Raw genomic sequence first — 56013 nt, forward strand, 5'->3', positions numbered from 1 at the left:
GGCGTTGTGTCGAAAATCGTCGAGTAATTCGCGCAAGCGAATGATCAAATGGAAAGGGCGCCCATCCGGCGCCCTTTTTGATGCTAGGTTCTGATCAGTGCGTTTTCCTCAATGTAATCAGCGCATTCTGAGAAGCCACGCAAACGAATCTTTTGCAGTTCGTTCACTGTTACCGGAAGGTCGTACCCTGCTTGTCTGGATAGCCCTTCGCACTGGGGCCCAACTCTGGCGGCGCAACCAGACAGGACACCAGTTCCGATCCAAATCAGAATCAGAAATCGCATTGCGGAACCTCAACTATCGTTTCTTCGTTGTAGATGGTGCTGTCCACAAGTGTCATTTGTCCTCGCAGCATAATCGCGTTTTCGCTGGTTATGCCTTCAGGCAGCTTGAGTGACAGAACTCGGGCAAAGGTCTCACCAATTTTTGCCGCGTTTTCCACAGTCATTACTTGCTCAGATATTCGGAGCTGATTGTCCGGCGCATCGACAATTTCCCGGTAGTCGAGCTTGTATGCCTGAATGGAAAAACTGACGGGCTCAATAATTATTCCTTTTGGGTTTTTCACCTGGATTCTGGCGGCAAGCGTACAGTCATCGTGAATTTTCGAGGTAACGGTCAAGGTCGCGTGAGAAGAATGATCCTGTCGAACAAGAACATACCAACCGGCGACCAACGCGGCTGTTATCACAACAATTTTTTGGACAATGTCCAACAACTTATCGGCAGTTTCCATTCACCAACTCTCCACCATCGTTTGGTCACCTGCGGCATTGGCACGCAAGAAAATGCCAGGCAAAGCCTATTTGAGGTGAACCATCGTATATTGGTTGGCTTGAAATCAAGAAGTTAGCTGGAATTTCCCCCGGAACCCTTCTGTGGCCACCAAAAGGCGTGAGATCCAGAAATGCGACAACAAGAGGAGTGGTCCTTACCTGTGCCAGTTTGGTAAGGGTCGACAGTTTGAGTGTGACCACTCGTGATCAGCCTGCTCGGAGTTGCGAAGGATCAATCCGCCGCCAGTTGAGCAGCAGCCCTAACAGCCTTGATGTTCTTGCCGTAAATTTCAGGTTTGTCCACCGACCCGCCCTTGAAAACCGCCGATCCGGCGACCAGAACATCGGCTCCTGCTTCCGCAACCAGCGGGGCAGTTTTGGGGTCTACACCACCGTCGATTTCGATGTGCACCGGGCGGTCGCCGATCATCTGGCGCAGGCGGCGGATTTTTCTGGTCATGTCGATGAACTTCTGACCACCAAAGCCGGGGTTTACGGTCATAACGCAGATGAGATCGGTCAGATCCAACAGGTGCTCCACCGCTTCCGCCGGGGTGCCCGGGTTCAGCGCGATACCGGCCTTCATCCCTGCGGCGCGGATGGCCTGCAGGGTGCGGTGCGAATGCGGTCCGGCCTCGATATGGGCGGTCAGCACATCGGCCCCGGCATCCGCATAGGCCTGAATGTAGGGATCGACCGGCGCGATCATCAGATGCACGTCCATCACCGTTTTGACATGCGGGCGGAAGGCTTTGACGGCGGGCGGGCCAAAGGTCAGGTTCGGGACAAAATGGCCATCCATCACGTCGATATGCACCCAGTCGGCGCCCTGCGCCTCGATGGCCTGAATCTCGGCACCGAAATTGGCGAAATCGGCGGACAGGATCGACGGGGCGATCTTGATAGTGCGGTCAAAGCTCATGGTGGCCTCGTGTCATCTGAACAGTTGAGGATGCGTATAGCGTTGAGGTCAGATGATGGATAGCCCCCGCGACAATCGCGCCGTAACAAAACTTTCACCTTACTGACACACAGCCGTTGAACAGTGGCTGTAGCTGACCGCCAAGACGAATTGGGGGTGGCCTGTGCTGCGTATCGACAAACTGACCAAACGCTTCGGCGATAATCTAGCCGTGGATGCGGCGACCTTGGATGTGGACAAACCGTGCATGATCGGCATCATCGGGCGATCCGGCGCCGGGAAATCCACCCTTTTGCGGATGGTCAATCGCCTGACCGATTCCAGCGAAGGCAAGATCCTGTTCGAAGGCCGCGATGTCACCCAGTTGAAGGGGCGGGACAAGCGGGCCTGGCAAGCCGAATGCGCCATGATCTTTCAGCAGTTCAATCTGGTCCCGCGCATGGATGTGGTGTCGAACGTGCTGCATGGCACGCTGAACCGCCAATCGACGCTGGCCACCATGTTCAACCTGTTCCCGATGGAAGACATCCACCGCGCCATCGACATTCTGGATCGTCTGGGCATTGCCGAACATGCGCCGAAACGGGCCGAGGCCCTTTCGGGCGGACAGCAACAGCGTGTCGCTATTGCTCGGTCGCTGATGCAGGACCCGAAAATCATTCTGGCGGACGAACCGATTGCCTCTCTGGACCCGATGAATGCCCAGGTGGTGATGCAAGCCCTGCGCCGCATCCACGAAGAGGATGGCCGCACGGTCATCGCCAACCTGCACACGCTGGATACCGCGCGCCGCTATTGCGACCGCGTCGTCGGCATGCGCGATGGTCGCATCGTCTTTGATGGGCTGCCGGAACAGCTGACCACCGGCGTCGCCCGCGAGATCTATGGGGCCGATGCGAGTTTCTCGGAAGAGGCGACCTCGACCGAGATCGAGACGCTCGACGTCACCCAGAAGGCCCTGATGGAAGCCGAAGCCACCATCTGAGCCACCCCAACCACCTTTCATCGCCCGACCCGATGAGAGGTCGGGGACATCAACCTGGAGAGAGACAGATGAAAAACCTAATTGCTGCCCTTGTTGCGACCACTGCCATGGCCGCGCCCGCTATGGCGCAGGAAATAAGCGAATTCCGCATTGGTATTCTGGGCGGCGAAAACGCCCAAGACCGAATGAGCAAAAACGAATGCCTGCGCGAATACACCGAAGAGCTGCTGGGCGTTCCGACCAAGCTGTTCGCCCCTGCCGATTATAACGGTGTGATTCAGGGCCTGCTGGGTGGCACGATTGACGTCGCTTGGTTGGGTGCGTCGGGTTACGCCAAAACCTATCTGAGCGATCCCGAAGCGGTTGAGCCGGTTCTGGTCAAGGTCAACAGTGATGGCGGCTATGGCTACTACTCGGTAGGCTTTGCGCGCAAAGACAGCGGAATCGCTTCGCTGGACGACATGAAGGGTAAGGCCTTTGGTTTTGGTGATCCGAACTCGACCTCGGGCTACCTGATCCCTTCGATCGAGATTCCACAGGCCACCGGTGCGACCATGGACTCGGGCGATTACTTCGGTGAGGTCAAGTTCACCGGCGGTCACGAACAGACTATCGTTGCGGTAAACAACGGTGACGTTGACGGCGGCGTGACCTGGGCCGACGGTCTGGGCGATTGGGAAGACGGCTATCAGTCGGGCGCGCTGCGCCGTGCTGTGGATGCCGGTCTGGTCGACATGAACGATCTGGTCCAGATCTGGAAATCTGCTCCGATCCCGGAAGGCCCGGTTGTTCTGCGCAAGGCTCTGCCCGAGGATGTCAAAGTTCAGGTCACCGAACTGTGGAATACGCTGGATGAAAAAGACCGCGAGTGTTTCTACGGCGTGGCAGCAGGCGAAGCCAAGAGCTTTGATCCCATCACGCACGAAGCCTACGAGGTCATCATCGAAGCGCGTAAGCTGAAGTCGAACTAAGCCTGCAACTCACATGATCGGGGTCCGGTGTTATACCGGACCCCGTTTTCTCAGGAGCATTCTATGACAGACCTGACCGCAGGGTCCCACAGTGTCGATCAGATCCGCGACGAATACTCAGAAATGACCCGGCGAAAACGGGCTTATGGTGGCATTCTCCTGATCCTGTTTGTGGCTTTGATGGCCGCAGGGTTCCGCACTGCGGATGATCGAAACGCAGGCAGTTTCGTTGACGGTTGGCGCAGGGTTTTCGACTATCCGGCCGAAGTTCTCTCGGAAGCGTGGGAAAAGATCGGCGCGATGCCGGAAAATCTGATCCGGTTCTTTCCGGCCCTGATTGAGACGATCAATATCGCGGCAGCATCAACCCTGATCGGTACGATTGTGGGGACATTTCTTGCCCTGATGTCGACACGGGGCATGGCGCAGTGGCCATCTCTGATCCCATTGTTTCGTCGGATTTCCGATATCTGCAGGGCCATCCCTGAAATCGTTATCGCGCTGGTTTTGATCTTTATTCTCGGCGGCGGTCCGGTTCCAGCAATGATTGCGATTGCCATCCATACCGCCGGTGCATTGGGCAAGCTATTCTCGGAAGTGAACGAGAACGCTTCGCTGAAGCCGATTGAGGGGCTGCATTCGGTGGGCGCGAACTGGTCGCAACGGATGTATTTGGGCGTGATCCCACAGGTCGGACCGAACTATGTCAGCTATGCCTTGCTGCGGTTCGAGATCAACATCCGTGCCTCGGCCATCCTCGGTTTCGTCGGTGCTGGCGGTCTGGGCTATGAGCTGCGCAACGCGATGTCATGGGGGCAGGGGCGCTACGACGAGGCCGCGGCCATCTTCCTTCTGCTTTTTGTCACAATCATGGTCGTGGATCAGCTGTCCGGCTATCTGCGGGATCGCCTGACCCACGGGTCTGAAAAAGGAGCTTCGGCATGACGACCTTTGCCACTGATCTGTCGACAGATGACCTCAAGGCCGAGGCCGGTCGTCTGTTCAACCGCAAACGGATCGTGAATTTCGGGTTGCCCGGCCTTGTCGCTGTTTACCTGATCTACGTGTTCTTTGCCTTTGACGTGCCGGGCTTGGCAGGGCGCGCAAACTGGGAAAACGGCAAGACGCTTGTTGCCGACACCTACAGTTACAAAACCCATGTCACGCGAGACAATCGCAATGGAGAGGTGTCCGTTGCGGTCGAAGGGGACCGCAAAGGCACCTATCCCGACGGAACCGCACCCGATTGGGTGGCGCTGGGCGAAACCACGATCATTGACCTGGAGGATGGTCACGTGGTGCGTTTCGGCCCTGAGACAATCGAATATGATATCCCCGGCTATGGCGTCGTGCGCGCCACACCCACCCGCGCCTCTGGGGTGCAGGCCGAGCTACCGGCGGGCGAGGTTCCAGACTGGATCAACGTCTCAAAAAACCGGCTGGCGATCACCACCGATGCGGGGCGTCTGACCGTGACCCGCAACCGGTCCGAAGTGTTCCGCTATTTTCCAGGATGGGAGCTGTTCTGGTTCACCCTCGACAGCCCGTATTATGGCAAATCTTTCCCCGAGTTGGTCAGCCGCGCCACCGCCGGTGAGGCCGGTGCCATTTTCAACGATTTCTGGACCAACAAGATCTGGCGGCATCAGGATGTGGCCTGGGCCATCTTCGAGACGATCCTGATGGCGTTTCTGGGCACCATGGGGGCAGGGATTATCGCCTTGCCACTGGCGTTCCTGGCGACGCGGAACTTTAACCCCTTGCGGTCGGTGCGCTTTGCCACACGGCGGGTGTTCGACTTTGTACGCGGTGTGGACGCCTTGATCTGGACCGTTGTTCTGGCACGGGCCTTCGGCCCAGGGCCGTTGACCGGAGCGCTGGCAATTCTGGTGACCGATACCGGGACATTCGGCAAGATATTCTCAGAAGCGCTGGAGAATGTGGATGAGAAGCAGATCGAGGGCGTGCAGTCGACCGGTGCGAATGCGCCGCAGCGCTATCGCTTTGGCGTGATCCCACAGATCACTCCCGTGCTGTTGAGCCAGCTTTTGTACTTTCTCGAATCCAACACCCGCAGCGCGACCATAATTGGCGCGATTACTGGCGGCGGCATTGGTCTGTTGCTGACGCAGGCGATCATCACTCAGAAAGATTGGGAAGAGGTCGCCTATTACATCGTTCTGATCATTCTCATGGTGATGTTGATGGATTGGTTCTCGGGCTGGTTACGGCGTCGTCTGATCCAGGGCGACAGCGGCAAGAAGAGCAGGCCGAGCAACGCGAAAACCAAAGATTTTATTCTGCCGTGAGCGCAGCTTGAAAGGTCAGATTCATGGCACGATTGCGCACGGATGAACCGTTCATCCATCCCGATTGCCAGATTACCAACAGCAGCTTTGGTGCATTTGTCGAGATTGGCACCGGCAGTCGGATCGCCAACGCGGTCTGGGGCGACTATTCCTATTGCGACCGGACCTGCGACATCGCCAACGCCCAGATCGGCAAGTTTTCGAACATTGCCAGCTTTACCCGGATCGGCGCCACGGATCACCCGTTGCAAAAGGCCTCGCTGCATCATTTTAGCTATCGGTCGGCTGACTATTGGGACGATGCCGAGGATGATGCCGAGTGGTTTGCCCATCGCGCAAGCCGGATCGCATATATCGGGCATGACACATGGATCGGTCACGGAGCGATCATCAAGCCCGAGGTGACAATCGGTAATGGTGCGGTCATCGCATCCGGGGCGCTGGTGACCAAAGACGTACCGCCCTACATGATCGTTGCTGGGGTGGCGGCCCAACCACTCCGCCCCAGGTTCCCACAAGCGGTTGCGGATCGGATGGAGCAGTTGGCCTGGTGGGACTGGGACAACAGCCGCTTGCGTGACGCATTGCCGGATTTTCGCAAACTAGAGGCCGAGGCGTTTTTGGAGAAATACGAATAGCTGGCCCTGTGACCCCAGGTGCTCCGCGCCCGCAGAAGCATCGGTTTCGCCGATCCCCCTTTGGGGCCTTGGGCCGGGCGCCGCGCTTTGCGCGGCGCTACGCCCAACGGGATGAGACCTCCGATAGGAGGTTGAAGACGGGCGGGAGACCTACGGGATCAATCCTCGTTTAGGGTCAGCGTGACTCGCTCTCCGGCAAAGGTTGTTCTTCCGTACTCGACAGGATTGCCATCGGGGTCTGCATTGATGCCGATCGAAAACAAGACCGGTGCGCCCTCGGGCAGGTGCAGGTGCAGAGCTTGAGTTGCCGTGGCAGCCCGCGCGGTCAAGCGGGTTGAGATGCGCGTGTAATCCGGCACATCGCATCTTTGCAGGGCTTTGGTGACGGATTGGGTTTCGGTCAGAATCTGCAGAATGTCAGGAAATCGCTTGGCCGGAAAAACGCTTTGAAACAGGCCGATGGGTTGCCCGTCGGCCAGAGACAGACCGTCATAGACATGCACCGTGTCGCCGGTATCAAGCCCCAATGCTTCTGCCTCGGCTTCATCCGCGGCCCGTGTGGTCAGGGCGAGGATCTTCTTGCCGGGCATCTTGCCGCTGGCCGAGATGCTCTTGTGGTATCGCACCCGCTTACCAATCGGATACTCGGTTGGTCGGGTGGCGACGAATACACCGGCCCCGCGCCTAGAATGGACCAGCCCCTGGTCGGCCATGTCAGACAGCGCCCGCCGAACCGTGTGGCGGTTAACGCCATGCGTTGCGGCCAGTTGCGCTTCGGTCGGCAGCCGGTCACCGGTTTGATATCGCCCTTCGGCAATGTCCGACGTCAGGCTTAGGGCGATGCTTTTCCAGATCGGCGTTTTGTTCATGTCACCAAAAATTCACACAGTTGCGATTGCGAGTCGCCGGGCGGCGGTCTATGATTTGTATAGTTGTATAGGATAAGTAGACAACCCCGCCAAGAGGCTTTGATGACACAACAGAGAGATTCCGCGACCGAGGCGCGTAAGACCTGGATGGGCCTGCTGGCCCGCGCGCCAGATGAAGCCACGTTGGCGCTGTGGGAGGGCCTCACGGACCGTCCCGGCTTTGAATGGCTGCGCAGCCCCGAAGTGGGCGGCGTGATGGTGCGCGGACGTACCGGCGCCACCGGGGCGCCGTTCAACCTGGGTGAAATGACGGTCACGCGCTGCTCGGTGGTCTTGCAGGATGGCACGGTTGGACATGGCTATGTTCAGGGCCGGTCAAAGCCCAAGGCCGAAGCTGCAGCTGTGATTGATGCGATGATGCAGACTGCGGCAGCAGACCATGTGCGGGAAAACCTGCTCGGTCCGCTGGAACAGAAAATGCAGGCGGTCAAAATCGCGCGGGCGGCAAAGGCGGCCGCAACCAAAGTAGAATTCTTCACGCTGGTTCGGGGAGAAGATTGATGACTGCGCAAACTCAATTCTCGGGCGGGTTCCAGAACATACCGGTTGATTCCGCACATGCTTTTCGCGCGGCGATGACGGTGATGGCCCGCCCTGGAGAAATCCGCAGCCTGTCAGGGGCCGTGCCCCCAGCGCCTTTGTCGGTAGCAGCGGGCACTTTGTTGCTGACTTTATGCGACCCGGAAACCAAGGTACATCTGGCGGGTGAGCTCGACACCGACGCGCTGCGCGAATGGCTGACCTTCCACACCGGCGCGCCGCTGGTTCCTGCTGTCGAGGCGGATTTCGCCGTCGGCACTTGGGGCGAACTTGGTGGGCTGGATCGCTATCGCATCGGAACTGCAGAGTATCCGGACCGGTCAACCACTCTGATTGTTGAGCGTGACGGCCTGGATCAGTCCGGTGCCATTTTGCACGGTCCCGGTATCAAGCAGAGCGCAGGCTTGAACCTACCCGATATCCCTGCGTTGCAACGTAATGCGGCTCTTTTCCCTTTGGGATGTGACTTCTTCTTTACCTGCGGTGACAAGGTCGCGGCCCTGCCGCGCAGTACCCAGATCAGCGCGGAGGGTTAAGCGATGTATGTTGCCGTCAAAGGAGGCGAAAAGGCTATTGAGAATGCCCATGCCTGGTTGGCCGAAGAGCGCCGAGGCGCCCCGGATGTGGCCGAGCTTAGCCTAGTCCAGATCCGGGAGCAGCTGAGCCTGGCGGTGAACCGGGTGATGGCAGAAGGATCGCTGTATGATCCGGACCTTGCCGCACTGGCGATCAAACAGGCGCGTGGTGATCTGATCGAAGCGATCTTTCTGATCCGCGCCTATCGCACGACATTGCCGCGTTTCGGTTATTCCGAACCGGTTGAAACGGGCAATATGGCCTGTGACCGTCGGATATCGGCGACGTTCAAGGATGCGCCGGGCGGGCAGGTGCTGGGCCCGACATTCGACTACACCCACCGCCTGCTAGATTTCAAACTGGCTGCGGATGGCGAAACTCTACCCGCGCCCGAAGGTACGGCGCGACACGAGCCGACCCCGCATATCACCGAATTCCTCAAGGGTGAGGATATTATTCAGGACGAGCCGGTCAGCGATGCTACGCCTGGCGACCTGACCCGCGAACCGCTGGAGTTTCCGGCGGACCGTCCGCTGCGGTTGCAATCGCTGGCGCGCGGGGATGAAGGGTTTGTGCTGGGCATGGCCTATTCGACTCAGCGCGGCTATGCCCGCAACCACGCCTTTGTTGGCGAGCTGCGGATCGGCAAGGTCGCGGTCGAAATGGACATTCCCGAACTGGGCTTTGCCATCGAGATCGGCGAAGTCGAGTTGACCGAATGTGAGACGGTGAACCAGTTCCAAGGCTCAAAGACTGAGCCGCCACAGTTTACACGCGGCTATGGGCTCGTCTTTGGCCAGTCTGAACGCAAATCCATCGCCATGGCTCTGGTCGACCGGGCGCTGCGGTGGGAGGAGCTGGGCGAGGACAATCTGGGCGCACCTGCACAGGACGAGGAATTTGTCCTGAGCCACTCAGACAATATTCAGGCAACCGGTTTCCTCGAACATATCAAGCTGCCGCATTACGTGGATTTTCAATCCGAACTGGAACTGGTGCGCAAGCTGCGACGCGAGGCCGAGGAACGGGCTGCATCGAGGGAGGATGCGGAATGATCTCTGAACGCTTTGCCCTACAGGCTCGTCCTACGGTTCAAAAACCAGTCGCTGCCCTGATTGGGCGATTTTCTGCCGAAAGCTTCGCGCGAATTCACGATTTCAAGCGATTCCCATTCGCACGAAAGGTCGCGGGCCATGGCCCCGAGGCGCCACTTTGCGCGAAAATTGCGCCAGATAAAATAGAGCATAACCGCCAAAATGAGCGAGCAAATACCAAATACGTTCATAAAAACACCAGAAACAAAATAGTTACATCAAATGACTGAATATAACTTCGCATATCTGGACGAACAAACCAAGCGGATGATCCGTCGGGCGATCCTCAAGGGGTTGGCTATTCCCGGATATCAGGTGCCATTTGCCAGCCGAGAGATGCCGATGCCTTATGGCTGGGGTACCGGGGGCGTGCAGGTATCTGCCGCAACTTTGACCCCGGACGATACGTTCAAGGTGATTGATCAGGGCGCGGATGATACGACCAATGCTGTGTCTATCCGTAAGTTTTTCGAGAATACGGCGGGCGTCGCCACCACCGAGGAAACCGAGAAGGCGACGGTCATCCAGACCCGCCACCGCATTCCCGAGGCGAAGCTGCGCGCGGATCAGATTCTTGTCTATCAAGTGCCGATCCCGGAACCGCTGCGGTTTCTGGAACCGCGCGAGACCGAGACACGCAAGATGCACAGCCTCGAAGAATACGGGTTGATGCACGTGAAACTGTACGAAGACATCAGCCAGCATGGTGCGATCTCAACCGCTTATGCTTATCCTGTGATGGTCTCGGACCGTTATGTGATGGACCCGTCCCCCATCCCGAAATTCGACAACCCAAAGCTTGAGATGGACGCGATCCAGCTCTTTGGCGCGGGCCGCGAGCAACGTATCTACGCGGTGCCACCGCATACCAAGGTCGTCAGCCTCGATTTCCAGGACTACCCGTTCGAGGCCACCAAGGCCGACCATCCCTGTGATCTGTGCGGGGCCGAGGACAGCTATCTGGATGAAGTCATCATGGATGATGCAGGCACCCGCATGTTTGTTTGCTCGGACACTGATTATTGCCGGTCGCGCCGCGAGGCGGGCCATGTGGGCCGTTTGGCCAGAGAGGATGCCGCATGAAACGAGAAGATGTGCTTGGAATTGACCACCTTGGCCTTACGGTTTCGGACCTCGACGCCACGCGGACGTTCTTTGTCGATGCGCTGGGTTGGGAGGTCTTCGGCAGCAATCCGGATTATCCGGCGGTTTATGTAACCAATGGCGCGGCGAAGCTGACGCTTTGGCAGCAAAAAGGCAAGGGGCTACAGGGGTTTGACCGGCACAAGAACGTCGGGTTGCATCATGTTGCATTGAAAGTTCCCGATGAAGAAGCGCTGACTGCGGTTTTCGATGCGGTCAAAGACTGGCCTGCCGTCGCTGTCGAGTTTGCACCTGAACCCTCGGGTTCAGGTCCGAAACTCCATTTCATGATCCGAGAGCCGGGCGGCAATCGGATCGAGTTTTCATATGACCCAAGGTGAATGAAATGACACCGCTGCTGTGTGTACAGGATATCAGAAAATCCTACGGGGCCCGTATCGGCTGTACCGATGTGAGTTTTGATCTCTATCCCGGCGAGGTGATGGGGATCGTAGGTGAGAGTGGTTCGGGCAAGTCAACCCTGCTGAACTGTCTGGCGGGTCATCTGGAGCCGGATGCGGGGCAGGTGATCTTTGACACTCGTGCAGACGGTCCGGTGGATACCGTGACCATGTCGGAACCTGAACGCCGGATGCTGAGCCGCACCGATTGGGCATTCGTGCACCAACATGCGCGCGATGGCTTGCGTATGTCTGTCAGTGCGGGCGGAAATATCGGCGAACGACTGATGGCCGTAGGTGGCCGCCACTATGGCGATATCCGCGACAAGGCGATCGACTGGCTGGGTCGGGTTGAGATCGAAGTGGAGCGGGTTGATGATCGTCCGACCGCGTTTTCCGGTGGCATGCAGCAGCGCCTGCAGATCGCGCGGAATCTGGTGACCGGCCCCAGGCTGGTCTTCATGGATGAACCGACTGGTGGTCTGGACGTCTCGGTACAGGCTCGCCTGTTGGACCTGTTGCGCGGGTTGGTTCGGGAAATGGGGCTGAGCGCCATCATTGTCACCCATGATCTTGCCGTTGTCCGTCTGCTGGCGGATCGGCTGATGGTGATGAAAAGCGGTCATGTGGTCGAGGCCGGATTGACTGATCAGGTTCTGGACGATCCGCAGCATGCCTATACGCAACTGCTGGTGTCCAGCGTGTTGCAGGTATGAGGGCCGGGACCATGATTGAACTGAACAATGTCAGCAAAAGCTTTACCCTGCACAATCAGGGCAGCGCGGTGATCCCGGTCATGCAGGGCGCTACACTCAGGGTTGAACCGGGTGAGTGTGTGGCGCTGACCGGCGCGTCAGGCGCAGGGAAATCCACCTTGATGCGGGTGATCTATGGCAACTATCTGGCTGCCTCGGGCCAGGTTCTGGTCGGTGGTTTAGACGTCGCCAAGGCTGAACCGCGCGAGATCTTGACCCTGCGGCGCGAAACGCTGGGCTATGTCAGCCAGTTCCTGCGTGTTGTGCCCAGAGTGCCAACGCTTGAGGTCGTGGCCGAGCCGCTTCTTGCCGTTGGTTGCGATAAACAGAAGGCACTGGACAAGGCCGCGGGTCTGCTCGAGCGTCTGAATATTCCTGAACGGCTCTGGTCCCTTAGTCCGACGACCTTTTCGGGCGGCGAGCAGCAGCGCGTGAACATCGCACGCGGTTTTGCCCATGAGTACCCGGCCATGCTGCTGGATGAACCCACGGCCAGTCTGGATGCGCAGAATCGCGAAACCGTCCTGTCCCTGATCCTTGAGGCGAAAGAGCGCGGAGCGGCGATTATCGGCATCTTCCATGATGTTGACGGACGGAAGCAGGTTTGCGATCGCGAGATCAACGTTTCGCAATTCACGCCGGGAATTGCGGCATGACGCTTGCCCCGGTCATAGCGGTTGTCGGTCCGTCAGGTGTCGGCAAAGACAGTGTGATTGAGGCGTTGGAAACTCGCGCAAAAGGTATCCAGCGGCTGCGCCGTGTCGTCACCCGCCCCGAAGGCGAAGCGGGGGAAGATTTCAAACGGGTCACAGATGACGCGTTTCGACAGATGGAAGGTGAGGGCGCATTCGCGCTCAGCTGGCATGCACATGGGTTGCTCTATGGGGTGCCGAAAGAGATTGCGCAGCAACGTCAGGTGGCAGATGCGGTTCTGGTCAACCTGTCGCGCGCTGTGTTGTTGCAGGCGCAAGAGATCTTTGGCGATCTGATTGTTATCTCGTTGACCGCAGACGCGAGCGTTCTGGAGCAACGCTTGTCATTGCGCGGGCGCGAAAGTGACAGCGAACAGGCGCGTCGGTTGGGCCAGGCCAAGACCCCTTTGCCTAAGGGGCTGGTCCGGGTGATCGAGGTCGACAATTCTGGTGCTCTGCAGGATACGGTGGCCATAATTTTGTCCCGCCTTCAGTTGGAAAGCGCATAGCGATGGATCAGGTGAAACCGTCCATCCTCGGCCTCGCCCATCAGGGCCAGATCCGCAATTCGAAAGGGCTTCGGCAAAAGCGGCCCCAGATGGTTTTCCAGGGTGCGCTGGACCGAATCCAGCACGGGCTTGTCCAACCTACCGCTCAAGGTGATGTGAAACCGAAACGCGTTCAGCACATAGGGGTAACCCCATTTGACCAAGTTGGCGTCCTGATCCGGTGTCAGTCTGGAGGCGCGGCGATGGTCAAGTTCAGCCGCCGACGGTGGGGACCGGAACATATCAAGCTCTTGAACACAGGCGGCGGCCAACGCGTTCAGCGCGGCTATGTCGCCCAGTGGTCGCAGGGCCAGAAACCGGCCAAGGCGGGCAATCTCAAGACCCTCCATCATGATCGCGCATTGGCTGGCAGCAAGGGTGGCGCAGGCCTCTTGCAACGCTGTGACGGATTGCCCCTCGCGCAGGCGGAACGGGGGTTTCATGGTCGCGTGCAGCCCGTATTTTCGCGGTACCTCCGTAACCGCTGCAACATCCACACCATCCAGCCCAGGATGGGCGACCTTGGTGCCAGCCTCCATGTCCCAGCCCAGCCAACGGGTTGCGAATTGCGTCCACTCCGCCGTGGCGGGTGGCGCAAAGTAGATCGCGTATCGCGTGAATGTCACATTGGCCTCCTATTGCGTGGCCTTCCAATACCTCAAACTGTGTGAAGTTCAGATGACAGAAGAATTGATCCTTGCCAATGCCACGCTGATCCTGCCCGACGAAACCATTAACGGCAGCGTCCGGGTTGAGGGCGACAGCATCACCGAGATCGATACAGGCGCAGCGGTTCCAAGCGGTGCAATCGATTGTGAGGGTGACTATGTCAGCCCCGGTCTGGTCGAGCTGCACACAGACAATCTGGAACGTCATATCCAGCCCCGCCCCAAGGTCGACTGGCCCCATGCGGCGGCAATTCTTGCCCATGACGCCGAACTGGCCAGCACGGGCATCACAACCGTGTTCGATGCGATGCGCGTCGGATCGATCCCGACTGGTCCGCGCTACAACAAATACGCACGTGGCCTGTCCCGCGAGCTGTGGCAGTTACGAGAGCAAGGCGCCTTAAAAATCAGCCATTTCCTGCATTTGCGGGCCGAGGTGTGTTCAGAAACGCTGGTCGAAGAACTGGATGAATTCGGCCTCGAGGACCGTGTCGGGCTGGTGTCACTGATGGACCACACGCCCGGTCAGCGTCAATTCCGCGATATCTCAAAGCTCGAAAGCTATCTGAAAGGAAAGCTGGGGTTGGAGGGCAAGGAATTCCAGCAGCATGTCATGGACCTCAAGGCGATGAGGGACAGGAATGGCGAAAAGCACGAGGTGGAAACCGTAAAAGCGGCCAAACGTTTTGGGGCCATGCTGGCCAGCCATGACGACACCACCCGGGAACAGGTACATGTGTCAGCGGGCCACGGTATCCGGCTGGCCGAATTCCCCACTACCGTCGAAGCGGCGCGGGCTTGCCATGATCACGGGATCAAGGTGATGATGGGGGCGCCAAATGTAATCCGGGGCGGGTCACATTCGGGGAATGTGGCCGCCAAAGAACTGGCCGATCTGGGACATCTGGATATTCTGTCATCGGACTATGTGCCGGCCGCGTTGTTGCTGTCGGCGGCACGGCTGGGCGAGATGTGGGGCAACATGGCCCGTGGACTGCGGACCGTTACGATGTCCCCGGCGCAGGTGGTCGGGCTGAAAGACCGTGGCGAGCTGCGCGCAGGCGCGCGCGCCGACGTCATTCGGTTCCGGATGCGTGAAGGGGCGCCTGCCCTGAACGGAGTGTGGTCGCGAGGGCGACGTGTGGCCTGATCAGGCCCTGTAGAAAAGGTATCGGTCGGGTGCGATTGTCTCCGGTCCGGTGATCTGTTCAAACCCAACCAGTGGTTGGCCGGATATCAGCAGCCCACCGGGCAGCATGACCTGAGCGATCAGCGGGCTGAGCATCGCCGCCTCAGTCACATCATCCTGCTTGATACCGCGCCCGAAATCGTAATGTGCCAATGCTATTTTCGGGCCACCGGCTGCTAGTTTCTTTAACATAGGACCCGCTTCGCCCTGCAGAAAATCCTCTGCCGGAGGGGTGCTGGACGGGTGGCACTGTAAAACCCTGTCCATGACCCAGATGCGCCGGTCTGGTAGAATTTCACGCAGGTGATCGTAGGTGCGGCCATTCCCCAAACCCATGTCCAGTATATCGCCGCTCGTATCTGTAATCTGATCGACCGCCCAGTTCAGCCCGTCGCGTTGGGCCGTCAGGCGGCGCAGCATTGAATCCAATCGGCTCATTCGGGTCTCCGTGATTTATCGTTTTTTGGGGCGGTCCAGACGGTCGCCGGACCATCCAGAAACCGCGTCAGAAGGTCCTGCGTAAAGGACCAGATTTCCTCGTCATGCACCAGGTGATGCGTCAGGATCCCAAACGGCTCGGTATTGTCCGCAGGCCCTTCGCGCCTGTCCCGCAGCAGATCTGTGGCCTGAGCGATCAGCTTGTCCCGAGGGGCCAACCCCCGTGACCCGCGCCAATCGATCGGGTCCAGATGCGTGTTGACCTGCGTAAGGCCAGGTGCCGCCATCTTTGCCTTTCGGGGCGTCGCAGTGGACAGGATTTGATATCCCAGGCCCGGCAGTTCCTGCACCATTTCTGAGGCGATACGGTTCCACGGCGGCACGAACATTGGGCACAGCTTGTCGGGAAACAGGGTCTGTAGCCGGGTCAGCCCGGCTCGTGCATCGTTGCGGATGTCCTGAATGGGGCGATGCAGTTGAAACTCTGATTTCTTCTCACTTTTCTGAGCATGGTTTTGATGGGCCCAGCCATGGACCACCGGTATCAATGCGGGCGAGCCTTCGACATGGGTAACCAGATCTTCATCTGCGTCGCGCGGAATAATCGCCAGATGAACCGGCAGTTCCTGTGATGCGGACAGCGCCTCCAAACGTTCCAACTGTGGCGTGACACAGACCGCGTCATCATCCCTCCACCACAGCGGCAGGGACAGCCCGTCGCGCCGCCACATATCAAGCTCGGTCATCAGGGGTTGCCAGTCAGCGGTCATGAGCGTGATCCAACAGTGATCTTACAATCTCAACAGACTTTTCTGCCCCGTTGAAACCTTGGCCGGTGCTTGGTCGTTTGGGGGCAGCCAGGATGGCCTCGACAGCCTGCGCCAGTGTTTCTCCAGTCAATTGGTCACTCGGCAATACGTCGATCGCGCTGAGTTTTGACAGGCTTTGGCTGCGCAAAGTCTGCTCGACTTCGCTTCCGTCGTCGAAGGGGATAAAGACCGAGGGTGTGCCAGACTGCAAGATGTCCAACGCAGTGTTGTAACCGCACATGCTGACCGACGCGGCGGCCAAGGGCAGCATTTGGCGAAAGTCCGGGCGCACCGGTTCTAACGTCACAGGGGCGTCGCCAGCCAGTTTTGTCAGGTGTTTTATACGTGCCGAGGCGTCCTGTCCGCCCACCAAAAGGCGCCAGCGCCTGTTGGGCATCTTTCGTGCGGCCTCGATGGCCGCCTGAAAGATAGGCTCGCCCACCGACCCACCGCCAGCGCTTACCAGAATCTCACCTTTACCGATCCCTTCGGGATGCGGGGTCGGTGCCGTAGGGGCCACGAACCCGGTATAGAACAGGCGATGCGCCAGACGTTCCGAGACTGGCCAGCTTACATCCAGCGGGATCATGTTCTGGTCTGAATGGACAAGGACACCGTCAAAGAGGTCAAGAATGATTTCCTCGGTGCGCTGGACTTTGGCAGGTTTGGATGGGGGCGCCAGTATGTCCCTGACAGATCCCAAAATAACCGGACGGGGACCCTGTGCGTGGGCAGCATCCAACAGGGCGTCAAACTCATCCGCCAGGGATCTGCGGCCAAAGGGGTAAAGCTCGGTTATCAATACATCCGGAGCAAAGCTCCGCAGCGCCTCTGTCAGGGCAACCTTGCGAGCGTCGAAATAGGCAGCATCTGCGACCTCATCCGTTTGCGTCAGCAATCGCGTGAAATTGGTGCCGTCTGAGCGCAATGGCGGCAGCCCTAGCAAGTCGATCCCGGTATGGTCCAGCTGCGGCGCGGACATTCCGCCCGAGACCAGCAAGACCTTGTGACCCTCAGCGGCAAAGGCCCGGCCCAATGTAAGTGCGCGGCTCAGATGTCCGGTGCCCAGCAGATGGGTCACAACAATCATCACCCTCATATGCGGGTCTCCTGCCGGATCAAACGGATAGGGTCAGTTTCGGGGCGCATGGACTCCATGTCCACGATATAGAGGCGGTTGCGCTTGATCTTAAAGGGGGCGGGGCCGTCAAAATCCCATCCCCAGGCGCGGGCCAGAATGACCCGCATGATACCGATATGGCAAACGGCTACGGTATTTTCGCCAAGACTGGCAAGCCAAGGTTCCAGCCGCTGCCAAATTTCGCCGGGGCTTTCACCTCCGGGGGGTAGGAAACCCCAACCCCAATCCTCGATATGGCGATAACCGCTTGCGGGATCGGCAATGAGATCGGTGCCGTGCTGCCCCTCCCAAGCGCCCCAGTTCATTTCTGTGAGGGCCTCGGACTTCAACGGTTCGCGCCCTGAAACCAGTTTTGCCGTCTGGGCCGCACGCGCCAAGGGACTGGACCAGACCATAGCCTGATCCCAAGGGGAGGGCAGGGAATAGCATGCCAGTTCTGTCTGAGCCTGTTCATCTAATGGAATATCGCTGCGCCCCTGAATACGCCCGGCGCGGTTCCACGCCGTATGCCCGTGGCGCAATAGGGCGAGCTTGCTCATGTGGATGCCTCCAGCAAAGGATCAACAGCCGTCCAGAACCGATCAGTTGCCTCGGGCATCAGGTGGCGCGCGGCTATATATGCGGCCGATTGGCTGCCTTGAGAAGACCGCAGTGCCGGATTGTCCAGAAGAGTGCGCAGCCTTGCGGCCAGCCCCTTGGCCCCTTCAGCAACCGAAGGATAGTCGGACGGCATCAGCACATCCCGGACGCCCGGCCTGTCTTGTGCAACCACGGGGATGCCATGTGCCTGAGCCTCTAGATAGATCATGCCATAGGCCTCATTCACGCCGGGCCAGACCATCAGGGATGCGGTAGCATAAGCCTTGCGCAGCGCGTCGCGATCAAGTTGCCCCAGAAACCGGACTTTAGTGCCAAACTTGGCCATCAGCGCTTCGATTTCGGCGCGGGCGGGACCATCGCCCGCAATAGACAGGGACCAATCGCCCGGCAGGTGGCGCAGTGCCTGTTCAAGCACCCGGTAAGAGGCCAGCTTGTCGCCGTGTCGCATCATGCCCACGGCCAGCATCGGGCCATCGCAGCTAGAGGCCTGCGGCAGCGAGGAGGCGGGAAGAAACGGCGGAAGCTCGACAAGCGTCTGATTTCCGAACTGCTCGCGTTCAAGCGTGATGAGGTCATTGGCGGTGTGATAAAAGATCACCCGGGCCGCGTCGCAGGCCTGATGGGCCGCTTGGGCAAACCCTGACCATGGCCCCTGAAGGCGGCTGTAGGCACGGGTGCTTTCAAGCTGAACATAGGGTATGTTTCGCGCCGTACTTACACGGGGTCCAATCAGATCAGGGGCCTTGTAATAATTGTGATAGGTCACCCATAGTGCAGTGTCAGCAGGCAGGTCGCAGGTCAGGCGCAGCACCTCGGCATCAGCCTCATGGCGCAGCTTGGCCTGGACCTCTTTGTCGCCGTGCTTGTCGAATACGCGCAGGTCCGAGGCCAGATCCACCGCATCCCCTCGGGCTTGGATTGCCAGAAGAAGATTTCGTGCCATTTCCCGGTCCCCCGACGGCACCGGGCTGTTGGGGGATTTCATCGGGGCATAGAAGGCGATGCGCGGCATCAGCTCTTATGCGCGCCCAGCGCGCTTAACCTGGCAGACAAAAGCGCTATGCCCGGGTCCATGCGGAATTCGGCGATCAGGCGATCATAGGCAGCGCCCGCCATACCAGCAGCCTGCGCGGGGTTGGCCGCCAGCTGTGCAATCGCATTTGCCAGCGCGACCGGATCGTCGTCCGTCAGGACGCCATGCGTGCCTGTCTCGATAAACTCAGGAATCGCAGAAACGGGGGTCGAAAGGATTGGCAGATATTGCGAGGCGGCTTCCATCAACACATTGGGCAGGCCATCCCGGTCCCCATCTGCGGCGATCCGGCTGGGCAGAACAAAGAGGTCTGCTGTGCGCATCGCGGCGATGACCTCGGGTTGGTCACAGGCCCCTTTCCAGGTGATGCGCCCGGACAACCCGGCCGATGCGGCCCGGTTCTGCAAGGTATCGCTCAGGCTTCCTCCGCCGATATGCGTCCAGTGCCAGTCAAGATCGTCCGGCAGCATGGCGAATGCATCAATCAGGCGATCGAAGCCTTTCTTTTCGACCAACCTCCCAACGGACAGCATATGAAAAGGGCTGTCAGCGGGGCGTAAGCCGCGTTCCGGCGGGGCGGGAAAGCGGCCCAGGTCCAGCCCGTGATAGATCAGTTCAACCCGTGCTGGATCGTCGGCGAGGCTGCGCAGATGCTGGGCGCCGATCGCGGTGCAGGTTGCACCAAAAGCTGCTCCGTAAGTGTCCGAGTGCAACTTTTCCGATTTTTCCCAGTCCGGTGACGTCCAGATATCTTTTGCATGGGCTGAAAAGCTCCACGGAAGGCCGCGCATGATCGCGGCATAGCGCGCGACCGACGAGGGCGTATGCATGAAATGCGCATAGAGAACCTGTGTGCTGGCGGGCAATTCCGCAGCCAGAACGCAGGCCTGGCCGAACCGACGGATGCGGTTATGCGTGGGATCGCGGCGCAAATCAGCGCGCCAGACCTTATGGGCCGCGCCGTATCCCGGCAGGCGCTGCGTTAGTTCGCGCGCAGCCCATATGCGCTGAGGTTCTTGATGCAGATATTCCGGCAGATATCGAACCTGGCCACGAAACCTGTCGTGCAGCGGATGCCGTTTCACATCGGTTGGATGACGCAGGGACCAGATGTCGAACTGATGGCCTGCCTCTTGCAGAGCAACAAGTTCCTGCGCGATGAACGTTTCGGACAGGCGCGGCCACCCTTTGACCAGCACCGCCAGATTGGGCGCGCCTGCGGTCATCCGGTTGCCCGTTCCTGTTCCTGATTCAGCAATACCTCAATGCGCCCGGTGACATAGTCCAACCCGTCCAGCAGGCCCTGTTCAATGGCCTGAGACGGCAATGGCTGATGTGGTAGATCGCGAATGGCACGGACCATGGAATCGGTTGTTAGCCCGTCACGGAACTCGTCCAACATCCGGATCAGTCCCAGATCCTCGGCGCGTGAGGCACGGATCCACTGTTCCATACGCGGACTGGTCCGTGGAACAATGACGGCGCGTTTGTCAAAGGACAGGACCTCGCAGAACGTATTATACCCACCCATACAGACGACGCCAGCCGCGCCGTGGAACAGCGTTTCGATCTGGGATTCAAAGCCGACGGCGGTCACACGCCCGTTCAAGGCGGCCACACGGGTTTCGAATTCGTCCCGCAGATCACCAGACAGGAACGGGCCATAGACCAATACCGCTCGTGGTGACAGGTCGGGGTCCTTTTCGTAAGCCGAAAGAACCAAGTTTACCATCGCCTTGCCGTCCCCACCACCACCTGGGGTAATCAGGATATAGGGCTGTTCCGGTGGGGTACCGATTGGCCCCAGATCACGACGCAAATAGCCAGTCCAGTGAATGCGCGACTGGGCCGCGTGATTCAGAGGCAGCCCCTTGGTCGGATCATAGATCGAACGCAGTCCGTAAACCCAGATTTCATGATAGAATCTTTCGGTCGCTGCAGTTGCCTCTTTCCGTTCCCACTCTGCGGCCAGAACTTCGGGTTCATCCAGAACATCACGCAAACCCAGCACCAGTTTGGTGCGCTGCGAGAGCAACAGGTTTTCGAGTGTTGGCAATAGCTCGCCGCGGAACCCGGTGGGTTCTTTGTCTACGATCAGAATGTCCGGGTCGAACTGCTGAACGGCGGTCTGAATCAGCCCCGATCGCAACTCGGTCACCTCGTCGATCCCCATCCCGATTGTCTGAGACGCGTATGACCCGTCCGCCCGTTTGGTCACGCCAGGCAGACGCACGTGGTCGACCCTGCGCGGAAATGTGAACCGGCCAGCGACGGGCGATCCGGTCAGGATCAGGGATGATGCCGTTGGATCCGCCTGCGTAATTGCGGCGGCCAGTGCACGAGACCTGCGCAGATGGCCCAGCCCGAACGTGTCATGGCTGTAGAACAGGATCCGTGGCGCGCGGCCAGTAGTATCGTTTTGTCTTCCTAGGCTCATGCCTTCGCCTGTCTTAAGTGTCTTGGTGTCGGTCCGCGCATCGGCACCTGTTAGCTTATCGTCTTTCACCCGTCTTGCCAAAGGGCCTTGTGACCCGCCGACTGGAAGGGACTGCGTAAAACGTCAGCCATTCCTCTGGTAAGCCGCAAGGTGCCTTTTCGTTTTTGCGCAAAGACCTTAGCTGCTTGCCCGAAAGTGTATGCCCAGCCCGTCATATTCAGTTTTGAAGCGGATGAAAACATCCGATTCCAACTCATTGCACCCGGAACACGCCTGTGCACTTTATCGGGACCGCAGCGGCGCACAAATTGAAGTGTTCGGAAAGCTTCTGTAACCTGCCACAACATGCGACCCGGAAGCGAGAATTCATGAGATTTAACCTATTGGCTGCAATGGCCCTGTTCGTCTGGGTGGCTATGCTATCTCTGGGGTCGGAAGCGACGGCGCAGACTTCGCTTATACCCGGGTATGGCTCGGGGTCTGGCACGACATCCGAAGCAGATAAGGAAAGCGATCTGGCTGACGCGATCCGATCGGCCACCGAAGCGGGTGCAAGCGTCATTGTCATCGACAGCGCCGGTCAGCTTGTCTCATCTGGTGGCAATACCGCCTCGACGCACGACGATATCGCCCATGACCCGATGTCCGAAGGGTCACAGTTGATGAAGGCGCAAGAGCGGTTCTCGAAGTTCCGCGAGTCGATGGAGTCGCGCCTGCAGGCTTTGCCGTATTCGATCTTCGAAGTGCAATATGTTTTGCGAGAGACCAGCCCGGACGGCCGAATACAGACCTATGTCGAAGTGTTGGGCTGGAATATACTCTTCCTTCTTCTGGGGCGCTGGCTGTCGATAGAAATCTACGGCAAGCGTCTTGCAAAAAGGCTGGTGGTGGCGCGGTCAAAAGAAGATCCGCAAGGCTATCGCGAAAAAATGCCCTTTCTGGTCTTTCGCTTTTTCATGGGTGTTGGGGCCACGATCTTCGCGATGCTGATGGCCCTGATCGTGGGCTATCTGATCTTTGGCGAGGCTGAAGATCTTTCGATTCAGTTCACGACCACCGCCATATTCACGGCTTTCTTTCTTGCACGCACAGTTTCCGATCTTTGGCGTATGGTGTTGTCTCCTTACCTCAGTCAGTACCGGCTGCCGCCCTTTTCCGACCGGGAGGCAAAACGCCTTTACGTCTGGGCCTCGGCAATCGCGACATATGATATCTCGGTAGTATTGTTTTCTACCTGGGTTGCGGATTTTGGTCTGAACTACAATGTCTATGCGATGGTCTATGGCGGCCTGACCATGTTTGGCGCCTTGGGCAATGTTCTGATGATTCTGTTCAACGCGCGCGCCATCTCGAACGCGATCCGAGGCGGGCGGTCAAAGGAACAGGTATCCTGGATTTTGCGCCTGATATCGATTGCCTGGGCGCCGGTTCTGGCAGTTTATATCGTGTTCAGCTGGTTCAAACTGGCTGTTGATCTGGTGCTTGAGAACGAGAATTCCATTCCGATTGTTGCCAGCAGCTATGCCATCTTCATGTCTGTGGTCATTGCCTATGGCGCGATGAACTATCTGCTTGAACGCTACTTCGTCCGCAATCGCCAGATTGAAGAGCTGAACACAGAGACTGGCGCCGGCGTTGAAGAGGATGAGATTCCCCAAACCCCGCAAGCTGAAAAGAGAAAGCACTCGATCGTCACCTATGAGGATCTGGCGCGACGTGTGGCCGGTATCCTGGCATTTGTCGTCGGGTTATATGCTCTGGTCGTAATCTGGAATCCGGACGCAAGCTGGAGCGAAGACCTGCCTATTGAACGGGCTCTGGACGTGATGGTTATCCTGTTCATGGGCTATATCTTGTTCCATTTCTTTCGTGTCTGGATTGATACCAAGATTGCTGAGGAAGAAGACGTAGCCGGTGGAGAGGTTGAACTGGGCGACGAGGGCGGGGAAGGCGGGCAAAGCCGTCTTGCGACACTGCTTCCATTGTTCCGTGGCGCAATTCTGGCGGTTGTTGTTGTGACCATCGTTCTGATTGTCCTGATGGAATTGGGAATCAATGTCAGCCCGCTGTTCGCCGGTGCCGGTGTCGTGGGTCTGGCCGTTGGGTTCGGGTCGCAAACGCTAGTCCGGGATATCTTCTCGGGCGCGTTCTTCCTGATGGATGATGCCTTCCGCAAAGGCGAATATATCGACATTGGCGATGTGAAGGGGACGGTCGAGAAAATCTCGGTCCGGTCGTTCCAGTTGCGGCACCATCTGGGCGCACTGAATACGATCCCCTTTGGCGAAATCAAGGTTCTTACCAACTATTCGCGTGATTGGGTGATCATGAAGTTGCCCCTGCGGGTGACCTATGACACCGATGTCGAAAAAGTGCGGAAACTCATCAAGAATTTGGGCCAAGAGCTTTTGAGCGATCCGGTGATTGGGGATAATTTTATCCAGCCGTTGAAATCGCAGGGCGTGATCGAAATGCAGGATTCGGCGATGATCATTCGGGTCAAGTTCATGACCAAGCCGGGCGATCAGTGGCTGGTGCGTAAGAAGGTCTATCAGGATATCCGCGAATTGTTTGCTCGCGAAGGGATCAAGTTTGCTCATCGTGAGGTGACCGTCAGGCTTGCCGACGGAAAAGAGGCCGAAAACCTGACACCGCAGGAACGCGAAGCGGTGACCGGTGCAGTGCATGCGGCCATCGACGAGGATTATCTGGACGATATCGGTCCTGGAGGCGACGACCGCTAGGGACCGCTCCCGCCTCTTTGGGCTGCTTCTCTGACGAGACCCCTTCCAAAGCGTTGGGCCGGACCGCGCGGCTGCCGGCGAGGGCGTAGGGCTATGACCAGGTGGCGCTCGACGTGCCCAGCTTGCTTGCGGGCAGGTCCCACGACATCTGGGCCGGACCAACCGAGAGCGCGGGCTTCAACCTGTGGCCCGGTCCCCATCCAGAGGTTTCGGTCTTGGTCGTGAAATCAGCAGGAACCGAAGCGCCAATTTCTGTCTTGGTGTCGAACTTGCCTAGAATGGTCAGCAGGTCAGCCGTGCGTGCCAGCGACAATCGGGCCTGCATAATCGGCGCACCCATCGCGGCTTCGGACAATGCTGACAGGACGGCGGCAGCCATCAGATATCCAGTCGCGTGGTCCAGCGCCTGCACCGGCAGGGGTGTCGGCTTGTCTGCACCGGCCCATACCCGACCTGCATCGGCAATCCCGCTGCTCATCTGTACGAGGCTGTCAAATCCGCGCCGCGAAGACCATGGGCCTTGCCAGCCATAGGCATTCAGTGTGATTTCTACTCTGTTCGGGGCAAGCTCGTCCCGTTTGGCTTGGGTGAGGCCTAGCGCGTCCAATGCGCCAGGGCGGTAGCCATGAATGAAGACATCCGCCTGAGCCAGCAACGCGTGAAGTGTCTCGGCACCTTCCGGCGATTTCAGGTCAAGATAGGCGCAGCGCTTACCCAGAGAAATATCCGGGATCACACCCGGCTCGTCCCAGTCCGGAGGATCAATGCGCAGGACCTCTGCCCCGAACCCCGCCAGAGTTCTAGTTGAAACCGGACCGGCCAGAACGCGGGTCAGATCAAGCACGCGCAGACCTGCCAGCGGGCGCTTGGCCGTTGCCTTTGGCCGGTCGCGAAGCTTAATCTGTCGGGGTTTGTGCCATCCGATCAGCGGGTCCCGTGAAACCGCGCGCCCCTGTGGATGATCCTGCCATTCCCCACGGCTGCGCATGGCGGCTGCGACACCGCCCTCAGCCACGACAGCGTTTTCAAGACTGGCCGCCGACATAGTTGCAACAGCCTTTGTAACCGCGTCCCGATCTCCTTTGACCTTCAGGACTTTCAGGGCGGCCGCACGGTGCTGAGGCAGGTTCGTGTGCAATCTGATCCAACCGTCATTGGCAAGGTAATCACCGGCGATACTGTCCCAGAGGTTGGGCATTTCCCAGCCATCGGGTTTGAAAGAATATCCGTACCAGAGAGACGCCAACCGGTGATCGACCAAAATCTCGGGCGGACATTGGGTCAGGTTCAGCGCGCCCATCAGACGTGCCAGTTCCTGACCAACAGCCGCAAAGCTGGCGGTCGCCAGTTCGGAGACTGCATACACGCTGGGTCGCGCTCCGGTGCCGGTTGTCCGATACCCTTCCGGTGATGGCAGTACGGATAACAGCGTCATTGCTGATACGGATCCAGGCTGTCACGAAGCCCGTCACCCAGAAAGTTGAATGCCAGCACGATGACAATGATCGGCAGCATCGGGATGGCCGTCCAGGGGTAGATCTCGATCGAGGCAAGGTTCTGCGCATCGTTCAGCATCACACCCCAGCTGACGGCCGGGGCGCGCAGCCCAAGCCCAAGGAAGCTGAGCGCCGTTTCGCCCAGGATCATTGCCGGGATCGACAGGGTTGCCGATGCGATCAGGTGCGACATGAAGTTGGGTAGCAGGTGTTTGCGGATCACCCGGCCCGAGCTTGCTCCCATCATTTCGGCTGCACGTACGTATTCTTCTTCGCGCAGCGAAAGGAATTTGGCACGAACAGATCGCGCAAGGCCAGGCCAGTCGAGAATCCCCAGGATAATCGAGATGATGAAGAATACCGCGACCGGGCTCCAATTCGAGGGGACCGCCGCTGATAGCGCGAGCCAAAGGGGCAATTCAGGTAGTGAGCGCAGAATTTCGATTATACGGTTAATCACCCAGTCGATTCTGCCGCCAAAATATCCCGCAATCGAGCCGAACAGGATACCAAGAAAGAAGGACACTGAAATCCCGATCAGACCCACCGTCAATGACAGCTGGGCGCCAAAGAGGATACGGCTGAATACATCACGGCCCAGCCGATCCGACCCCCATAGGAACAAAGTCGCGTCTTCAGGTGCGCAGAACAGATGCGTGTCCGACTTGATCAGACCCGCCAGCTTGTACTCGGCCCCTTCGCAGAAAAACTTGATTGGCCGCGGGGTGTCGGTGTCGGCGACAAACTTCCACTGGAAGGTCTCCAGATCCGCCTCGGCCACCATCGAATAGACATAGGGGCCGATGAATTCGCCCTCATGGAACCAGTTGATGCTTTGTGGCGGGGCATAGAGGTGCTCGTCATTACGTTCATTCGGGCCATAAGGCGCGATGAAACCCGCAAAGGGCAGCATGAGATAGCACAGCAACAGGAAGACGCCGGAAATCAGGCCCAGCTTGTGGGTTCGGAATTTGCGCCAGACCAGAATCCAGTTCGGAGCATCCAAATCGGCGCGCTCAAGTTGTTGCAGGGCGGCATCGGGATCGAATGGTGCGTCGTCGACATAGCGACCATCAGGATGTTGGGTCATGCTTCACGCCCCTCATATCGGATGCGCGGGTCCAGCATGACCAGCAGAATGTCAGAGATCATCGTACCGATCAGTGTCAGCAAAGCCACAAACATTAGGATGAAGGCGGACAGGAACTGGTCCTGGGTTTTCAGCGCGGTCAGCAATGTCGGGCCGATTGTCTGAAGGCCCAGAACAACCGATACCAGAACCGAACCGGACACCATCGAAGGCAGCAGGTTTCCGATATCCGCGACAAAGGGGTTGAAGGCCACGCGCAGCGGATATTTGGTCAGCATCCGCGACGGGGCCATGCCTTTGGCAATGGCGGTTTCCACATAGGGCTTGCCCAGTTCATCCAGCATGTTCGCCCGCAGCCGCTGCATCATGGCCGAGGCGCCAGATGTGCCGATCACAAAGGTCGGTACGATCAAATGGACGAGGATGGATTTCAGCTTTTCCCAACTCATCGGCAACCCTTCAAAGGACGGGTCCATCAGGCCTCCGATTGGCAGGTTGAAATAGCGGTGCCCATAGTAGAACAGGATCAGTGCCAGTAGAAAGTTCGGCGTTGCCAGACCCAAATAGCCCACAAAGGCCGAGGTATAGTCGATCCAGGTCCGCGACTTCGCGGCTGCAAGAACACCCAGGGGAAGGGCCACTGCATATACGAACAGGATGGCGGCCAGATTAACCACGACGGTCAGCCACAGCGTGTCGCCCACGATTTCTGCGACCGGGCGGTCAAATTCAAAGGACCAGCCGTAGTTGCCTTGCACCAGCCCATCGAACCCATGCGGGCCGGGCCAGAAACCGATCCAGATCAGATATTGCTCCCACATGGGTCGATCCAGCGCATATTCCGCGCGCAGGAATTCTGCCTTGGCCACACCCGCCGATTGTCCGGACGCCTGCAGTTCAGCGATCTGATTGCTGAGATAGTCGCCCGGGGGCAGGTTGATAATCACGAATACCAGAACCGACACCACTAGAAGGGTCAGCAGCATCGTGAAAAAGCGATAGACTGCATAGCGCAGCATGACCATGTGGCTGCTCCTGATCAGTCGGCGAAAAAGAATTCGTCCGGCCGGTGAATGCCGAAATGTGCGCCGGGCTCCCAGGCCCACATGGCCTGCTCGGGGACGTTGCGCAGGCGGTTCGATACGACGATAGGCTGAGGCGCACCGTTCAGAATGCCAATGGCATAAAGTTGGTCAGCGTGGATTTTCAGCATCTCATCCCATGCGGCCTTGCGTTCCTCATCAGTCGAGGCGACCTCCCAGTTATGGGCCAGTTCCATCAGGCGCTCGGCCTCAGGCATATCGGGTTTCTCGCCAACATCGCCTCCGGTCTGATAGTACTGCCCCCATTTTGGCCAGGCCAAAAACACCTGATCGGTAGGGGCAAGATAAGCTGGTGAGGTGTGGTGTTGCGGGATGCCGTCATCCCAGCCGAACCAGACGGACGCCATTGTGCTGCCGGCAAACACCCGGTTGCGCAGAATGTCCCTGTCCAATGGGCGCATAATAAGATCGACGCCAATGTCGCGCCATGTGTCCGTGACGATTTGCAAGGCGTTTTCGACCTCTTGCCGCTCACCTGCAGTTTCGATGACCAGTTCCATCGGGCGGCCATCCGGCAACAGCCGCGTGCCGTTCTTGTCACGTTCGGTCAGGCCGGCCTCGTCCAGCAGCGCATTCGCCAATTCGATGTCGTACTGTGCCCATGCCTTTGCGTTTTCTTCGTTGAAGAAGGGCGAAGCGGGCAAGACCGACATCGCGGCGGGATGGGCCAGTTTGAAATACAGCGCCTGATTTATCGTTTTGCGGTCGATTGCCAGAGACAGCGCGCGGCGAACACGCGCGTCACGCAAAACGGCACGCCATGCTTCGTCTTCGTAGTTCAGATTGGGGTAAATCGCGATCTGTGAGGCAACCCCGGTTTTCCATAGTAAGGTTTTGTAGTCTCCGCCAGCCTCGCCTTTTTTCAAGATCGAAGCGTCGCGGAACGCCAGTCCGCGCCCCTGTAGATCGGATTCGCCAGCATTGGTTTTTGCAGCAACCAGACCCCCGGCCACGATCTCCATCTCGACCACGTCGATATAGGGAAGCTGCACCCCATGGCTATCGATGCGATGAAAATAGGGATTGCGAACAAAGTTGTGACGGATCTTTTTGCCCGAACTTGCATTCAACCAGGGCTGCAAAGTTGGCAACTCGTGGTTGTCAAACTTGTAAAGGTTGTCGAGTTTGTTGTGTAAAGCCGCCCAGCTTTTGACGCGGGCATCTTCAACCTGAAAGGCAAGCTTTTCTGCGTCAGCGTATTTCTCGTGGTACTGTTTCAGGAACTCGGAAGGGCGGTAGATGAAAGGCGGGCGCGCTTGTGCCAGAGCCTGCAGGAAGCCGGGGTTGGGATCTTCCCATTCAAACACAACGGTCGTTTCATCGGGGAAGGTCACTGTCGGAGTCTTGCCTTCGACGATCAGAAAATCCGGTGGTCCCGACGGGCTGAGCAGTTCGTTATTTGCCACATCCTCCCACCAGTATCGGAAGTCCTCGGAAGTGAACGGAGAGCCATTCGACCATTTGTGACCTTCACGCAGGTTGAGGGTGTATTTGCGGTTGTCGTCGTTCTGGAAGGATTCAAGCAGGTCTGGAACGACCTGATAGGTCTGGTCGAACCCAACAAGGCGGGCATATCCGTAAACCACCATCTGCCGGATGTCTTTGGACCGAGTAATCATTGTGCGCAAAGTGCCGCCCTGTTTGCCGAATTCCCTGCCTTTTGCAGCAAGATCCACAATCAGGGGTTCGGCGGGAATTCGGTCCTGTATGGGCGGAAGGTTCCCCGCATTCACTTCGGTTTCCCAGAAAGTACTTTCTTGCAACTCGGGCATGTCTGCCGTGGCGGGCAGGGCCCATGTTGCGGCCAGCGCAACGGCCAGTAACAGCGGGCGAGTGGTCTTAAACATGGCATCGTACCTTATGGCCGGGCTCCATCTCTACCAATGAAGGTACCACGGAGTCGGTAAATCGGAAGGCGTCATCCCAACTGTCAGGTGAACCAGCACCCAAAGCAACCAAATTCAGGTCGATGGGGCGGTTGATGTCGGGCTCTGGTTGCGCAGCAATCAGTGCCTTGGTGTAAGGGTGACGAGGGTTGTAAAACAGTGTCTCGGGCGGGGCCTGTTCCACGACAAGCCCACGACGCATCACAGCAACTTCGTCGGCAATGCGTGCAACAACCGCAAGGTCGTGCGAGATGAAGAAATACGACAAATTCAGGCTGTCCTGCAAATGTTCCAGCAACGTCAGGATTTGTTCCTGAACCGATACGTCCAGAGCCGAAGTGGGTTCGTCACAGACAATAAGCTGAGGGTCGAGCATCATTGCGCGGGCAATCGACAGGCGCTGTCTTTGGCCGCCGGAAAAAGCATGGGGATAGCGTTTCAGCATATCGGCGTTCAGGCCAACACGTGTCAGCATCTCGGCCGCTTTTTCGCGCTGCTCTGCGGCCGATCCGATACGGTGAATCTCCAACGGTTCGGTCATCGCATCCTGAATGCGCATGCGAGGGCTGAGAGAGCTGTAGGGATCCTGAAACACCATCTGCGCCTTGCGCTGAAACGCGGTGCGCTGGGTCCGGGTCATCTTGTGAACGGTGATCGCTTCTTCATCGGGGGAGGTTCGAAACAGAACCTCTCCGCCCGGATCAGGCGGCTCAGCCCCTAGTGCGATGCGGGCGGCCGTAGTTTTGCCCGAGCCGCTTTCGCCGACGATCGCCAGCGTCTTGCCCCGCGCGAGGTTCAGATCGACTCCGCGGCAGGCATGGATCAGGCGTTCGCCCTGCCAGCCCTTGCTGGATCGCATCGTATAGGTTTTCGACACGGCCTTCATCTGAAGGATCAGATCTTCGTCGGGCATCGGGATGCCAACTGCGTCCTGATCCGGAATCTCGGGCGCGGCGTTGAACAACTGTTGGGTATAGGGGTGAGCAGGGCTGGTCAGGATCGGTGCCGCAGCTCCAGCCTCCATCACGCGGCCTTTGTGCATGACCACGACCTGTTCGGCCATATTGGCGACGACCCCCAAATCATGGGTCACAAGGATCAGCGCCATTCCCGTTTCACGCTGAAGCTCTTTGATCAGCCCCAGCACCTGGGCCTGTGTCGTAACGTCCAATGCTGTCGTCGGCTCGTCCGCGATCAGTAATTCCGGTTTGGAAACCATGGCCATAGCGATCATGGCGCGTTGGCGCATCCCGCCGGACAGCTCGAACGGGTAAGAATCATATGCGCGCTGAGGGTCTGGAAAACCCACGCGTTCGAACTGTTCCAGAACCGTTTTGCGGGCCTGTGCCTCGGAGGCATTGCGATGCAGCCAAAGAACTTCGCTGACCTGATTGCCAATTTTGTGCAGGGGAGAGAGCGAGCGCATCGGCTCTTGAAATATCATCGAGATCCGATTGCCGCGAATGCCGCGCATCTGACGCTCGCTGATCTGGGTCAGTTCCTCCATGCCTTTGGAATCATTCAGAGTAATCGTGCCGCTTCGAATTTGGGCTGCTCGGGGAAGAATGCGCAACGCAGCCCGGCATGAGATCGTTTTCCCCGACCCTGATTCACCCACAAGCGCAAGTGTCTGTCCCGCTTCGACGTCGAAGTTGACGCCTTGAACCACAGACTCTCCGGCACCAAATCCGATGCTGAGGTCCCGGACAGACAACAACGCAGTCATGCGGGTATTCCACCCGTTAGGCCGTAGCTCGGCATAGGCTTGATCAACTCCCTGTGTTTTTTGTCGCAGTTTCGCGCGGTTGTGCCTGTATAGTCAAACCCGTTCTTAGGGTGAAATGTCGCGAAAACGTGAAACTGAGGCCGATTTGCCTACACAATGCCTTGAGGATTTGTCATCACATGCGATGTCGGTCACAGGTTATGTGTCGTCAGATATCAAGGAGAGATTTCCCAGTGCCCGATCCCCAAAGCCGTCTTGACCTGTTCATCGACCGTATGGTGTCGCAGCGTGCCTGCCTGGACCATGCCATTGCACAGACAAGCACCATGTCCGGTCCGGTGTTCGAGCTGGGATTAGGGAATGGTCGTACTTATCATCACATGGTTCAGTACATTCAAAACCGTCCGGTCTATGTGTTCGAGCGCGCCGTGGCCTCCCATCCGGACTCTACCCCGCCCGAGGATCTGGTGATTCTGGGGGATGTGCGTGAGACTCTGCCTGCGGCGCTGGAACGGTTTGGGGCGACGGCCAGTTTGATCCATGCGGATCTTGGCGGCCATAACAGGGACAAGAACGATGCTTTCGCGCGGTTGGTTTCCCCCCTGATAGAACCGTTGTTGGCAGAAGGTGGGCTGATGGTGTCCAGCGACCGGATGTATTTCGAAAACCTGACCGAAATCCCGCTGCCTGAACATGCGGTGGACGGACGTTGCTTTATCTACCGCCGCTAAGCGCGAGAAGGATACCAAATGCTTTTCTATGATTGCACGACCGCTCCAAACCCGCGCCGCGCGCGCATGTTCATCGCAGAAAAAGGGCTGGAGATTGAAACGCGCAATATCTCGATAGCAAAGGCGGAACAGTTGGATGGCGCTTTCCTTGCGGTAAACCCCAATGCGACGATCCCTGTTCTGGTGACGGATGAGGGTGCAACGCTGACCGAAAACCTGGGCATTGCCGCCTATCTTGAGGCGCGCTTTCCCGAACCACCTTTGATGGGACGTACGCCAGATGAAAAGGGGCTGGTCCTGATGTGGAACAGCATTGTCGAGCAGCAGGGTGGAGTGCCTATTGCCGAGGCTCTGCGCAACACCCATCCAGCGTTCAAGGATCGGGCGATTCCAGGCCCAGCGAACTATGCCCAGATTCCCGAGCTGGCTCAGCGCGGCACGGCTCGGGTGGGCCGGTTTTTCGATTTGCTTGAAACGCGGCTGAAGGATAGCGCGTTTGTTGCGGGGGCTGAGTTCACGCTGGCCGATATCTCGACCTTTGTGTTCGTTGACTTTGCCCGCGTGATCAAGATGCGGATTCCACAGGAAAATACCGCGACGCTGTCTTGGTTCGACAAGATCGCATCGCGTCCAAGCGCACAGCTTTAATGCGTTGAAATTGAGCTGTCTGAACTTGCTCACTTGCACTGTACAGAAATGTCTAGACAGGTGTGAACAGTATCACTAGCGTCTCCCTCGAGTCATGCAGGGGAGAGCATAATGAAATCTCAGTATCGCGTTGTGGTCATCGGTGGCGGCGTTGTGGGCGCCTCGGTTCTGTATCACTTGGCCAAATTCGGCTGGTCAGATGTGGTCATGCTGGAACGGCGGCGATTGGCGTCGGGATCGTCCTGGCACGCGGCGGGCGGTATTCACGCGCTGAACGCGGATCCGAACATGGCATCGCTGCAGGCCTATACAATCGACCTTCTCAGCGAGATCGAAAAGGAATCCGGGCAGAATATCGGCCTGCACATGACTGGTGGTCTGACTTTGGCTGGAACGCCCGAGCGGTGGGAGTGGCTGCAGGCCAACTATCGTATCTTCCAGTCCATCGGCATCGATGATTGCGAGTTGCTGACCCCACAAGAGGCGCAAAAGCGCTGCCCAATCATGTCGACCGACGGCGTGTTGGGCGCGATGTGGGCCGATCGAGAGGGCTATATCGACACGACCGGTACGGTTCAGGCCTATGCAACCGCCGCCAAGAAACGCGGTGCCGAGTATTACGAGGAGACCAAGGTCGAGGAATTGATCCAAACCGATGATGGTTGGCAGGTCGTGACGGACAGGGGCACAATAACTTGCGAGCACGTGGTCAATGCCGCGGGGCTTTGGGCCAAGCAGGTCGGGCGCATGGCGGGGGTTGAGCTGCCAGTGTCGCCGCTGAAACATCACTATCTGATCACGGATACAGTGCCCGAAGTGGCGGCGGCGGATTTTGAGATGCCAATGACCGTGGACCTCGAGGGGTTCACCTATATGCGGCAAGACCAAAAGGGCGTTCTGGTCGGTATCTATGAGGTCGACCATGAACATTGGGCCATGGACGGCGCGCCGTGGAATTATGGCGAGGAACTGTTTCAGGAGCAGCTTGACCGGATTGAGAATGAACTGACGCTGGGCTTTGAACGCTATCCGTCGATCCAGAATGTCGGTATCAAAACCTGGGTCAACGGGGCGTTTACATTCTCGCCTGATGGTAACCCGCTGGTCGGGCCGGTTCCAGGCAAACGCGGGTATTGGACCGCCTGCGCTGTCATGGCCGGGTTCCTGCAGGGCGGCGGCGTTGGCAAAACGCTGGCTGAGTGGATGATCCATGGCGAGCCCGAGGCCGATGCATGGCCGATGGACATTGCCCGCTATGGCGATTTTGCCCAGAACAAACGCTATATTCGTGAAACCACCGGGCAATTCTATTCCCGCCGTTTCGTGATGACTTATCCGAACGAACAGCTGCCTGCCGGTCGTCCGCTGAAGATGGCGCCAGCTCATGACGCGATGACTGGAGCGGGATGCAAATGGGGTGTCAGCTGGGACCTTGAGGTGCCGCTGTACTTCGCGCCGAAAGGGTTCGAAGAAACGCCGACCCTCAAGCGATCAAACGCGCATGACATCGTGGCCAAGGAATGCAAGGTGATCCGCGAGGGCGTCGGCCTGATGGACATCTCTGGCTTTTCCCGGTTCGAGGTCACCGGGCCAAATGCCGAGCTGTGGCTGGATCGCGTGATGGCTTCGAAACTGCCCGCGCCGGGACGGGCCAAGTTGGCACCAATGCTGGGTGAGAATGGGCGGCTAAAAGGGGATCTGACCGTTCTGAATTGGGGCGATGGCACCTGGTGGATCATGGGCAGCTATTACCTGCGCGCCTGGCATATGCGCTGGTTCGACGATCATATGATCGACGGAGTCGAGGTTCGCGATCTGGGCGAGGAGTATTGCGGGTTCGGTCTGGTCGGGCCAAAATCGCAGGAGGTAATCGAAAAACTGGCCGAGCAAGACATCTCCGGCCTGAGATTCATGGGCTGTAGTGATTTTGATATCGGTCTTGTCAGGGCTCGCGTTGCGCGCATGTCAGTCACAGGTGAAAAAGGCTATGAGATCAACTGCCGCTATGGCGATCACATCAAGCTGCGTCGGATGTTGCTTGAGGCCGGGGCTGATGAGGGCATTCGTGAATGTGGGTTCAACGCGATGCTGTCCACGCGGCTTGAGAAAAGCTTTGGCATCTGGTCGGCTGAATTCACTCAGCTTTACACGCCGGGCATGACGGGTATGGATCGCTGGATCGATTGGGACAAGGATTTCGTCGGTAAAGAGGCCGCCTTGGCCGAACGCGATGGCAATGGTCCTGCGCAGGTTCAGGTGACGCTTGAGGTCGATGCTCTGGACGCAGATGCCAGCGGATACGAACCTGTCTGGTCAGGGGCAGAGCACGTGGGTTTTGTCACCTCGGGCGGCTATGGCCACTACACCGACAAGTCCCTGGCGATGGCGCTGGTCAATCGTGACAAGGCCGCACCAGGCACTGAACTGTCTGTCCATGTGGTTGGGGTCGAACGACCTGCGCGGGTCATCGCGCCGTCGCCCTATGATCCACAGGGCAAAGCGATGCGGGGCTGACAATGACCAACCCCGAACGTGGACGGCGAAGGCGAGGGCGTGGCGCTGATGCCGCGCCTGCGACCAACCGCAAGGTCGACTACCGCCAGCTGAGGAATCCATTCCCGGTGATGGAGGTGTTTCCGGCGGATCAGATCGCTGACATGCACGAAACCGCGCTGCGTTTGTTGCAAGAGTTGGGCATCAAGGTGCTGCTGCCTGAGGCGCGGAGCATTTTTGCCAAAGCTGGCGCGCGCGTTGATGTCGATAGCGAAATGGTTTTTATTGGTCGCGACATGGTCGAGGCCGCCGTTGCCTCGGCCCCGAAATCCATCACCTGCCGAGCCGGTGCGTCGCACCGGGATTTCACGCTGGAACTGGGTAGCCTTGTGTTTCAACCGGGGGCAGGGGCCCCCAATGCCACCGATCTGGTGCGCGGGCGTCGCCCGGCGACGGGGCAGGACTATCTGGAATTTCTGAAGCTCACCCATCATTTCGACGTCTTTCAAATGATCTCGCCGCAGGTCGAACCGCAGGATGTGCCGACCCCTCTGCGGCATTATTTCACCACGCAGGCGCAGATGGAGCTGACAGACAAGTTCCCATTCTTCTTCTCGCGCGGAACGCCGCAGGTGATGGATTGCTTTGAGATGCTGACGACCGCGCGCGGCCTGTCGGATGACGAATTTAGGACCCACCCGCACAGCTATACGATCATCAACACGAACAGCCCGCGCACGCTGGACATACCGATGGCGCAGGGGCTGATCGACTTTGCGCGCCACGGGCAGATGTCAATCATCACGCCCTTTACGCTGATGGGGGCGATGGCACCGATCACGGTGGCGGGGGCCATCACCCTGTCCCATGCCGAGGCGTTGGCCGCACTGACTCTGACGCAATTGGCGCGTCCCGGTGCGCCTGTGTGCTATGGCACTTTCACCAGCAATGTGGATATGAAATCCGGTGCTCCGGCCTTTGGAACGCCCTCGCATTTTCAGGCCTCACTGGCGGCCGGGCAGTTGGCGCGGCATCTGGGCCTGCCGTGGCGCTCGGCTGCGGGCTCGGCTTCGAACATCAATGATGTGCAGGCGGCAAATGAAAACCAGTTTGGCCTATGGGGGTGCCTGATGGCTGGGGCGACGGTGATCATTCACTCGGCGGGATGGCTAGAGGGCGGATTGACCGTGTCCTTTGAAAAACTGGTCTGCGACGCCGAAGTGTTGAACATGGTGGCCGAGCTGTGCGCCGGGGTGCAGGCTGGCGAGGCTGAAATTGGGTTCGACACTGCGCTAAGCGAGGTTGAGCCCAGCGGACATTTCTTTGCATCCAGCCAGACGATGGAACGCTACAATACAGAATTCTACGAGCCACATGTCCATGATTATGCCAATTTCGGCACCTGGGCCGAGCGTGGATCGTTGGACGCAAACAGTCGTGCGACCGGTGTATGGAAGGAAATCTTGGCCAATTTTCAGCCACCTGAGCAAAACAGCGACCAGATTGGCGCGCTGAAAGACTTTATTGCCAAACGTACCGAAGAGGGCGGCGCGCCGCCGGAGAGTTAAATGAATACGAAACCCATACTGCACCGGGACGACCCGGAAGCTGAACCGCTGATCGGCAATATCAAGGTCACGCGCGACGACTGGCTGAACGTGGCGTTGGATGTGCTAATCTCGGACGGGGTCGATCAGATCAAGGTGATGAATCTGGCGGAACGGATGGCCGTGTCTCGGTCGTCCTTCTATTGGTACTTCAAATCGCGCCAGGAACTGCTGGATGCTCTTCTGGCACGGTGGCAGGCCACCAATACCGCGGCAATGGTCGCGCAGGCTGAAGCTCCGGCAAAGACGATAACCGGTGCGGTGTGCAATGTGCATCGCTGTGTCGTCAATACCGACCTGTTTGACACCGCGCTGGATTTCGCGGTGCGCGACTGGGCGCGCAAATCGGGCAAGGTGCGGCGCGCGCTGGACCAGTCTGACGCGCGACGGTTGCTAGCGCTGCACGCCATGTTTGCCCGCTTTGGCTATTCCGAGGTCGAGGCGGAAACCCGCGCGCGCGTGCTGTATTACATGCAGATAGGATACGATCTGGCGCAGCTGAATGAACCGATGTCCACGCGGATATCAATGGTGCCGCATTATCTATATGTCTTCACCGGGGTCGAGCCGAGGCCAGAGGAAGTGGAAGAATTCAGCGCCTATTCGCGCCATCACTGGAAAGGAGAGCCATCATGAGTCAACCAGATGCAATCATCATCGGAACAGGCGTGATCGGGGCGGCCATCGCGTTCGAAATGGCCAAGGCCGGGTGGAAAACCGTATCTCTGGACCGGAACGCTCAGGTTGGCCATGGCTCAACCGCCGGGTCCTGCGCGATCATCCGGATGCATTATTCCACCTTTGACGGCACGGCATTCGCCTGGGAAGGCTATCATTATTGGCGCGACTGGGCCGAGTATCTTGGCCTACCGCAAGGCGCCGATCTGGCCCAATTCCGCGAAACCGGCTGTCTGGTCATGAAGACCGAGGCGAACGGGCTGCTGGAAAAACACATGAAGAACAGTTCCGCGCTGAATTGCCCGTTCGAGGAATGGTCCCCCGAACAGGTCACCGACCGGCTGCCGGTCTATTCGCAGGACAGTTTTGCCCCCGCTCGTCGCATGGATGACCCCGAGTTTGGGCAGCCCAACGGACGCAAGATGCAAGGCGGCGTTTACTGGCCTCAGGCCGGGTATGTCACCGATCCGGCCCTATCGGCACAGAACCTGATGGATGCCGCCAAACAGCACGGGGCCGAAGTGCGAACCGGGGCCGAAGTGGTCGAGATTTTGACTGATGGCGGGCGAGTTTCTGGTGTCAGGTTGGCATCGGGAGAAGACATTCATGCGAAAGTTGTGGTTAACGTAGCCGGGCCGGGTTCGGCCATCATCAACGGGATGGCCGATGTTCTGGATGACATGACCATTCAGACCCGCCCCTTGCGCCAAGAGGTCGTTCACGTCCCTGCGCCCGAGGGGTTTGACTTTGAAAATGACGGCACAATCGTTTCAGACAGCGATATCGCCTGCTATTGCCGGCCTGAGCATGGCAACCACATCCTGGTGGGCTCGGAAGACCCCGAATGCGACCCACATCAATGGTGCGAAGATGACGTAACCTATAATCGCGACTTTACCGACCAGTGGACGACACAAGCGATGCGCTATGCCCAGAGAGTGCCCAGCCTTGGCATCCCTTCCAAGACCCGCGGTGTGGTGGACCTGTATGATGCTTCGACGGATTGGATTCCGATCTATGACAAATCCAGCCTTCCCGGTTTTTATATGGCCTGCGGATCCAGTGGAAATCAGTACAAGAACGCGCCGATTGCAGGCAAGATGATGACGGCGCTGATCGGGTATTGCGAAGACGGCGCGGATCATGACAGTGCGCCGCTACAATTTGAACTGCCCTATATTGGACGCACAATCGATGTCGGTTTCTATTCCCGCAAGCGCCCGATCAACAAAGAAAGCAGTTTTTCCGTTTTGGGCTAGCCGACGCGTCCTGATGCACTAGCATTCAAGGGATCGAGTTGAGCCCGGACGCATAATGACCAAATCGAAGAACAAGGTTCTGATCCTCGGCAGCGCCCCCACCGCGCTGCGTGCGCGGGACTGGGCGCGTATGCCGTTCACGCATATAGTCGCTATCAACAATGCCTGGCGGGTCCGCGCAGACTGGGATTTTCTGATCCACCCTGAGGATTTCCCGACCAAGAACATGCCCACATCTGTCAGTGACATTCAGCGTATAGTCACTGCAAATGAATACGTTCCGATACAGAACGGTTTCGGTGGATTTGTCTATGCCGGGGGAACGATGGCCTTTACCGCCGGATACTGGGCTTTGTCTGCATTACAGCCCTCGGTTCTGGCTTATTGCGGTTGCGATATGATCTATTCCGGACAGGGTCGGACGCATTTCTACGGCAACGGAGCCGCAGATCCGTTGCGACCCGATGTGACCTTGCGACTGCTCGAGGCGAAGTCGGCGCGACTAGGGTTGTTTGCTGCAGCGCAGGGCTGTCGCACAGTGCGATTGTCCGAAGGGCCAAGCCGACTGGTTTACCCCTCGGCCAGCAGCGAAGATTTGTCTTCGGTCGAGATGCCTTCTACATCGGGGATGGCTGAGATCATACGGTCGGAGTCGGATCTTGGATATTTCGTGGAGTCTGGACGGTACTGGGAGGTTGAGACCGAGTTCGACCCGCAGAAGATTGATGCCTTGGACCAACGGTGGCTATCGCTCTATCCATCGGCCTCTCAGCTCTGAATTGCTGTGGTATTTCTGGTTCAGGCCGCGAATGTCGCCCAGGCCCAGACCATTGCCACATAGGTCAGATTATGCATGCACTGATCCAGCCCGGCTGCCCGCCAAAAGGCTGCCTGAGTCGGCATAAGCTGTTTTTTGTCGGAATAGCTGGCTTTGGCAAAATCGATGTTGAAATGAACTATCCACTCTAGCGCGGCAATGATCAGGATAAACGGCAGCGGAGCGCCGAAAACCAAAAAAACCAATACCGAACCAACAACATGCACAGCAGCATGTTGCGCGCGTCCCCAGTGAAAATACTCACCCCGGCCTGACAGCATCTTGGGCGTCTGGAGGTAAAAATCTGCAAACATATGTTTGATCTGCAATAAGCAGAGCATCAATAACACAGTGCCTAATGTGGCAGGCAAAAGACTCCTCCCGATATCGTCCTAAAGCGAACAGTAGGGGCTAATGTGAGGTTGCGCAAATGAACTTGTTCACATTCGGCAAATATCTGTTCAATTCGGAAACTATTTGCGTCTGCAGGCTTGATTGCGGTAAATTCAGGCTGTTGAATTTACGAGAATTTCGTAAAGACCGGGTCAGTGATCCGCAGCAGGGGCAGGTTCCATAGAACGCACGATTTTCCGTTTTATCTGGAAATATTCAAAGCGCGACCAGCTGATTTTGCTGGCCGTAACCACGTCTTTGTTTCCGCTGCTTTACCTGACGCTGGAACTGCCCAAGCGCATCATCAATGACGCGATCGGGGCTGCGACCCCTGTTGTTGATGTGCTGGGCTACAGCCTGTCGCAAACGAATTTTCTGATCATATTATGCATTGGGTTTCTGCTCGCCGTTCTGGCGCATGGTTTGATGAAAATGCGCATCAACACCATGAAAGGCGTCCTGAGCGAACGGATGCTGCGCCGATTCCGGTATCAGATGATCAGCCGCGCCTTGAGATTTCCGCAACCCTATTTCGAACGGGTCAGCCAAGGCGAAATGGTGTCGATGATCACCGCTGAAAGCGAGCCGATGGGTGGGCTGATGGGCGATGCGATCAGCCAGCCGGTATTGCAGGCGGGACAGATGATCACGATCCTGTCCTTCCTGTTCCTACAGAGCTTTTGGTTCGGGCTTGCTGCCGTTTCCCTGATCCCGTTACAGGCCTGGTTGATCCCAAAGCTGCAGCGCCAGATCAATCTGTTGAACAAAAGCCGCATCCAGGAAGTGCGCGTGCTGGCTGCACAGATTGGTGAAAACGCAGCAGGTGCGTCAACGCTGCGGGCAAATGGTGGCTGGCGGTATCGCCGGGCCATGATCTCGGATCAGCTGGGCCGGTTGTTTGAAATCCGCTTCGATATCTACCAGAAAAAGTTCTTTATGAAGTTCATCAACAACTTCATTTCGCAGCTTACCCCATTCCTGTTCTATCTGGTTGGCGGCATTCTGGTCTTGCAGGGCTCGGTCTCGTTGGGTGCGTTGGTTGCGGCTTTGGCGGCTTACAAGGATCTCAGTTCGCCTTGGAAAGAGTTGCTGACCTATTACAATCAGACACAAGATATGTCCTTGCGCTGGGATGTTGTGATCGAACGCTTTGCGCCCTCTGGAATGCAGGACGAAAGCCTGTTCGAGGGCGAGCCCGACAAACATCCCAGGCTGGACGGGGATATTGTTTTGAAACATGCGTCTGTTCGTGACATGGACGGGAATCTGGTTCTGGACGACCTCGATCTGACATTCCCAGGCGGTAAAACCATCGGAATCGCTGCGCCCAGCGAAGAAGACCGGCGTGCGGTTTCGGAATTGCTGACCCGAGAGATTCTGCCCAGTTCCGGCAGGGTAACGGTCGGGCAGGAAGATTTGTCAAAGCTGCATCAGGGGGTCATTGCTGCGCGGATCGGTTTTGCCTCATCGCGACCGGTTATGTTTCAGGGAACTTTGGGCGACAATGTGATGATGCCGATGCGTCTTCGTCCTCTGTCGACAGAATCAGACGACCCCGGCTTTGCTGAAACAAGACGAGCGGGCAACAGTACCGACCCGTTTAGAGTTGATTGGCTGGACCCGTCGCTGGCTGGTTTGAACACCGTGGAAGACCTGCGCGACTGGTGGTTACAACTGATCGACGGTCTAGGTTCGGGCGCTGCCCTGTTTCAGCGCGGTGCTGAACAGACATTCGAAGCCAACGAGCACCCCGAGTTGGTCAGAAAACTGGTTGAACTACGGCCCAAAGTTCAGGAGGCGGTGGTCAAGGCTGGGCTGCAACAGCAGGCTCTGATCTTTGACCGCAATGCATATAATGCGGCCTTGCCGGTCGCGGAAAACCTGCTTTTCGCGACTCCCTGCGTTCCGGTCACTCAGGAAATACTGACCCGACAGGGCGTGTTTTTGGGGCAGCTGCGCGAGCTGGGCTTGGACGAAACCCTGGTCAGCCTGACGCGCGATGTCATTGATATGTTGCGCCAGATCTTTGGGTTGGACGGCACGGACCACCCGTTGTTCCGCAAGCTTGGCCTGCAGGCCGAAGTCTACGAAGCTGCCGTCGAACTGGTAGAGCGCACCCGAAACGAAGGTGTCAGCGGTCTGGATGATGGGCAACTGGCCAACCTTCTGGCGGTTCCGTTTGTCATCTCGGCTGAACAGATTGGCCCCGCGTTTACGGATGAATTGAAAAACCGCATACTTGAATTGCGGCAAAGCCACTCCGAAAAGCTGCTGCAACATCTGAATGATGTCTTCGTGCCGCTGAAGGAAACCGAGTTTGCCCCCGGTCTGACCGTGATGGAGAACGCTTTGTTCGGTAAGGTCAGCCAGATCGGCGGCGCGCGATCCGATGAGGTCCGTAAGCTGATCGTTGATGTCCTTTCTGAAAACGGAGCCCGACCTTTGGTGGTCGAGCTGATTTACGATGTACCGGTCTCGCTGGGCGGGCAGAACCTGCCTGCGGTTTTCGCCGAACCTTTGGCCTTTACGCGGGCTACGATCAAGAAACCCGACATTCTGATCCTTGATAATGCCTTGGCAAGCTATGACATGGAAACTCAGATTGCGGTCTATAAGAACCTGCGCGCCCTATTGCCAAATGCGACGGTGATTTATCTGAACGATCAGTACGAAAACCCTGACGTATTCGACATGTTCATAGAAATAAGGCAAGGTCGTGTGGTTTCAGACGAAGGACCCGCCGACGTGGAAGAAGATAGCGCAGCATCAGCCGATTTGGCGCGCAAGCTTCGTGCGCTGGAACAGACGCCGCTGTTTTCCGGTCTTGACCGCAGGCAGCTGCGCCTTCTGGCATTTGGTGCGCGCTGGTTCCAGGCTCAACCGGGAGAGGTGGTGTTCCTGAAAGACGACCAGCCCACCGATGGGGCCTATGTCGTTTTGGAAGGCGAGGCAGGCCTGTATTTGCCGCAACCAGAAGGTCCCGATCAACTGATCGCAACGGTTGGCTCCGGCGCATTGGTCGGAGAGTTGGGGTTGATCCGAAAGGAACCCCGCGCCCTGAGCATGATCGCGGAAACCGACCTGTCTTGTCTTCGTATCGGTGAGGAAGAATTCCTGGCCGTGGTCGAAAACGATGCCGCAACCGCTTTCAAGCTGATGCAGGTGATCGCCGGCTATGTTTCGAACTAGGGGTTGGCTTCAGGTTTGCAGAACAGGTCGTATAGCAGCTGGATGACTTTCGCTGTATTTCCGTCCTGCAGGGAATAGTAGATGGTTTTGCCATCGCGCCGTGTCGACACCAGCTGTTCTTCTCGTAGGCGTGCCAACATCTGACTGACTGCGGCCTGCCGGATTTGCAGCAGTTTTTCCAGCTCACCAACCGATTTCTCGCCATCACCCAGATGGCACAAAATCATCAGGCGGCCTTCATGCGCCAGCGTCTTAAGGTACGCGGCGGCACGTGCTGCACTTTCCTGCATGCCGGGCGGAGTTTCGTCCGAATTCAGTGTTTCGTGGTCTTGAACTGTCACGTGCGTATTGGTTCCAAACTTGGCTTTGGCGCAATATGACTCAGAATTTCAGTACTTGTCACCCCTTTGCAGCAGGGGCACCGCCCTGAAAGGCGTTGCCGTTGGCATAGTCGCAAGGTTCTTCCTGCATCTGAAGGTGCAACCCATCGCCGGTATAGGGGTGTGAGCGGGCCAGATCTTCGTCCACTTCGATCCCCAACCCTGGCGCATTCGGTGCCACGACAAAGCCATTTTCAACGCGCAGTGAACCTTTGATCAAAGCGTCGTGATACGGCGTATCAATGGTTTCCAGCAACAGCAGATTTGGGATTGAGGCTGCCAGATGGATATTGGCGGCCCATTCAACTGGACCAGCATAGAGATGCGGAGCCATCTGGGCGTTGAATATCTCGGCCATGGCTGCGACTTTCTTCATCTCCCATATCCCACCTGCACGCCCAAGGGCGGGTTGCAGGATTTCTGCAGCACCTGCGCGCAAAACTGCACCGAATTCGGCTTTGGTGGTCATGCGTTCCCCGGTTGCCACGGGTATTCGCACGTTGCGAGCGACGCGGGCCATGTCTTCGATCATGTCAGGTGGGGTAGGTTCTTCGAACCAAAGCGGTGAATAGGGTTCCAGCGCCTGACCCAGCCGGATTGCGCCTGCGGTGTTGAACTGACCGTGGGTGCCAAACAACAGGTCGGCCCTGTCGCCGACCGCTTCACGGATCGCTTTGCAAAAGGCAACTGACATCGAGATGTCGGACATAGCAGGCATATGCCCGCCACGGATCGTGTAGGGACCAGCGGGATCAAATTTTACTGCCGTGAAGCCTCGGCTCACCATTTCAGCTGCACATTCCGCGGCCTGGTCGGGCGAAGTCCAAAAGTCGGCCAGGTCATGCCGGGGCAGGGGGTAAAGGTAGGTGTAGGCCCGGATGCGTTGATTAACCAGCCCACCCAAAAGCGCATAAACCGGACGGTCGCGATCTTTACCCAGAATGTCCCAACACGCGATTTCCAACCCTGAAAACGCACCCATTACGGTCAGGTCGGGGCGCTGGGTAAAGCCGCTGGAATAGACGCGGCGGAACATAAGCTCGATATTCTCGGGGTTCTCGCCGAGCATATGCCGTTCAAAGACATCCCGGATTACGTGACACATAGCTTCAGGTCCAATGGATGAGGCATAGCATTCGCCCCAACCGGTGACGCCTGTGTCGGTAGTAACCTTTACCAGTATCCAGTACCGGCCACCCCAACCCGGAGCAGGGGGGGCCGTGACAATGATATCGAGATCCTGCAGTTTCATAGGATATACTCCAGCCGGGGCTGCTTAGGCCCTGTCAAACATGATGACGTTTCGTTTGGCCGATCCGGTTTTGGTATCCGCAATCGCCTCGTTGATTTGCGACAAGGGCCAGCGGCCCGAGATCAGTTCATCCAGCCTCAGCCGCCCCTGTTCATAGAGGTCGATCATCCAGGGAATATCACGTTGGATCACCACATCCCCCATCTTTGACCCGATCAGCCCCTGACCAAGTGCGGCCAGGACAACAGGTTCATAGCTTGCCATGTCGCCGGAATGGGGCATCCCGATCATGATGGCCTTACCGCCTCGGCCAAGATAGCGAACGGCCTGGTCATAGGCCGGGATTGCACCGACTGTGATCAGCACGGCATCGGCCCCTCGACCGCCAAGTGCGCGGTAAGCTGCCTTCCATGGTGCGTCCAAAGTGGCCAGAACGCCGTGGGTTGCACCAAATTCCTTTGCAATGGCCAGTTTGTCCTCGGTCATGTCGACAGCAACGATACGCCGGGCACCCGCAATCCGTGCGCCTTGTATGGCGTTCAGGCCAACGCCTCCGGCCCCGATCACGACGACATCCTGACCCGGGCGCAGACCGGCTGCATTCACGGCAGCGCCCACACCGGTGATCACCCCGCAAGACAGCAGACTGGCCACATCCTTCGGCATGTCCTCGGGGATTTTCACGATCTGCCGGTGGCTGACCACGACTTTTTCGGCAAAAGCCCCGCACGCCATTGCTTGCTCCAGCGGGCCCCCGTCAGCGGTGCGCAACGGACCTTTTACAGTGTCGTGGGGTGTTTCACATAAGGTTGGCTTGCCACCCGCGCAGGAGGGGCAGGAACCGCATGCACGGATCAGCGTCACCACGACGGAATCGCCAACCTCGAACCCTTCGGTCATGCCGCCCGTTGCGGTGATCACACCCGCGGCCTCATGGCCATATACAGCGGGCAGGAATCCACCCCAGGCGCCGCTGGCGAAAGAAATGTCGGAATGGCAGATCGCAACCGCATCTAGGGTGACCTCGACTTCGCCGGCGGCGGGCGGGGCGATCAGCACGTCTTCTATGACCAGGGGTTTGTCGAATGCCCGACATATGGCCGCCTTGATGGATTGCATGATGTCCTCGTATTCGGTTTTAATCACGGTGGCGCGGTTCGGAATGACCTGCAAGGCCGAAACGGTCATCGTCATGTCGTTGTTATGCAGAAATGGGGCGAGATCTGTAAAAGAGGATAAGGCCGACAATCATAAGGCACATGGCCAGAAGAAACGGCGCGCCGGGAAAATAGATGGCGGTGCCGGGCTTTGCGAACCAGGCAAATACGCTGCTCATGACCAGAGGGGAAATCACCATGGAAAGCGCGTGCAGTGAAGTTAGCACGCCCTGAAGCTCTCCTTGTTGCGAATCTGGTGTTGCGCGCGAGGCCAGAGCCTGGATTGCCGGGGTTGCGACTGCGCCGATAGCCGTGATCGGGATCAGCATCAGCGCGATTATTCCATTGGTCAGAAAAGCCAGAAGCAAAAAGCTGACAATCTCGAACACCATCCCGAGAAGGATTGTTACGCGTTCGCCGAGATAACGTGTGGCAGGGCGTATCAATCCGCCCTGAACCGCGGCCATTCCAATTCCGTAAAGACCCAGCGACACACCAATCATCTGGGGTGACCATCCAAAACGCTCGGCGGTGAAATAGGCCCAAATGGCCGGATAGACATAGATTGAGACAGAATAGAGGAAATAGACCCACAACATCGGACGGATCCCCGGCAGCGCCGCGATGGCACGCAGTGAATTCACGGGGTTAGCGCGGCGCAGGCTGAACGGGCGCCGGTTCTTATCGGTCACCGTTTCAGGCATCACTATCAAACCGACGCCGAATGTTATCGCCGAAAGCGCTGCGGCAGCCCAGAAGGGCGCACGGGTTCCATATTCGCTGAGCAATCCGCCGATGACCGGACCCAGGACAAAGCCAACCCCGAATGCCGCCCCTAACAGACCGAAATTCGCAGCTTTTTCGTGGGGTTTCGACACATCCGCCATGAACGCCGCGGCGGTGGAATGAGTTGCGGCTGTGATCCCGCCGACGATCCGACCGGCAAGTAATAGCCAGATACTGCCAGCAAGCGCCATGACCACATAGTCCAACGACATAACAAACAGAGATACCAACAATACCCCCCTGCGCCCGAAAGCGTCAGACAGGTTGCCCAGGATCGGTCCAAAGATAAATTGCATCGCTGCAAAAGCGGTGCTTAGGACGCCGCCCCAGATCGCCGCGCTGGCCAGCGTACCACCCTGAACATCAATAATGAGCTCGGGCATAATGGGCAGCACAAGGCCAATCCCCATTGCATCAATCATGACAGTGGCAAGAACAAACAGAAAAGGTAAGCGCATGGGAACCGACAAAGAAAGTTTCGGGCACCCTATCGGGGGTCAGGTTCAGAGGAAAGCCGCAAGATTTCGCAGATCAGTCAAGAGTATCAAAGCCCTGCGCGATGTCGTCCAATAGATCGGCCAGTTTTTCAGGGTGCGAAAAGAATGGCGAATGAGAGCTTTGGATGGAATGGCGCATTCCCTCGGGCATGCTGAGGCTCATGATGTGCTGGTATTCAGGCGGGATGGTATTGTCGTCGAGTGTTCGGATATATGCTTTGGGCATATCCTGAAAATGTGCTGTCAGGGTAAGCCGTGTCTCCTGAGGTGCAATGGCCTGCGGGCAAAGCCGAGCCAGCGCATAAAGCAGGACCTCTTCCGGGCAGTCGTGGTAAAACAAGGCCTTCACGCTATCGGGTTTGACCGTATAGGACAGCCCGTCAGTCGATTTTTCGACGGCATCAACTATTGTTTGCCGCGGTGATTTCCGGCGCATCTCGACCATCGACAATCCGTTCTCGGGGACGTAGGCGGACAGGAAAACAAGTCCGCGCATCGCATCCGGTCTCAATTCGGCGGCGGCACTAATGGGGTATCCCCCCCAAGAATGGCCGACGATGATCGTATCCGATCTGCTCGCAGCCAGAACGGCGTTCCGGCAACTGTCCAGGGTCACCTGGTCGATCGACGTCGGGTCAGATCCGTGGCTGGGCATATCAATTGCGCGGACCGAATGGCCGCGTGTTTCAAGTGCTGGGATCAAATCTCTCCAACACCAGGCACCATGGCATGAGCCATGGACCAACAGAAAATCCGCCAAAGCAATGCTCCTTCAGATATGACCGATGCCAGTCAAAAAGTCTTTTAGTAGCGCCGCGTATTCAATGGGTTGTTCGACGCAGGGCAGATGGCCCGCTTTGCGTATCAATTCGAAACGGGCACCGGGAATAAGATCAATGGTTTCTTTTACTAGATCCGGCGGGGTAGAGCCATCCTCGCTGCCCGCAATGCCCAAAGTCGGCAAACGCAGGCCACTTGTCGGCGTGTAAAAATCGGTTCCGGAAATGGCGGCGCAACATCCCAGATAACCTTCAACAGGTTGCCGCACCATCATGTTGCGCCATAGCAGGTGCTGGGGCGACGCGTGGAAAGCCCGCGAGAACCAGCGCTCCATAGTTGAGTCGGCTAACATTTCGATGCCGCCGATCCGGACGGCTTCTATACGGTCCGCCCAAATCGCCGGGGTGGCTATTTTGGCCGCTGTATTTGACAGAACCAGCCCGCGAATCAAATCCAGGCGTTTGACGGCCAGACCCTGCGCGATCATCCCGCCGATGGACAGACCTACAAAAACGCAATCTCGGACCTTTAGGTGATCCAGAAGGCCTTCGGCATCGCGGATCAGCGCCCCCATCGAATAGGGCGCCTGAGGCGCCGAGGACAGGCCATGCCCGCGTTTGTCATATCGAATGACTCGCAGCCCATCAGGCAGGTATGGCAGCATCGCGTCCCACAGGCGCAGATCAGTGCCCAGCGAGTTCGCGAACACGATCGGCGCGCCTTGTGGGTCGCCGTCGATCCGGTAATGAAGCTGTACATCCCCAAGGTCAGCTATCTGCATAAAAATCCTCTGTCTTTGCATGCTGAACTGACACGCTGCCGGAACCGACGGCGGTTGTCAGGTCAGGAACTCCATAGCTTTGGCAAAGACGTCCGGGTCCGCATTGCCACCCGATGCGACAATGATAACGGCGTCTCCTTGAATTTCGGACCTGCGAAACAACGCTGCGGCCAGGGAAACCGCACCGCCCGGTTCCAGCACGATCTTCAGGCGCAGAAAGGCCAAAGCCATGGCGCGCATCGCCTCTTCTTCGGTCACAGACAGGCCGGGACCGCACAGCCGTTGCAGGATCGGAAAGGTGATGTCGCCGGGTTGCGGGGTCAGAATGGCGTCGCAGATATTGCCAGATGCGGCCGCGTTGTTCTGTATCCGTCCCAGCGCTAATGAGCGTTTGACGTCGTCAAACCCTTCGGGCTCGCAGGGGCGAGCGCGCAGACCGGGTGCGTGCCCTTCGAGCGCAAGCGCAATACCCGAGGTCAACCCCCCGCCGCCGCAACAGACCAGCACATCGGCCTGTTCCACACCCAGAGCAGCAGCCTGACGCGCGATTTCCAGCCCGGTTGTGCCTTGTCCGGCGATCACCAGCGGCTCATCATAGGGGCGGATCAAGGTCAGGCCGCGCTCGGATGCCAGGGCTTCGCCGATCTCTTCGCGGCTTTCATTGGCGCGGTCGTACAGAACCACCTCGGCCTCCAGCGCGCGCGTGTTGTCGATTTTGAGCTTTGGGGCATCCGACGGCATGATGATAACAGCCGAAATACCATGCTGTGCGGCGGCATAAGCCACGCCCTGAGCATGATTGCCCGAGGAATAGGCGATCACACCTTTCTTTCGGTCTGCTTCACTGAGGCCCGAAATGGCCGACCACGCCCCGCGAAACTTGAAACTGCCGGTGTGCTGCAGGCATTCCGGTTTTACCAACACGCGGCGTCCCGCGATTTCATCCAAAAACGGAGAGGTCAGGATTGGTGTTTCTCTGACGTGCCCTTGCAGACGCAGGGCTGCGGCTTCGATCATTTCAAGTGTGCTCATGCCGCGTCCAGTACTTTGCGAATAACGCCCAATGATTGAGCTTCGTCCAGAAACGGCACGTGTCCGCGATCGGGCACGGTAGCCGAGATCAACCCCGGATGCCGGTTCTGCATCTCGGCCAATGTCTGCGCGCTCAGAAGATCGGAATTTTCACCGCGAATGACACCCGTTGGGATGTCGTGCAGGGCCTCGAAGAACATCCACATATCCGGGATTGCCCCGGCTGCGGCCTGTTCCAGCAGCGCTGTGCGCAGGGCCGGATCATAGCGCAGGGTCAAACCTTCTGTCGTTTCCTGATTTTGAAATTCAGCCATCTGCCGCCATCTTTCCAGTGAAATCCCTGGAAACTGCGGGCCCATCATGTGCTGAAGCGCCTGCGCGGCCTCGTCATAGGTTTTCGAGACCGGTTGCTTGCCGACATATTCCATTATTTTGGCGATGCCCGATGGGTTAAAGACCGGACCAACATCATTGAGCACAACAGCCGCCAGCCGCTTTGGGTGGGTGGTGGCCAAGGTCATCGCGATCAGGCCTCCACGTGAGGTCCCAATCACGGCCACCTGATCCAGGCCAAGATGATCCAGCAGATCGATCACGTCCTGAGATTCGCGTAACAGGCTATAGTTCCCGTGATCCGAGTCATGCTCGGATTGCCCGCGCCCGCGATAATCCATCGCGATCATCCGCCAATCGGTCATGTGCGGGGCAAGAAATGAGAAATCCCGGCTGTTTCGGGTAAGGCCTGCCAGACACAGGACCGGCCTGCCGCTGCCGGTGTCTTCGAAATAGAGGCGTTTGCCGTCGTTGGTCGAAAAAAAGGGCATCAGAGTCCTGCAAGTTCCGGAATGGATGTCAGGTCGGACAGTACATGCGTTGGCTGCCATGGCAACCGATCCATTGGTTCGTTCGCTCGGTTGACCCAGGCGGTGACGAAACCATAGCCACTGGCCCCCGCCGCGTCCCAGCCATTTGAGCTGACGAACAAGACTTCGTCGCGCTCGCAGCCGAAGCTCTGCGCGACCAGATCATAAACCTTGGCATGCGGTTTGAAGACGCCGACGCTTTCGACCGACAGAATATCATCCAGAACGCCGCTTATCCCTGCGGATTGAACCGCACCATCCAGCATCGGCGGTGATCCGTTCGACAAGATCGCAGTCTGCATCCCGCCGGCCTTCAGGGTGGCCAGCATTTCGGGAACCTCGGGATAGGCCTGCAATTCCCAGTAGAGATCAAGCAGGCGCTGGCGTAGGGCCGGGTGCTGGTCCAGCCCCGTTGCCTCTAGTGCCCAATCCAGACCGTCTTGCGTGACGTCCCAGAAATCTGCATGTGCATCGGCCACCGCACGCAGCCAGGTGTATTGCAACTGTTTCAGGCGCCAGTGATTGGCCAGATCCGGCCATTTCTGCTGTAACGCCTCAAAGCCGGGTTCTGATGCAGCTTGCCTTGCGGCTGCGGCCACATCGAACAACGTGCCGTATGCATCAAAAATGCAGGTTGTGATCGGCATCAATTCCCCTCCGTTCATTCGGTGCAGGTTTGCAAAAGTGCTAAGGGTTTACAATGTTGCTTCATTGCCTAGGTTTGACCGCTCAATTTTCTATCGGCCGGAGGCCAAAATGACAGCGATAAAACAGGGCGACACAGTTCGCATCCACTATACCGGTACGTTGCAGGACGGGAATGTCTTTGACAGTTCACAAGGGCGCGATCCACTGGAATTCGAGGTGGGGTCCGGGCAGATTATTCCCGGATTGGACAGTGCAATGCCTGGTCTGGTGGCCGGGGACAAAAAACGTGTCGAGATCGCCTGCGTTGATGCTTATGGGCCGATCAATCCCGAAATGCGTCAGAGCATACCACGCGAAGGTATTCCGGACGACATCCCGCTTGAACCCGGCACCCAGTTGCAGATGCAAACGCCCGAAGGGCACGCATTGCCGGTAACTGTTGTCGAGGCTGATGAGGTGACCGTCACGCTAGACGCGAACCATCCTCTGGCCGGAAGGGACCTGATTTTCGAAATCGAAGTGGTTTCGGTGAATTGAGTTTCGTGATCTGGATCAGCCTGAAAACAGGCTGGTCCATGATGCAAAGATCTCGCGTACATGCGGCTGAGTGAAGAATACAAACAGCATCAGCAGCATTGTTAGGGTCATCAAGGCGACGCGGCCCCTAAACCCCAGAAAACCCGGTTTTCGGCGGGAAACCCGCTTGCTGCTGGCGATGATTTGCTCTGCTTTGTTCATGCAACTATCCCTGCCTGCGAAAGATGGTCAAATCTTGGCACTGACAGGGAAAGAAATGGTCACATATGGTCCGGTTGAGGCATTCCCAGAACGTGGAAGCCACCATCAACACGAATAACTTCGCCCGAGGTGCAGGCCCCCGCATCTGAAGCCAGATAAACCGCGGTGCCGCCGACAGCCTCAAGCGTGGCATTGCTGCGCATCGGTGCGTTCTGGTCGCAGAACTTGAAGGTTTTGCGGGCCCCACCGATGGCCGCACCGGCCAGAGTTTTCATCGGACCCGGAGAGATTGCGTTCACCCGGATTCCGTCAGGTCCAAGATCGTTGGCCAGATAACGGGTCGCTGATTCTAGCGCAGCTTTGGCCACACCCATTACGTTGTAGTTGGGCACAACTCGGTTAGACCCCTGATAAGTCAGCGTCAGGATCGTGCCGCCGTTTTCTTTCATCATCGGATAGGCGCGGCGGGCCACTTCGATCAGCGAATAGGCCGAAATATCCATCGAATTCTTGAAATTCGCCCGGCTGGTGTCCAGGAACCGTCCGGTTAGTTCGGACTTGTCGGAATAGGCGACGGCGTGGACCACAAAATCTATGGTGGGCCAGCGCTGGGCAAGCTCGTCAAAAGCGCGATCCAACGACTCGTCATCGGTGACGTCCGCATCGACCATGAAATCGCTGCCAAGGCTCTGCGCCAGCGGTTCCAGCCGCTTTCCGAATGCCTCGCCCTGATAGGTGAATGCCAATTCGGCGCCCGCTTCGTGCATGGCTTTTGCGATGCCCCATGCAATCGAACGGTCATTCGCCACGCCCATAACGAGGCCGCGTTTGCCTTTCATTAGATCTGACATTCCATTCACCCGTTATACTTTGAAAGAACCATGGACCCGTTCGTCCCACCAAAGCCGAAGCTGTTGGTCATGACGCTGTCCAAACCTGCATTTTCAACTAGCTGAGTTGCAATTTCTCCGGGCTGGATGCCCTCGGCAAGCGTGTCGACGTTGATCGACGGCGTTATAAAATCATGTTCCAGCATCAAAAGGCAGAAAATAGCCTCCAGCGCGCCAGCCGCACCTTGTGCGTGACCTGTCATCGACTTGGTCGAGGAAATCGGCGGCACGCTGCCCTCGCCAAAAATACGGCGCACAGCTTCGACTTCGCCGACATCTCCGACCGGGGTCGAGGTGCCATGGGCATTGATGTAGTCGACCTTGCGGCCTTCGGGCAGGGTGTCCAGCGCCAGACGCATGGCGCGTTCGCCACCTTCGCCAGAGGGGGCTACCATGTCGTGACCGTCGGAGGTTGCTGCAAAACCCGTCACTTCAGCATAGATTTTGGCGCCGCGTGCCAATGCGTGTTCCAGATCTTCCAGCACGACAATACCGCCTCCGCCGGATATCACGAACCCGTCGCGGTCTTGGTCGAATGCACGAGAAGCTTTTTCGGGCGCATCGTTGTATTTCGACGACATGGCACCCATTGCATCGAACAGACAGGACAAGGTCCAGTCCAGCTCTTCCCCGCCGCCCGCGAACATTACATCTTGTTTGCCCATCATGATCTGTTCTGCGGCATTGCCGATGCAATGCAACGAGGTCGAACAGGCCGAAGTGATCGAGTAATTGATGCCCTTGATCTTGAAGGCGGTCGCAAGGTTGGCCGAAATGGTTGAGCACATGCATTTAGGAACTGCAAACGGACCGATTCGCTTGGTTGCCCCGTTTTTCAGAACGGTCTGATGTGCGGTCAGCATGGCGCTGGTCGACGGTCCGCCCGATCCGGCGACAAGGCCGGTACGTGGGTTGGCAACCTGGTCTTCGGACAGACCGGAATCGGCAATCGCCTGGCTCATCGCGATATGCGCATAGGCCGCTCCGGGACCCATAAAGCGCAGGGTGCGCTTGTCCACATGTTCGCTAACGTCGATTTTGAGCGACCCGGCGATCTGGCTGCGAAAGCCATGTTCGACCATCTGGTCATTGGCCACGATGCCGGACTTGCCGGCCTTGAGTGAGGTCAGAACCTCTTCGGCATTGTTCCCGATGGAAGAGACAACTCCCAAGCCGGTGACAACTACTCGACGCATGTGCGTGCTCCTTATTTGGGGCCGGTCAGGCTCAGGCTTCGGACAGAACTACTTTCATGTCCTTGACATCGTAAATCATCTCACCGTCGGCTTCGACGATACCATCTGCGACACCCATAGTCAGGCGGCGGGTCTGGATCGCTTTCTTGAAGTCGATTTTATAGGTCAGCATCTTGCGGTCCGGGCGTACCATACCTGTCAGCTTGACTTCGCCCACTCCAACGGCCATGCCGCGCCCTTGCCAGCCGCGCCAGCCCAGGTTGAATCCGGTCAGCTGCCACAAACCGTCCAGGCCCAAGCAGCCGGGCATGATCGGGTTGCCGGGGAAATGGCAATCAAAGAACCAAAGGTCGGGCGTAATGTCGAATTCAGCAAGAATATGACCTTTGCCATGGGCGCCACCATCGGCCGAAATCTCGGTGATCCGATCCATCATCAACATCGGCGGGGCGGGCAACTGTGCGTTCCCGGGGCCGAATAGTTCGCCGCGGGCGCATTTCAGCAGATCGTCCTTGTCAAAGCTGCTTGGGAATTGGGCCATTCTGCGCCTCTCCTGCCAGGGGTCTTTCCATCTAATTTGGTCTCGTCTAGCACCCGTATGCAAGGTCCTGCAAGAGCAGTGACCTACATCATGTTGTGTTTACATTATTCTCTGCGAATGAAATTCATTTGAAATTACCTGACTACAGCACTTATATATACCACAGCAACAAATTGGTATTGGACTGATGACAGCAGATTGCCAGAGCATAGCCACAGGTTGGTTGGTTCACGCCGGATTGCGTCCGACGCGTCAGCGCGTAGCATTGGCAGAGCTGCTGGTCGGTGATGGCCGCCATCGCCACGTCACCGCCGAAAGCCTGTTTGAATCGGCCAAACAGAACGGAGATGCTGTTTCTCTGGCGACGGTTTACAACACGTTGCGCGCCTTTTGCGATGCCGGGGTTCTGCAAGAAATTACCGTTGACGGATCGAAAAGCTATTTCGACACCAACACGCATGATCATCCGCATTTCTATTGGGAAGATGAGGGCCGGCTCAGCGATGCTCCGTCCGAACAGCTGGTCATCCAGCGACTGCCCGACGCGCCTGAAGGGGTTGAGATCGCGTCAGTCGACGTTGTGATCCGTCTGCGTAAAAAGTAAACTTACGTCATCAGTCCGGTCAGGATGTGCTGTGCCTTTTCGCTATGCGGATCCATAGGGCCTGTTCCATGCCGTGCCACAACAACGGGTTCTGCTGCGATTTCATCTGACACAGGTATGCTGACCAACGGCATCCCGTCATAGCTGGTCTTGGCAGGAATGTTGGCATAGCTGATGGCAACGCCTTCGCCATGCGCCGCGAGGCTGCGTTGGATCTCGGGCGACGCGGCCCGATGTGCGACATTGGGGTTCTGCCCAAGTTGACGGAAGAGACTCAGGAAATGCTGCGCAGAGAGCCCCTCGTTCGATAGGATCAGGGGGTAGGCCACGACATCCTGTAATGATACCTGCGCCCGATTGGCCAAGGGGTGGCCTTTTGTCATAACCGCGATTGGTCGATTGGTGAACAAGGTG

57 protein-coding genes (1 of these 57 only partly in view) are annotated in these 56013 nt (G+C 57.8%); 26 read left to right on the plus strand and 31 right to left on the minus strand.

The window, feature by feature from the left end; all coding sequences use genetic code 11:
* Positions 1-271: 271 nt before the first annotated feature.
* Together AC2FH0_RS19665 and rpe are read right to left on the minus strand one after the other, a co-directional pair.
* Entirely contained in the window at positions 272-736 is a 465-nt protein-coding gene (locus AC2FH0_RS19665; RefSeq protein WP_496704073.1) for a hypothetical protein, read from the minus strand.
* A 272-nt stretch (positions 737-1008) separates the two neighbouring features.
* Positions 1009-1698 (minus strand): ribulose-phosphate 3-epimerase, encoded by a 690-nt coding sequence (rpe, locus tag AC2FH0_RS19670; protein ID WP_496790157.1) that lies wholly within the window; start codon positions 1696-1698, stop codon positions 1009-1011.
* A 163-nt stretch (positions 1699-1861) separates the two neighbouring features.
* Here rpe and phnC point away from each other — a divergent pair, with 163 nt between their 5' ends.
* The 5 genes from phnC to AC2FH0_RS19695 all read left to right on the plus strand — a co-directional run bounded on the left by phnC (position 1862) and on the right by AC2FH0_RS19695 (position 6601).
* The gene (gene phnC / locus AC2FH0_RS19675; protein WP_496790158.1) at positions 1862-2683 is read left to right on the plus strand and encodes a phosphonate ABC transporter ATP-binding protein; all 822 of its coding nucleotides are present in this window, start codon (positions 1862-1864) and stop codon (positions 2681-2683) included.
* 68 nt (positions 2684-2751) lie between these two features.
* Complete coding sequence (phnD, locus tag AC2FH0_RS19680) at positions 2752-3654, plus strand: phosphonate ABC transporter substrate-binding protein (protein ID WP_496703501.1); 903 nt, start codon at positions 2752-2754, stop codon at positions 3652-3654.
* Positions 3655-3717: 63 nt separating this feature from the next.
* A complete protein-coding gene (gene phnE, locus AC2FH0_RS19685) occupies positions 3718-4599 on the plus strand; it encodes a phosphonate ABC transporter, permease protein PhnE (RefSeq protein WP_496698859.1) in 882 nt (293 codons plus the stop codon).
* Positions 4596-5963 carry a phosphonate ABC transporter, permease protein PhnE gene (gene phnE, locus AC2FH0_RS19690; protein ID WP_496790159.1) on the plus strand — a complete coding sequence of 456 codons (1368 nt, stop codon included), beginning with the start codon at positions 4596-4598 and terminating at the stop codon, positions 5961-5963. Before phnE (AC2FH0_RS19685) ends, phnE (AC2FH0_RS19690) begins: the two co-directional genes overlap by 4 nt.
* A 23-nt stretch (positions 5964-5986) precedes the next feature.
* Positions 5987-6601 carry an LbetaH domain-containing protein gene (locus AC2FH0_RS19695; RefSeq protein WP_142639333.1) on the plus strand — a complete coding sequence of 205 codons (615 nt, stop codon included), beginning with the start codon at positions 5987-5989 and terminating at the stop codon, positions 6599-6601.
* Positions 6602-6759: 158 nt separating this feature from the next.
* Here AC2FH0_RS19695 and phnF read toward each other — a convergent pair whose 3' ends face one another.
* Positions 6760-7470 (minus strand): phosphonate metabolism transcriptional regulator PhnF, encoded by a 711-nt coding sequence (gene phnF / locus AC2FH0_RS19700; protein ID WP_496790160.1) that lies wholly within the window; start codon positions 7468-7470, stop codon positions 6760-6762.
* Positions 7471-7572: 102 nt separating this feature from the next.
* Here phnF and phnG point away from each other — a divergent pair, with 102 nt between their 5' ends.
* From phnG to AC2FH0_RS19745, 9 genes are read left to right on the plus strand one after another with little or no spacing between them, the layout of a single operon-like run.
* Positions 7573-8031, plus strand: coding sequence for a phosphonate C-P lyase system protein PhnG (phnG, locus tag AC2FH0_RS19705; protein ID WP_496709910.1), 459 nt, complete (start codon positions 7573-7575; stop codon positions 8029-8031).
* Entirely contained in the window at positions 8031-8606 is a 576-nt protein-coding gene (phnH, locus tag AC2FH0_RS19710; protein ID WP_496709911.1) for a phosphonate C-P lyase system protein PhnH, read from the plus strand. The genes phnG and phnH overlap by 1 nt, the downstream gene beginning before the upstream one ends.
* A gap of 3 nt (positions 8607-8609) precedes the next feature.
* Positions 8610-9701, plus strand: a complete 1092-nt coding sequence (locus AC2FH0_RS19715) for a carbon-phosphorus lyase complex subunit (RefSeq protein WP_496790162.1) — start codon at positions 8610-8612, stop codon at positions 9699-9701.
* Positions 9698-9970 carry a hypothetical protein gene (locus AC2FH0_RS19720; protein WP_496709912.1) on the plus strand — a complete coding sequence of 91 codons (273 nt, stop codon included), beginning with the start codon at positions 9698-9700 and terminating at the stop codon, positions 9968-9970. The genes AC2FH0_RS19715 and AC2FH0_RS19720 overlap by 4 nt, the downstream gene beginning before the upstream one ends.
* Entirely contained in the window at positions 9963-10823 is an 861-nt protein-coding gene (locus AC2FH0_RS19725; protein WP_142639343.1) for an alpha-D-ribose 1-methylphosphonate 5-phosphate C-P-lyase PhnJ, read from the plus strand. Before AC2FH0_RS19720 ends, AC2FH0_RS19725 begins: the two co-directional genes overlap by 8 nt.
* Positions 10820-11224 (plus strand): VOC family protein, encoded by a 405-nt coding sequence (locus tag AC2FH0_RS19730; protein ID WP_282027594.1) that lies wholly within the window; start codon positions 10820-10822, stop codon positions 11222-11224. The genes AC2FH0_RS19725 and AC2FH0_RS19730 overlap by 4 nt, the downstream gene beginning before the upstream one ends.
* Before the next feature lie 5 nt (positions 11225-11229).
* Entirely contained in the window at positions 11230-12000 is a 771-nt protein-coding gene (gene phnK, locus AC2FH0_RS19735) for a phosphonate C-P lyase system protein PhnK (protein ID WP_496703514.1), read from the plus strand.
* An 11-nt stretch (positions 12001-12011) separates the two neighbouring features.
* Positions 12012-12695 (plus strand): phosphonate C-P lyase system protein PhnL, encoded by a 684-nt coding sequence (phnL, locus tag AC2FH0_RS19740; RefSeq protein ID WP_496704081.1) that lies wholly within the window; start codon positions 12012-12014, stop codon positions 12693-12695.
* Positions 12692-13240: a ribose 1,5-bisphosphate phosphokinase PhnN gene (locus tag AC2FH0_RS19745; RefSeq protein ID WP_496790163.1), complete on the plus strand. Its 549-nt coding sequence runs from the start codon at positions 12692-12694 to the stop codon at positions 13238-13240. Before phnL ends, AC2FH0_RS19745 begins: the two co-directional genes overlap by 4 nt.
* Here AC2FH0_RS19745 and AC2FH0_RS19750 read toward each other — a convergent pair.
* Complete coding sequence (locus AC2FH0_RS19750) at positions 13222-13905, minus strand: DUF1045 domain-containing protein (RefSeq protein WP_496790164.1); 684 nt, start codon at positions 13903-13905, stop codon at positions 13222-13224. The genes AC2FH0_RS19745 and AC2FH0_RS19750 overlap by 19 nt on opposite strands.
* Before the next feature lie 52 nt (positions 13906-13957).
* Here AC2FH0_RS19750 and AC2FH0_RS19755 point away from each other — a divergent pair, with 52 nt between their 5' ends.
* On the plus strand, positions 13958-15097 hold the full coding sequence (locus tag AC2FH0_RS19755; RefSeq protein ID WP_496790166.1) for an alpha-D-ribose 1-methylphosphonate 5-triphosphate diphosphatase: 1140 nt from the start codon (positions 13958-13960) through the stop codon (positions 15095-15097).
* Here AC2FH0_RS19755 and AC2FH0_RS19760 read toward each other — a convergent pair whose 3' ends face one another.
* From AC2FH0_RS19760 to AC2FH0_RS19790, 7 genes are read right to left on the minus strand one after another with little or no spacing between them, the layout of a single operon-like run.
* Entirely contained in the window at positions 15098-15574 is a 477-nt protein-coding gene (locus AC2FH0_RS19760) for a class I SAM-dependent methyltransferase (RefSeq protein WP_282022256.1), read from the minus strand. It lies immediately after the preceding gene.
* The gene (locus AC2FH0_RS19765) at positions 15571-16344 is read right to left on the minus strand and encodes a polysaccharide deacetylase family protein (protein ID WP_496790167.1); all 774 of its coding nucleotides are present in this window, start codon (positions 16342-16344) and stop codon (positions 15571-15573) included. The genes AC2FH0_RS19760 and AC2FH0_RS19765 overlap by 4 nt, the downstream gene beginning before the upstream one ends.
* Entirely contained in the window at positions 16334-17482 is a 1149-nt protein-coding gene (locus tag AC2FH0_RS19770; RefSeq protein WP_496790168.1) for a glycosyltransferase family protein, read from the minus strand. Before AC2FH0_RS19770 ends, AC2FH0_RS19765 begins: the two co-directional genes overlap by 11 nt.
* Positions 17479-18063: a histidine phosphatase family protein gene (locus AC2FH0_RS19775; RefSeq protein WP_496709918.1), complete on the minus strand. Its 585-nt coding sequence runs from the start codon at positions 18061-18063 to the stop codon at positions 17479-17481. The genes AC2FH0_RS19770 and AC2FH0_RS19775 overlap by 4 nt, the downstream gene beginning before the upstream one ends.
* Positions 18060-19136 (minus strand): glycosyltransferase family 4 protein, encoded by a 1077-nt coding sequence (locus AC2FH0_RS19780; protein ID WP_496790169.1) that lies wholly within the window; start codon positions 19134-19136, stop codon positions 18060-18062. Before AC2FH0_RS19780 ends, AC2FH0_RS19775 begins: the two co-directional genes overlap by 4 nt.
* Positions 19136-20383: a glycosyltransferase gene (locus tag AC2FH0_RS19785; protein WP_496790170.1), complete on the minus strand. Its 1248-nt coding sequence runs from the start codon at positions 20381-20383 to the stop codon at positions 19136-19138. The genes AC2FH0_RS19780 and AC2FH0_RS19785 overlap by 1 nt, the downstream gene beginning before the upstream one ends.
* Entirely contained in the window at positions 20380-21594 is a 1215-nt protein-coding gene (locus AC2FH0_RS19790; protein ID WP_185956733.1) for a glycosyltransferase family protein, read from the minus strand. The genes AC2FH0_RS19785 and AC2FH0_RS19790 overlap by 4 nt, the downstream gene beginning before the upstream one ends.
* A gap of 368 nt (positions 21595-21962) precedes the next feature.
* Between AC2FH0_RS19790 and AC2FH0_RS19795 the strand changes: the two genes are divergently transcribed.
* On the plus strand, positions 21963-24338 hold the full coding sequence (locus AC2FH0_RS19795; protein ID WP_496707689.1) for a mechanosensitive ion channel domain-containing protein: 2376 nt from the start codon (positions 21963-21965) through the stop codon (positions 24336-24338).
* Between the two features lie 91 nt (positions 24339-24429).
* Here AC2FH0_RS19795 and AC2FH0_RS19800 read toward each other — a convergent pair whose 3' ends face one another.
* Genes AC2FH0_RS19800 through AC2FH0_RS19820 form a run of 5 tightly spaced genes read right to left on the minus strand, consistent with a single transcriptional unit; the run spans position 24430 to position 31639 of the window.
* Positions 24430-25773 carry a CoA transferase gene (locus AC2FH0_RS19800; RefSeq protein WP_496790172.1) on the minus strand — a complete coding sequence of 448 codons (1344 nt, stop codon included), beginning with the start codon at positions 25771-25773 and terminating at the stop codon, positions 24430-24432.
* Positions 25770-26924, minus strand: a complete 1155-nt coding sequence (locus tag AC2FH0_RS19805) for an ABC transporter permease (RefSeq protein WP_142639373.1) — start codon at positions 26922-26924, stop codon at positions 25770-25772. The genes AC2FH0_RS19800 and AC2FH0_RS19805 overlap by 4 nt, the downstream gene beginning before the upstream one ends.
* Positions 26921-27949: an ABC transporter permease gene (locus tag AC2FH0_RS19810; RefSeq protein WP_271951540.1), complete on the minus strand. Its 1029-nt coding sequence runs from the start codon at positions 27947-27949 to the stop codon at positions 26921-26923. Before AC2FH0_RS19810 ends, AC2FH0_RS19805 begins: the two co-directional genes overlap by 4 nt.
* A 14-nt stretch (positions 27950-27963) precedes the next feature.
* Positions 27964-29874, minus strand: coding sequence for an ABC transporter substrate-binding protein (locus AC2FH0_RS19815; protein WP_142639377.1), 1911 nt, complete (start codon positions 29872-29874; stop codon positions 27964-27966).
* Positions 29867-31639, minus strand: a complete 1773-nt coding sequence (locus AC2FH0_RS19820; protein ID WP_496790174.1) for an ABC transporter ATP-binding protein — start codon at positions 31637-31639, stop codon at positions 29867-29869. The genes AC2FH0_RS19815 and AC2FH0_RS19820 overlap by 8 nt, the downstream gene beginning before the upstream one ends.
* 200 nt (positions 31640-31839) lie before the next feature.
* On the opposite strand from AC2FH0_RS19820, the gene AC2FH0_RS19825 reads away from it, so the two are divergent.
* The 7 genes from AC2FH0_RS19825 (at position 31840) to AC2FH0_RS19855 (ending at position 39833) form a co-directional block, all read left to right on the plus strand.
* Positions 31840-32370 (plus strand): class I SAM-dependent methyltransferase, encoded by a 531-nt coding sequence (locus AC2FH0_RS19825; RefSeq protein ID WP_142639381.1) that lies wholly within the window; start codon positions 31840-31842, stop codon positions 32368-32370.
* Positions 32371-32388: 18 nt separating this feature from the next.
* Positions 32389-33018 (plus strand): glutathione S-transferase, encoded by a 630-nt coding sequence (locus AC2FH0_RS19830; RefSeq protein ID WP_142639383.1) that lies wholly within the window; start codon positions 32389-32391, stop codon positions 33016-33018.
* Positions 33019-33129: 111 nt separating this feature from the next.
* Positions 33130-35532 (plus strand): GcvT family protein, encoded by a 2403-nt coding sequence (locus AC2FH0_RS19835; protein WP_496790176.1) that lies wholly within the window; start codon positions 33130-33132, stop codon positions 35530-35532.
* A 2-nt stretch (positions 35533-35534) separates the two neighbouring features.
* Positions 35535-37079: a trimethylamine methyltransferase family protein gene (locus AC2FH0_RS19840; protein ID WP_271951550.1), complete on the plus strand. Its 1545-nt coding sequence runs from the start codon at positions 35535-35537 to the stop codon at positions 37077-37079.
* Positions 37080-37754, plus strand: a complete 675-nt coding sequence (locus AC2FH0_RS19845) for a TetR/AcrR family transcriptional regulator (RefSeq protein ID WP_496790177.1) — start codon at positions 37080-37082, stop codon at positions 37752-37754.
* Positions 37751-39055: an NAD(P)/FAD-dependent oxidoreductase gene (locus tag AC2FH0_RS19850; protein ID WP_496690372.1), complete on the plus strand. Its 1305-nt coding sequence runs from the start codon at positions 37751-37753 to the stop codon at positions 39053-39055. The genes AC2FH0_RS19845 and AC2FH0_RS19850 overlap by 4 nt, the downstream gene beginning before the upstream one ends.
* A gap of 55 nt (positions 39056-39110) precedes the next feature.
* Complete coding sequence (locus tag AC2FH0_RS19855; RefSeq protein ID WP_496790178.1) at positions 39111-39833, plus strand: hypothetical protein; 723 nt, start codon at positions 39111-39113, stop codon at positions 39831-39833.
* A gap of 20 nt (positions 39834-39853) precedes the next feature.
* Here AC2FH0_RS19855 and AC2FH0_RS19860 read toward each other — a convergent pair whose 3' ends face one another.
* A complete protein-coding gene (locus AC2FH0_RS19860; RefSeq protein ID WP_496692932.1) occupies positions 39854-40213 on the minus strand; it encodes a DUF3307 domain-containing protein in 360 nt (119 codons plus the stop codon).
* Between the two features lie 244 nt (positions 40214-40457).
* Between AC2FH0_RS19860 and AC2FH0_RS19865 the strand changes: the two genes are divergently transcribed.
* Positions 40458-43454 (plus strand): ABC transporter transmembrane domain-containing protein, encoded by a 2997-nt coding sequence (locus AC2FH0_RS19865; protein WP_425595606.1) that lies wholly within the window; start codon positions 40458-40460, stop codon positions 43452-43454.
* On the opposite strand, the gene AC2FH0_RS19870 is transcribed toward AC2FH0_RS19865, so the two are convergent.
* The 9 genes from AC2FH0_RS19870 to AC2FH0_RS19910 form a co-directional block, all read right to left on the minus strand.
* Entirely contained in the window at positions 43451-43744 is a 294-nt protein-coding gene (locus AC2FH0_RS19870) for an ArsR/SmtB family transcription factor (protein WP_142639497.1), read from the minus strand. The two genes, AC2FH0_RS19865 and AC2FH0_RS19870, sit on opposite strands and share 4 nt — an antisense overlap.
* A gap of 109 nt (positions 43745-43853) precedes the next feature.
* Positions 43854-45086 (minus strand): mandelate racemase/muconate lactonizing enzyme family protein, encoded by a 1233-nt coding sequence (locus tag AC2FH0_RS19875; RefSeq protein WP_496703535.1) that lies wholly within the window; start codon positions 45084-45086, stop codon positions 43854-43856.
* A 24-nt stretch (positions 45087-45110) separates the two neighbouring features.
* The gene (locus AC2FH0_RS19880) at positions 45111-46205 is read right to left on the minus strand and encodes a Zn-dependent alcohol dehydrogenase (RefSeq protein ID WP_496692966.1); all 1095 of its coding nucleotides are present in this window, start codon (positions 46203-46205) and stop codon (positions 45111-45113) included.
* A gap of 82 nt (positions 46206-46287) precedes the next feature.
* A complete protein-coding gene (locus AC2FH0_RS19885; protein ID WP_496692934.1) occupies positions 46288-47487 on the minus strand; it encodes a TCR/Tet family MFS transporter in 1200 nt (399 codons plus the stop codon).
* Between the two features lie 73 nt (positions 47488-47560).
* Positions 47561-48286 (minus strand): alpha/beta fold hydrolase, encoded by a 726-nt coding sequence (locus AC2FH0_RS19890; RefSeq protein WP_496692935.1) that lies wholly within the window; start codon positions 48284-48286, stop codon positions 47561-47563.
* Positions 48287-48298: 12 nt separating this feature from the next.
* On the minus strand, positions 48299-49087 hold the full coding sequence (gene pcaD, locus AC2FH0_RS19895; RefSeq protein WP_496692936.1) for a 3-oxoadipate enol-lactonase: 789 nt from the start codon (positions 49085-49087) through the stop codon (positions 48299-48301).
* A 57-nt stretch (positions 49088-49144) separates the two neighbouring features.
* Positions 49145-50119: a threonine ammonia-lyase gene (locus AC2FH0_RS19900; protein WP_496709927.1), complete on the minus strand. Its 975-nt coding sequence runs from the start codon at positions 50117-50119 to the stop codon at positions 49145-49147.
* The gene (locus tag AC2FH0_RS19905) at positions 50116-50943 is read right to left on the minus strand and encodes an alpha/beta fold hydrolase (protein ID WP_496709928.1); all 828 of its coding nucleotides are present in this window, start codon (positions 50941-50943) and stop codon (positions 50116-50118) included. The genes AC2FH0_RS19900 and AC2FH0_RS19905 overlap by 4 nt, the downstream gene beginning before the upstream one ends.
* Positions 50943-51629, minus strand: a complete 687-nt coding sequence (locus AC2FH0_RS19910; protein WP_496704095.1) for a haloacid dehalogenase type II — start codon at positions 51627-51629, stop codon at positions 50943-50945. The genes AC2FH0_RS19905 and AC2FH0_RS19910 overlap by 1 nt, the downstream gene beginning before the upstream one ends.
* Positions 51630-51738: 109 nt before the next feature.
* On the opposite strand from AC2FH0_RS19910, the gene AC2FH0_RS19915 reads away from it, so the two are divergent.
* Positions 51739-52167: an FKBP-type peptidyl-prolyl cis-trans isomerase gene (locus AC2FH0_RS19915; RefSeq protein ID WP_142639411.1), complete on the plus strand. Its 429-nt coding sequence runs from the start codon at positions 51739-51741 to the stop codon at positions 52165-52167.
* Between the two features lie 15 nt (positions 52168-52182).
* On the opposite strand, the gene AC2FH0_RS19920 is transcribed toward AC2FH0_RS19915, so the two are convergent.
* The 4 genes from AC2FH0_RS19920 to fabA are packed head-to-tail and all read right to left on the minus strand — an operon-like array spanning position 52183 to position 54995.
* The gene (locus AC2FH0_RS19920; protein WP_142639413.1) at positions 52183-52368 is read right to left on the minus strand and encodes a hypothetical protein; all 186 of its coding nucleotides are present in this window, start codon (positions 52366-52368) and stop codon (positions 52183-52185) included.
* A gap of 59 nt (positions 52369-52427) precedes the next feature.
* Positions 52428-53219, minus strand: a complete 792-nt coding sequence (locus tag AC2FH0_RS19925; protein ID WP_142639415.1) for an enoyl-ACP reductase FabI — start codon at positions 53217-53219, stop codon at positions 52428-52430.
* Between the two features lie 5 nt (positions 53220-53224).
* Positions 53225-54454: a beta-ketoacyl-ACP synthase I gene (gene fabB / locus AC2FH0_RS19930; RefSeq protein WP_496703544.1), complete on the minus strand. Its 1230-nt coding sequence runs from the start codon at positions 54452-54454 to the stop codon at positions 53225-53227.
* 31 nt (positions 54455-54485) lie between these two features.
* The gene (fabA, locus tag AC2FH0_RS19935; protein ID WP_142639419.1) at positions 54486-54995 is read right to left on the minus strand and encodes a bifunctional 3-hydroxydecanoyl-ACP dehydratase/trans-2-decenoyl-ACP isomerase; all 510 of its coding nucleotides are present in this window, start codon (positions 54993-54995) and stop codon (positions 54486-54488) included.
* A gap of 187 nt (positions 54996-55182) precedes the next feature.
* On the opposite strand from fabA, the gene irrA reads away from it, so the two are divergent.
* The gene (gene irrA / locus AC2FH0_RS19940) at positions 55183-55599 is read left to right on the plus strand and encodes an iron response transcriptional regulator IrrA (RefSeq protein WP_142639421.1); all 417 of its coding nucleotides are present in this window, start codon (positions 55183-55185) and stop codon (positions 55597-55599) included.
* A gap of 2 nt (positions 55600-55601) precedes the next feature.
* Here irrA and AC2FH0_RS19945 read toward each other — a convergent pair whose 3' ends face one another.
* A protein-coding gene (locus tag AC2FH0_RS19945) for a LysR family transcriptional regulator (protein WP_271951570.1) crosses the window boundary here: on the minus strand, positions 55602-56013 show its 3' end. It continues 479 nt past the right edge of the window; only the last 412 of its 891 coding nucleotides appear in the window; its start codon lies off the right edge, out of view — the gene reads right to left on this strand; it ends in the stop codon at positions 55602-55604.

The sequence above is a fragment of the Ruegeria sp. CDSC051 genome (assembly GCF_059610665.1).

Bases quoted from the DNA above. Each gene is read 5' to 3' on its own strand.
- AC2FH0_RS19665 (WP_496704073.1), bottom strand. From the start codon at position 736: ATGGAAACTGCCGATAAGTTGTTGGACATTGTCCAAAAAATTGTTGTG.
- rpe (WP_496790157.1), bottom strand. From the start codon at position 1,698: ATGAGCTTTGACCGCACTATCAAGATCGCCCCGTCGATCCTGTCCGCC.
- phnD (WP_496703501.1), top strand. From the start codon at position 2,752: ATGAAAAACCTAATTGCTGCCCTTGTTGCGACCACTGCCATGGCCGCG.
- phnE (WP_496698859.1), top strand. From the start codon at position 3,718: ATGACAGACCTGACCGCAGGGTCCCACAGTGTCGATCAGATCCGCGAC.
- phnE (WP_496790159.1), top strand. From the start codon at position 4,596: ATGACGACCTTTGCCACTGATCTGTCGACAGATGACCTCAAGGCCGAG.
- AC2FH0_RS19695 (WP_142639333.1), top strand. From the start codon at position 5,987: ATGGCACGATTGCGCACGGATGAACCGTTCATCCATCCCGATTGCCAG.
- phnF (WP_496790160.1), bottom strand. From the start codon at position 7,470: ATGAACAAAACGCCGATCTGGAAAAGCATCGCCCTAAGCCTGACGTCG.
- phnG (WP_496709910.1), top strand. From the start codon at position 7,573: ATGACACAACAGAGAGATTCCGCGACCGAGGCGCGTAAGACCTGGATG.
- phnH (WP_496709911.1), top strand. From the start codon at position 8,031: ATGACTGCGCAAACTCAATTCTCGGGCGGGTTCCAGAACATACCGGTT.
- AC2FH0_RS19715 (WP_496790162.1), top strand. From the start codon at position 8,610: ATGTATGTTGCCGTCAAAGGAGGCGAAAAGGCTATTGAGAATGCCCAT.
- AC2FH0_RS19720 (WP_496709912.1), top strand. From the start codon at position 9,698: ATGATCTCTGAACGCTTTGCCCTACAGGCTCGTCCTACGGTTCAAAAA.
- AC2FH0_RS19725 (WP_142639343.1), top strand. From the start codon at position 9,963: ATGACTGAATATAACTTCGCATATCTGGACGAACAAACCAAGCGGATG.
- AC2FH0_RS19730 (WP_282027594.1), top strand. From the start codon at position 10,820: ATGAAACGAGAAGATGTGCTTGGAATTGACCACCTTGGCCTTACGGTT.
- phnK (WP_496703514.1), top strand. From the start codon at position 11,230: ATGACACCGCTGCTGTGTGTACAGGATATCAGAAAATCCTACGGGGCC.
- phnL (WP_496704081.1), top strand. From the start codon at position 12,012: ATGATTGAACTGAACAATGTCAGCAAAAGCTTTACCCTGCACAATCAG.
- AC2FH0_RS19745 (WP_496790163.1), top strand. From the start codon at position 12,692: ATGACGCTTGCCCCGGTCATAGCGGTTGTCGGTCCGTCAGGTGTCGGC.
- AC2FH0_RS19755 (WP_496790166.1), top strand. From the start codon at position 13,958: ATGACAGAAGAATTGATCCTTGCCAATGCCACGCTGATCCTGCCCGAC.
- AC2FH0_RS19760 (WP_282022256.1), bottom strand. From the start codon at position 15,574: ATGAGCCGATTGGATTCAATGCTGCGCCGCCTGACGGCCCAACGCGAC.
- AC2FH0_RS19765 (WP_496790167.1), bottom strand. From the start codon at position 16,344: ATGACCGCTGACTGGCAACCCCTGATGACCGAGCTTGATATGTGGCGG.
- AC2FH0_RS19770 (WP_496790168.1), bottom strand. From the start codon at position 17,482: ATGAGGGTGATGATTGTTGTGACCCATCTGCTGGGCACCGGACATCTG.
- AC2FH0_RS19775 (WP_496709918.1), bottom strand. From the start codon at position 18,063: ATGAGCAAGCTCGCCCTATTGCGCCACGGGCATACGGCGTGGAACCGC.
- AC2FH0_RS19780 (WP_496790169.1), bottom strand. From the start codon at position 19,136: ATGCCGCGCATCGCCTTCTATGCCCCGATGAAATCCCCCAACAGCCCG.
- AC2FH0_RS19785 (WP_496790170.1), bottom strand. From the start codon at position 20,383: ATGACCGCAGGCGCGCCCAATCTGGCGGTGCTGGTCAAAGGGTGGCCG.
- AC2FH0_RS19790 (WP_185956733.1), bottom strand. From the start codon at position 21,594: ATGAGCCTAGGAAGACAAAACGATACTACTGGCCGCGCGCCACGGATC.
- AC2FH0_RS19795 (WP_496707689.1), top strand. From the start codon at position 21,963: ATGAGATTTAACCTATTGGCTGCAATGGCCCTGTTCGTCTGGGTGGCT.
- AC2FH0_RS19800 (WP_496790172.1), bottom strand. From the start codon at position 25,773: ATGACGCTGTTATCCGTACTGCCATCACCGGAAGGGTATCGGACAACC.
- AC2FH0_RS19805 (WP_142639373.1), bottom strand. From the start codon at position 26,924: ATGACCCAACATCCTGATGGTCGCTATGTCGACGACGCACCATTCGAT.
- AC2FH0_RS19810 (WP_271951540.1), bottom strand. From the start codon at position 27,949: ATGGTCATGCTGCGCTATGCAGTCTATCGCTTTTTCACGATGCTGCTG.
- AC2FH0_RS19815 (WP_142639377.1), bottom strand. From the start codon at position 29,874: ATGTTTAAGACCACTCGCCCGCTGTTACTGGCCGTTGCGCTGGCCGCA.
- AC2FH0_RS19820 (WP_496790174.1), bottom strand. From the start codon at position 31,639: ATGACTGCGTTGTTGTCTGTCCGGGACCTCAGCATCGGATTTGGTGCC.
- AC2FH0_RS19825 (WP_142639381.1), top strand. From the start codon at position 31,840: ATGTGTCGTCAGATATCAAGGAGAGATTTCCCAGTGCCCGATCCCCAA.
- AC2FH0_RS19830 (WP_142639383.1), top strand. From the start codon at position 32,389: ATGCTTTTCTATGATTGCACGACCGCTCCAAACCCGCGCCGCGCGCGC.
- AC2FH0_RS19835 (WP_496790176.1), top strand. From the start codon at position 33,130: ATGAAATCTCAGTATCGCGTTGTGGTCATCGGTGGCGGCGTTGTGGGC.
- AC2FH0_RS19840 (WP_271951550.1), top strand. From the start codon at position 35,535: ATGACCAACCCCGAACGTGGACGGCGAAGGCGAGGGCGTGGCGCTGAT.
- AC2FH0_RS19845 (WP_496790177.1), top strand. From the start codon at position 37,080: ATGAATACGAAACCCATACTGCACCGGGACGACCCGGAAGCTGAACCG.
- AC2FH0_RS19850 (WP_496690372.1), top strand. From the start codon at position 37,751: ATGAGTCAACCAGATGCAATCATCATCGGAACAGGCGTGATCGGGGCG.
- AC2FH0_RS19855 (WP_496790178.1), top strand. From the start codon at position 39,111: ATGACCAAATCGAAGAACAAGGTTCTGATCCTCGGCAGCGCCCCCACC.
- AC2FH0_RS19860 (WP_496692932.1), bottom strand. From the start codon at position 40,213: ATGCTCTGCTTATTGCAGATCAAACATATGTTTGCAGATTTTTACCTC.
- AC2FH0_RS19870 (WP_142639497.1), bottom strand. From the start codon at position 43,744: ATGCAGGAAAGTGCAGCACGTGCCGCCGCGTACCTTAAGACGCTGGCG.
- AC2FH0_RS19875 (WP_496703535.1), bottom strand. From the start codon at position 45,086: ATGAAACTGCAGGATCTCGATATCATTGTCACGGCCCCCCCTGCTCCG.
- AC2FH0_RS19880 (WP_496692966.1), bottom strand. From the start codon at position 46,205: ATGCAATCCATCAAGGCGGCCATATGTCGGGCATTCGACAAACCCCTG.
- AC2FH0_RS19885 (WP_496692934.1), bottom strand. From the start codon at position 47,487: ATGCGCTTACCTTTTCTGTTTGTTCTTGCCACTGTCATGATTGATGCA.
- pcaD (WP_496692936.1), bottom strand. From the start codon at position 49,087: ATGCAGATAGCTGACCTTGGGGATGTACAGCTTCATTACCGGATCGAC.
- AC2FH0_RS19900 (WP_496709927.1), bottom strand. From the start codon at position 50,119: ATGAGCACACTTGAAATGATCGAAGCCGCAGCCCTGCGTCTGCAAGGG.
- AC2FH0_RS19905 (WP_496709928.1), bottom strand. From the start codon at position 50,943: ATGCCCTTTTTTTCGACCAACGACGGCAAACGCCTCTATTTCGAAGAC.
- AC2FH0_RS19910 (WP_496704095.1), bottom strand. From the start codon at position 51,629: ATGCCGATCACAACCTGCATTTTTGATGCATACGGCACGTTGTTCGAT.
- AC2FH0_RS19915 (WP_142639411.1), top strand. From the start codon at position 51,739: ATGACAGCGATAAAACAGGGCGACACAGTTCGCATCCACTATACCGGT.
- AC2FH0_RS19920 (WP_142639413.1), bottom strand. From the start codon at position 52,368: ATGAACAAAGCAGAGCAAATCATCGCCAGCAGCAAGCGGGTTTCCCGC.
- AC2FH0_RS19925 (WP_142639415.1), bottom strand. From the start codon at position 53,219: ATGTCAGATCTAATGAAAGGCAAACGCGGCCTCGTTATGGGCGTGGCG.
- fabB (WP_496703544.1), bottom strand. From the start codon at position 54,454: ATGCGTCGAGTAGTTGTCACCGGCTTGGGAGTTGTCTCTTCCATCGGG.
- fabA (WP_142639419.1), bottom strand. From the start codon at position 54,995: ATGGCCCAATTCCCAAGCAGCTTTGACAAGGACGATCTGCTGAAATGC.
- irrA (WP_142639421.1), top strand. From the start codon at position 55,183: ATGACAGCAGATTGCCAGAGCATAGCCACAGGTTGGTTGGTTCACGCC.